At 44.3% G+C, this 56,570-nt stretch carries 66 protein-coding genes, 3 tRNA genes, 1 rRNA gene and 1 riboswitch (1 of these 71 running past the window's edge); of the genes, 5 read left to right on the forward strand and 65 right to left on the reverse strand.

The window, feature by feature from the left end:
• The 19 genes from ERX40_RS10200 to ERX40_RS10290 all read right to left on the reverse strand — a co-directional run.
• Window positions 1-84: ribosomal RNA gene (locus tag ERX40_RS10200) — 16S ribosomal RNA — on the reverse strand; the annotation flags it as partial.
• A 145-nt stretch (window positions 85-229) separates the two neighbouring features.
• Window positions 230-303 (reverse strand) — tRNA-Gly (locus tag ERX40_RS10205).
• A gap of 24 nt (window positions 304-327) precedes the next feature.
• Window positions 328-411: transfer RNA gene (locus tag ERX40_RS10210), tRNA-Leu, on the reverse strand.
• Window positions 412-517: 106 nt separating this feature from the next.
• Window positions 518-589 (reverse strand) — tRNA-Glu (locus ERX40_RS10215).
• 388 nt (window positions 590-977) lie between these two features.
• Window positions 978-3,122, reverse strand: coding sequence for a Tex family protein (locus tag ERX40_RS10220; protein WP_133418401.1), 2,145 nt, complete (start codon window positions 3,120-3,122; stop codon window positions 978-980).
• 61 nt (window positions 3,123-3,183) lie between these two features.
• Window positions 3,184-3,960, reverse strand: a complete 777-nt coding sequence (sigB, locus tag ERX40_RS10225) for an RNA polymerase sigma factor SigB (protein WP_133418402.1) — start codon at window positions 3,958-3,960, stop codon at window positions 3,184-3,186.
• Window positions 3,935-4,408: an anti-sigma B factor RsbW gene (gene rsbW / locus ERX40_RS10230; RefSeq protein WP_133418403.1), complete on the reverse strand. Its 474-nt coding sequence runs from the start codon at window positions 4,406-4,408 to the stop codon at window positions 3,935-3,937. Before rsbW ends, sigB begins: the two co-directional genes overlap by 26 nt.
• Before the next feature lies 1 nt (window position 4,409).
• Window positions 4,410-4,733 carry an anti-sigma factor antagonist gene (locus ERX40_RS10235; protein WP_133418404.1) on the reverse strand — a complete coding sequence of 108 codons (324 nt, stop codon included), beginning with the start codon at window positions 4,731-4,733 and terminating at the stop codon, window positions 4,410-4,412.
• Between the two features lie 90 nt (window positions 4,734-4,823).
• The gene (locus ERX40_RS10240) at window positions 4,824-5,822 is read right to left on the reverse strand and encodes a SpoIIE family protein phosphatase (RefSeq protein ID WP_424960730.1); all 999 of its coding nucleotides are present in this window, start codon (window positions 5,820-5,822) and stop codon (window positions 4,824-4,826) included.
• Window positions 5,823-5,902: 80 nt separating this feature from the next.
• Window positions 5,903-6,244, reverse strand: a complete 342-nt coding sequence (locus tag ERX40_RS10245; RefSeq protein WP_133418406.1) for a type II toxin-antitoxin system PemK/MazF family toxin — start codon at window positions 6,242-6,244, stop codon at window positions 5,903-5,905.
• Window positions 6,245-6,388, reverse strand: coding sequence for an antitoxin MazE (locus ERX40_RS10250; RefSeq protein ID WP_133418407.1), 144 nt, complete (start codon window positions 6,386-6,388; stop codon window positions 6,245-6,247).
• A 59-nt stretch (window positions 6,389-6,447) separates the two neighbouring features.
• Window positions 6,448-7,581 (reverse strand): alanine racemase, encoded by a 1,134-nt coding sequence (alr, locus tag ERX40_RS10255; protein WP_133418408.1) that lies wholly within the window; start codon window positions 7,579-7,581, stop codon window positions 6,448-6,450.
• A complete protein-coding gene (gene acpS, locus ERX40_RS10260) occupies window positions 7,581-7,937 on the reverse strand; it encodes a holo-ACP synthase (RefSeq protein WP_133418409.1) in 357 nt (118 codons plus the stop codon). Before acpS ends, alr begins: the two co-directional genes overlap by 1 nt.
• Window positions 7,934-8,407, reverse strand: a complete 474-nt coding sequence (locus tag ERX40_RS10265) for a PH domain-containing protein (RefSeq protein ID WP_165980750.1) — start codon at window positions 8,405-8,407, stop codon at window positions 7,934-7,936. The genes acpS and ERX40_RS10265 overlap by 4 nt, the downstream gene beginning before the upstream one ends.
• Complete coding sequence (locus tag ERX40_RS10270; RefSeq protein WP_165980751.1) at window positions 8,394-9,875, reverse strand: PH domain-containing protein; 1,482 nt, start codon at window positions 9,873-9,875, stop codon at window positions 8,394-8,396. The genes ERX40_RS10265 and ERX40_RS10270 overlap by 14 nt, the downstream gene beginning before the upstream one ends.
• A complete protein-coding gene (locus tag ERX40_RS10275; RefSeq protein WP_165980752.1) occupies window positions 9,868-10,344 on the reverse strand; it encodes a PH domain-containing protein in 477 nt (158 codons plus the stop codon). Before ERX40_RS10275 ends, ERX40_RS10270 begins: the two co-directional genes overlap by 8 nt.
• A 102-nt stretch (window positions 10,345-10,446) precedes the next feature.
• Entirely contained in the window at window positions 10,447-11,931 is a 1,485-nt protein-coding gene (gene cshA / locus ERX40_RS10280) for a degradosome RNA helicase CshA (RefSeq protein WP_133418413.1), read from the reverse strand.
• 166 nt (window positions 11,932-12,097) lie between these two features.
• On the reverse strand, window positions 12,098-13,435 hold the full coding sequence (locus ERX40_RS10285) for a UDP-N-acetylmuramoyl-tripeptide--D-alanyl-D-alanine ligase (protein ID WP_133418414.1): 1,338 nt from the start codon (window positions 13,433-13,435) through the stop codon (window positions 12,098-12,100).
• Between the two features lie 5 nt (window positions 13,436-13,440).
• Window positions 13,441-14,511 carry a D-alanine--D-alanine ligase gene (locus tag ERX40_RS10290; protein WP_133418415.1) on the reverse strand — a complete coding sequence of 357 codons (1,071 nt, stop codon included), beginning with the start codon at window positions 14,509-14,511 and terminating at the stop codon, window positions 13,441-13,443.
• A 143-nt stretch (window positions 14,512-14,654) separates the two neighbouring features.
• Between ERX40_RS10290 and ERX40_RS10295 the strand changes: the two genes are divergently transcribed.
• Entirely contained in the window at window positions 14,655-15,803 is a 1,149-nt protein-coding gene (locus tag ERX40_RS10295) for an FtsW/RodA/SpoVE family cell cycle protein (RefSeq protein WP_133418416.1), read from the forward strand.
• 20 nt (window positions 15,804-15,823) lie between these two features.
• Here the strand turns inward: ERX40_RS10295 and ERX40_RS11495 are convergent, their stop codons facing one another.
• Window positions 15,824-15,958 carry an Lmo0850 family protein gene (locus ERX40_RS11495; protein ID WP_243713051.1) on the reverse strand — a complete coding sequence of 45 codons (135 nt, stop codon included), beginning with the start codon at window positions 15,956-15,958 and terminating at the stop codon, window positions 15,824-15,826.
• Between the two features lie 176 nt (window positions 15,959-16,134).
• Between ERX40_RS11495 and cls the strand changes: the two genes are divergently transcribed.
• Both cls and ERX40_RS10305 read left to right on the forward strand, forming a co-directional pair.
• Window positions 16,135-17,610, forward strand: coding sequence for a cardiolipin synthase (gene cls / locus ERX40_RS10300; RefSeq protein WP_424960729.1), 1,476 nt, complete (start codon window positions 16,135-16,137; stop codon window positions 17,608-17,610).
• Between the two features lie 157 nt (window positions 17,611-17,767).
• Window positions 17,768-18,388 (forward strand): HD domain-containing protein, encoded by a 621-nt coding sequence (locus ERX40_RS10305; RefSeq protein ID WP_133418417.1) that lies wholly within the window; start codon window positions 17,768-17,770, stop codon window positions 18,386-18,388.
• Between the two features lie 48 nt (window positions 18,389-18,436).
• Here the strand turns inward: ERX40_RS10305 and ERX40_RS10310 are convergent, their stop codons facing one another.
• From ERX40_RS10310 to ERX40_RS10375, 14 genes are all read right to left on the reverse strand, one after another.
• Window positions 18,437-19,660: an NRAMP family divalent metal transporter gene (locus ERX40_RS10310; RefSeq protein WP_133418418.1), complete on the reverse strand. Its 1,224-nt coding sequence runs from the start codon at window positions 19,658-19,660 to the stop codon at window positions 18,437-18,439.
• A 16-nt stretch (window positions 19,661-19,676) separates the two neighbouring features.
• A complete protein-coding gene (locus ERX40_RS10315) occupies window positions 19,677-20,429 on the reverse strand; it encodes a LamB/YcsF family protein (protein ID WP_133418419.1) in 753 nt (250 codons plus the stop codon).
• Between the two features lie 3 nt (window positions 20,430-20,432).
• Window positions 20,433-21,782, reverse strand: a complete 1,350-nt coding sequence (accC, locus tag ERX40_RS10320) for an acetyl-CoA carboxylase biotin carboxylase subunit (protein ID WP_133418420.1) — start codon at window positions 21,780-21,782, stop codon at window positions 20,433-20,435.
• Window positions 21,783-21,792: 10 nt separating this feature from the next.
• On the reverse strand, window positions 21,793-22,212 hold the full coding sequence (locus ERX40_RS10325) for an acetyl-CoA carboxylase biotin carboxyl carrier protein (RefSeq protein WP_133418421.1): 420 nt from the start codon (window positions 22,210-22,212) through the stop codon (window positions 21,793-21,795).
• A gap of 2 nt (window positions 22,213-22,214) precedes the next feature.
• Window positions 22,215-23,168: a 5-oxoprolinase subunit C family protein gene (locus tag ERX40_RS10330; RefSeq protein ID WP_133418422.1), complete on the reverse strand. Its 954-nt coding sequence runs from the start codon at window positions 23,166-23,168 to the stop codon at window positions 22,215-22,217.
• Window positions 23,165-23,860: a 5-oxoprolinase subunit PxpB gene (gene pxpB / locus ERX40_RS10335; RefSeq protein ID WP_165980753.1), complete on the reverse strand. Its 696-nt coding sequence runs from the start codon at window positions 23,858-23,860 to the stop codon at window positions 23,165-23,167. The genes ERX40_RS10330 and pxpB overlap by 4 nt, the downstream gene beginning before the upstream one ends.
• A 133-nt stretch (window positions 23,861-23,993) precedes the next feature.
• On the reverse strand, window positions 23,994-24,836 hold the full coding sequence (yidC, locus tag ERX40_RS10340; protein ID WP_133418424.1) for a membrane protein insertase YidC: 843 nt from the start codon (window positions 24,834-24,836) through the stop codon (window positions 23,994-23,996).
• A gap of 77 nt (window positions 24,837-24,913) precedes the next feature.
• Window positions 24,914-25,552: a thiamine phosphate synthase gene (gene thiE / locus ERX40_RS10345; RefSeq protein WP_133418425.1), complete on the reverse strand. Its 639-nt coding sequence runs from the start codon at window positions 25,550-25,552 to the stop codon at window positions 24,914-24,916.
• Between the two features lies 1 nt (window position 25,553).
• Window positions 25,554-26,339, reverse strand: a complete 786-nt coding sequence (gene thiM, locus ERX40_RS10350) for a hydroxyethylthiazole kinase (protein WP_133418426.1) — start codon at window positions 26,337-26,339, stop codon at window positions 25,554-25,556.
• Entirely contained in the window at window positions 26,311-27,129 is an 819-nt protein-coding gene (thiD, locus tag ERX40_RS10355; RefSeq protein WP_133418427.1) for a bifunctional hydroxymethylpyrimidine kinase/phosphomethylpyrimidine kinase, read from the reverse strand. Before thiD ends, thiM begins: the two co-directional genes overlap by 29 nt.
• Complete coding sequence (gene tenA, locus ERX40_RS10360; protein WP_133418428.1) at window positions 27,122-27,805, reverse strand: thiaminase II; 684 nt, start codon at window positions 27,803-27,805, stop codon at window positions 27,122-27,124. Before tenA ends, thiD begins: the two co-directional genes overlap by 8 nt.
• Before the next feature lie 50 nt (window positions 27,806-27,855).
• A riboswitch (TPP riboswitch) is annotated at window positions 27,856-27,952 on the reverse strand.
• 91 nt (window positions 27,953-28,043) lie between these two features.
• Complete coding sequence (locus ERX40_RS11590) at window positions 28,044-28,871, reverse strand: transglycosylase family protein (RefSeq protein WP_133418429.1); 828 nt, start codon at window positions 28,869-28,871, stop codon at window positions 28,044-28,046.
• Window positions 28,872-29,056: 185 nt separating this feature from the next.
• The gene (locus tag ERX40_RS10370) at window positions 29,057-29,428 is read right to left on the reverse strand and encodes a LysM peptidoglycan-binding domain-containing protein (RefSeq protein WP_133418430.1); all 372 of its coding nucleotides are present in this window, start codon (window positions 29,426-29,428) and stop codon (window positions 29,057-29,059) included.
• 188 nt (window positions 29,429-29,616) lie between these two features.
• Window positions 29,617-30,216: a single-stranded DNA-binding protein gene (locus ERX40_RS10375; RefSeq protein WP_133418431.1), complete on the reverse strand. Its 600-nt coding sequence runs from the start codon at window positions 30,214-30,216 to the stop codon at window positions 29,617-29,619.
• A 212-nt stretch (window positions 30,217-30,428) separates the two neighbouring features.
• Here ERX40_RS10375 and ERX40_RS10380 point away from each other — a divergent pair, with 212 nt between their 5' ends.
• A complete protein-coding gene (locus tag ERX40_RS10380; protein WP_133418432.1) occupies window positions 30,429-30,857 on the forward strand; it encodes a YwpF-like family protein in 429 nt (142 codons plus the stop codon).
• 60 nt (window positions 30,858-30,917) lie between these two features.
• Here ERX40_RS10380 and fabZ read toward each other — a convergent pair whose 3' ends face one another.
• From fabZ to ERX40_RS10530, 30 genes are all read right to left on the reverse strand, one after another.
• Window positions 30,918-31,364, reverse strand: coding sequence for a 3-hydroxyacyl-ACP dehydratase FabZ (gene fabZ, locus ERX40_RS10385; protein ID WP_133418433.1), 447 nt, complete (start codon window positions 31,362-31,364; stop codon window positions 30,918-30,920).
• Window positions 31,365-31,559: a DNA-directed RNA polymerase subunit beta gene (locus ERX40_RS10390; RefSeq protein WP_133418434.1), complete on the reverse strand. Its 195-nt coding sequence runs from the start codon at window positions 31,557-31,559 to the stop codon at window positions 31,365-31,367.
• Between the two features lie 5 nt (window positions 31,560-31,564).
• On the reverse strand, window positions 31,565-32,845 hold the full coding sequence (murA, locus tag ERX40_RS10395) for a UDP-N-acetylglucosamine 1-carboxyvinyltransferase (protein WP_133418435.1): 1,281 nt from the start codon (window positions 32,843-32,845) through the stop codon (window positions 31,565-31,567).
• Between the two features lie 83 nt (window positions 32,846-32,928).
• Complete coding sequence (locus tag ERX40_RS10400; RefSeq protein ID WP_133418436.1) at window positions 32,929-33,153, reverse strand: DUF1146 family protein; 225 nt, start codon at window positions 33,151-33,153, stop codon at window positions 32,929-32,931.
• Window positions 33,154-33,207: 54 nt separating this feature from the next.
• On the reverse strand, window positions 33,208-33,615 hold the full coding sequence (locus ERX40_RS10405) for a F0F1 ATP synthase subunit epsilon (RefSeq protein WP_133418437.1): 408 nt from the start codon (window positions 33,613-33,615) through the stop codon (window positions 33,208-33,210).
• 17 nt (window positions 33,616-33,632) lie between these two features.
• Window positions 33,633-35,045: a F0F1 ATP synthase subunit beta gene (gene atpD, locus ERX40_RS10410; RefSeq protein ID WP_133418438.1), complete on the reverse strand. Its 1,413-nt coding sequence runs from the start codon at window positions 35,043-35,045 to the stop codon at window positions 33,633-33,635.
• 18 nt (window positions 35,046-35,063) lie between these two features.
• Window positions 35,064-35,927 carry an ATP synthase F1 subunit gamma gene (gene atpG, locus ERX40_RS10415; RefSeq protein WP_133418439.1) on the reverse strand — a complete coding sequence of 288 codons (864 nt, stop codon included), beginning with the start codon at window positions 35,925-35,927 and terminating at the stop codon, window positions 35,064-35,066.
• A gap of 36 nt (window positions 35,928-35,963) precedes the next feature.
• Window positions 35,964-37,472: a F0F1 ATP synthase subunit alpha gene (atpA, locus tag ERX40_RS10420; protein ID WP_133418440.1), complete on the reverse strand. Its 1,509-nt coding sequence runs from the start codon at window positions 37,470-37,472 to the stop codon at window positions 35,964-35,966.
• A 19-nt stretch (window positions 37,473-37,491) separates the two neighbouring features.
• Window positions 37,492-38,022: an ATP synthase F1 subunit delta gene (gene atpH, locus ERX40_RS10425; protein ID WP_133418441.1), complete on the reverse strand. Its 531-nt coding sequence runs from the start codon at window positions 38,020-38,022 to the stop codon at window positions 37,492-37,494.
• Window positions 38,022-38,573, reverse strand: coding sequence for a F0F1 ATP synthase subunit B (locus ERX40_RS10430; protein WP_133418442.1), 552 nt, complete (start codon window positions 38,571-38,573; stop codon window positions 38,022-38,024). The genes atpH and ERX40_RS10430 overlap by 1 nt, the downstream gene beginning before the upstream one ends.
• Window positions 38,574-38,625: 52 nt before the next feature.
• Window positions 38,626-38,838 (reverse strand): F0F1 ATP synthase subunit C, encoded by a 213-nt coding sequence (atpE, locus tag ERX40_RS10435; protein WP_041636195.1) that lies wholly within the window; start codon window positions 38,836-38,838, stop codon window positions 38,626-38,628.
• Between the two features lie 47 nt (window positions 38,839-38,885).
• Window positions 38,886-39,608 carry a F0F1 ATP synthase subunit A gene (atpB, locus tag ERX40_RS10440; RefSeq protein ID WP_133418443.1) on the reverse strand — a complete coding sequence of 241 codons (723 nt, stop codon included), beginning with the start codon at window positions 39,606-39,608 and terminating at the stop codon, window positions 38,886-38,888.
• A gap of 24 nt (window positions 39,609-39,632) precedes the next feature.
• Window positions 39,633-39,986 carry an ATP synthase subunit I gene (locus ERX40_RS10445; protein ID WP_133418444.1) on the reverse strand — a complete coding sequence of 118 codons (354 nt, stop codon included), beginning with the start codon at window positions 39,984-39,986 and terminating at the stop codon, window positions 39,633-39,635.
• A 179-nt stretch (window positions 39,987-40,165) separates the two neighbouring features.
• On the reverse strand, window positions 40,166-41,305 hold the full coding sequence (wecB, locus tag ERX40_RS10450; RefSeq protein WP_133418445.1) for a non-hydrolyzing UDP-N-acetylglucosamine 2-epimerase: 1,140 nt from the start codon (window positions 41,303-41,305) through the stop codon (window positions 40,166-40,168).
• Window positions 41,306-41,319: 14 nt separating this feature from the next.
• Complete coding sequence (upp, locus tag ERX40_RS10455; RefSeq protein ID WP_133418446.1) at window positions 41,320-41,949, reverse strand: uracil phosphoribosyltransferase; 630 nt, start codon at window positions 41,947-41,949, stop codon at window positions 41,320-41,322.
• Between the two features lie 16 nt (window positions 41,950-41,965).
• Window positions 41,966-43,201: a serine hydroxymethyltransferase gene (locus ERX40_RS10460; RefSeq protein ID WP_133418447.1), complete on the reverse strand. Its 1,236-nt coding sequence runs from the start codon at window positions 43,199-43,201 to the stop codon at window positions 41,966-41,968.
• 19 nt (window positions 43,202-43,220) lie between these two features.
• Complete coding sequence (locus ERX40_RS10465; protein WP_133418448.1) at window positions 43,221-43,745, reverse strand: TIGR01440 family protein; 525 nt, start codon at window positions 43,743-43,745, stop codon at window positions 43,221-43,223.
• Window positions 43,732-44,184, reverse strand: a complete 453-nt coding sequence (gene rpiB, locus ERX40_RS10470; protein ID WP_133418449.1) for a ribose 5-phosphate isomerase B — start codon at window positions 44,182-44,184, stop codon at window positions 43,732-43,734. The genes ERX40_RS10465 and rpiB overlap by 14 nt, the downstream gene beginning before the upstream one ends.
• A 63-nt stretch (window positions 44,185-44,247) precedes the next feature.
• A complete protein-coding gene (locus ERX40_RS10475) occupies window positions 44,248-44,676 on the reverse strand; it encodes a low molecular weight protein arginine phosphatase (RefSeq protein WP_133418450.1) in 429 nt (142 codons plus the stop codon).
• A 7-nt stretch (window positions 44,677-44,683) separates the two neighbouring features.
• Window positions 44,684-45,694, reverse strand: coding sequence for an L-threonylcarbamoyladenylate synthase (locus tag ERX40_RS10480; protein WP_133418451.1), 1,011 nt, complete (start codon window positions 45,692-45,694; stop codon window positions 44,684-44,686).
• An 87-nt stretch (window positions 45,695-45,781) separates the two neighbouring features.
• On the reverse strand, window positions 45,782-46,615 hold the full coding sequence (gene prmC / locus ERX40_RS10485) for a peptide chain release factor N(5)-glutamine methyltransferase (protein ID WP_133418452.1): 834 nt from the start codon (window positions 46,613-46,615) through the stop codon (window positions 45,782-45,784).
• Window positions 46,605-47,681 (reverse strand): peptide chain release factor 1, encoded by a 1,077-nt coding sequence (gene prfA / locus ERX40_RS10490; RefSeq protein WP_133418453.1) that lies wholly within the window; start codon window positions 47,679-47,681, stop codon window positions 46,605-46,607. Before prfA ends, prmC begins: the two co-directional genes overlap by 11 nt.
• Window position 47,682: 1 nt before the next feature.
• Window positions 47,683-48,270, reverse strand: a complete 588-nt coding sequence (locus ERX40_RS10495) for a thymidine kinase (RefSeq protein ID WP_133418454.1) — start codon at window positions 48,268-48,270, stop codon at window positions 47,683-47,685.
• A gap of 172 nt (window positions 48,271-48,442) precedes the next feature.
• Window positions 48,443-48,700 carry a type B 50S ribosomal protein L31 gene (locus ERX40_RS10500; protein WP_133418455.1) on the reverse strand — a complete coding sequence of 86 codons (258 nt, stop codon included), beginning with the start codon at window positions 48,698-48,700 and terminating at the stop codon, window positions 48,443-48,445.
• A gap of 102 nt (window positions 48,701-48,802) precedes the next feature.
• On the reverse strand, window positions 48,803-50,119 hold the full coding sequence (gene rho / locus ERX40_RS10505) for a transcription termination factor Rho (RefSeq protein ID WP_133418456.1): 1,317 nt from the start codon (window positions 50,117-50,119) through the stop codon (window positions 48,803-48,805).
• Window positions 50,120-50,261: 142 nt separating this feature from the next.
• Entirely contained in the window at window positions 50,262-51,239 is a 978-nt protein-coding gene (gene glpX, locus ERX40_RS10510; RefSeq protein ID WP_133418457.1) for a class II fructose-bisphosphatase, read from the reverse strand.
• Between the two features lie 134 nt (window positions 51,240-51,373).
• Window positions 51,374-51,694, reverse strand: a complete 321-nt coding sequence (locus ERX40_RS10515) for a winged helix-turn-helix transcriptional regulator (protein ID WP_133418458.1) — start codon at window positions 51,692-51,694, stop codon at window positions 51,374-51,376.
• Between the two features lie 95 nt (window positions 51,695-51,789).
• Window positions 51,790-53,046: a UDP-N-acetylglucosamine 1-carboxyvinyltransferase gene (locus ERX40_RS10520; RefSeq protein WP_133418459.1), complete on the reverse strand. Its 1,257-nt coding sequence runs from the start codon at window positions 53,044-53,046 to the stop codon at window positions 51,790-51,792.
• A gap of 178 nt (window positions 53,047-53,224) precedes the next feature.
• Window positions 53,225-54,082, reverse strand: a complete 858-nt coding sequence (fdaB, locus tag ERX40_RS10525; protein ID WP_133418460.1) for a class IIb fructose-bisphosphate aldolase FdaB — start codon at window positions 54,080-54,082, stop codon at window positions 53,225-53,227.
• Between the two features lie 86 nt (window positions 54,083-54,168).
• Window positions 54,169-54,516 (reverse strand): response regulator, encoded by a 348-nt coding sequence (locus ERX40_RS10530; protein WP_133418461.1) that lies wholly within the window; start codon window positions 54,514-54,516, stop codon window positions 54,169-54,171.
• 77 nt (window positions 54,517-54,593) lie between these two features.
• Here ERX40_RS10530 and ERX40_RS10535 point away from each other — a divergent pair, with 77 nt between their 5' ends.
• On the forward strand, window positions 54,594-55,091 hold the full coding sequence (locus ERX40_RS10535) for a DUF2529 family protein (RefSeq protein ID WP_133418462.1): 498 nt from the start codon (window positions 54,594-54,596) through the stop codon (window positions 55,089-55,091).
• A 37-nt stretch (window positions 55,092-55,128) separates the two neighbouring features.
• Here ERX40_RS10535 and ERX40_RS10540 read toward each other — a convergent pair whose 3' ends face one another.
• Window positions 55,129-56,570: the 3' portion of a CTP synthase gene (locus ERX40_RS10540; RefSeq protein ID WP_133418463.1), read on the reverse strand. It continues 154 nt past the right edge of the window; 1,442 of the gene's 1,596 nt are visible here — the last part of the coding sequence; the start codon falls outside the window, past its right edge; the stop codon is at window positions 55,129-55,131.

Genomic DNA, 56,570 nt, shown 5'->3' on the forward strand with positions numbered 1-56,570 from the left:
AGCACTCCTGTCTGTCCGCTCGACTTGCATGTATTAGGCACGCCGCCAGCGTTCATCCTGAGCCAGGATCAAACTCTCCATAAAAGTGTTTGATAAAGCTCTCTGATTGGTTGAGCCAATCACTCTTTCTGAGTAAATCAGATTCACTCAAATTATTGGAATTAACGTTGACATATTGTCATTCAGTTTTCAATGTTCATTGTTCATTGTTCATTTGTTTAATAGTTAATGGAGCGGGTGATCGGAATCGAACCGACAACATCAGCTTGGAAGGCTGAGGTTTTACCACTAAACTACACCCGCATATAAAATTGTTTTAATAAGAAGTGCGGTCGAGAGGAGTCGAACCTCCACGGGTATTACACCCACCAGATCCTTAGTCTGACGCGTCTGCCATTCCGCCACGACCGCTCGTTAGCAGATAACTTATTGTTGCCGTCTGTTTTAGCGACAAGATTTATTATATAACCTTCAGATGATAAAGTCAATACTTTTCATCAACTTTTTTAAAAGGTTATGACCCCTACGGGATTCGAACCCGTGTTACCGCCGTGAAAGGGCGGTGTCTTAACCGCTTGACCAAGGGGCCTGTTGTTTTAGCAACGAATACTATCATAAAACGTTTAAAAGATAATGTCAACACTAAAAAAGAATTAATCAGTAATTTTTTTAACTACTGATTAATTCTAGCTTTTCGCAGTAACATTTGTTTAAATTTACACGTCTTTGTCTTTTGCAATCTGCATCCTGATGTTTGTATCCTGTACCTTCTAAATGAAGATGATAGTGGCCAAGTTCATACTTCACTATAGCAACAACTGCTTCCTAACTCAACACTTCAAATTGCTTTAGATTGATTTCAATGCTATGGCTTTTCAGCATGCACTGTTCACCTGTCGATTTTAACCTATGATTGAACGGTCGATAGAACACATTTTGTGATATTGTTTCTAATAAATCTTGGAGTTGTCTATTATTCATTGAGGTGATTTCATGGTCAATCCGACTTTTCCTTTGTTAAGATCAACTGTTTCAACCCAGACTTCAACTATATCACCGACACTGACGATATCAGTTGGATGCTTGACGAACTTATCTGACAGTTTTGAGATATGAACTAATCCATCCTGCTTGACCCCTATATCAACAAATGCACCGAAATCGACTACATTTCTCACGGTCCCGGATAGCTTCAGTCCTTTCTTCAGATCTTCCAGAGAAAGAACATCTGACTTGAGTAAAGGGACTTCGTAATCATCACGCGGATCGCGCCCTGGTGTGATCAATGCTGCAATGATATCCTGCAGCGTCATTTCACCGATACCGATTGCTTCAGCCATCTCAACTTTATTTATTTTCTGCAGTTTATCTTTTAACTCGTCACTCCCTAAATCTTCAATACGACTGTCCACTTTTTTCAGCAGTGCATATGCAGCTTGATAGCTTTCTGGATGAATAGCAGTCTGATCCAGCGGCTCTTTACCATCCAGAATTCTTAAGAAACCGATACTCTGTTCAAAAGTCTTAGCGCCGAGCCGGGGGATTTCAGCAATCTCTTTATGATGCTGAATGGGTCCGTTAGCTTCACGATACTTGATGATATTACTCGCGACAGTGGCAGAGAGACCTGAGACATGCTGGAGAAGTGGCAGAGAGGCTGTGTTGACATTAACGCCTACCTGATTAACCGCTGTCTCTACAATGAACGATAAAGAGTCAGATAAAGACTTCTGATTGACGTCATGCTGATACTGACCGACCCCGATTGATTTTGGATCAATCTTCACAAGCTCACTGAGCGGATCCTGTACACGACGGCCGATAGAAACCGCACTTCGTTCTTCAACTTTGAAATCCGGAAACTCCTGTCTCGCGAGATCACTTGCTGAATAAACTGAAGCACCCGCTTCGTTCACAATAATAAATGCGACGTTCAGCTCATATTTTTTTATCATTTCAGCGACAAATTTTTCAGTTTCTCTGCTCGCTGTTCCATTGCCTATTGCAATCAGCTCCACTTCATGCTGAGTGACCATCTCCACAAAGATTTTCTCTGCTGCCTCTATCTTATTGACAGGCGGGTGCGGATACATCACAGACTTTGTTACAAATGTTCCGTATTCATTGATCACCGCCAGTTTGCAGCCTGTCCGGTAAGCAGGGTCGATCCCTAAAATCACTTTCCCTTTAAGAGGGGGCTGAAGCAGAAGATTCTTCAAGTTGACCGCAAAAATCTCTATCGCCTGCGCTTCAGCTTTTGTTGTCAATTCATTGCGAATCTCTCTTTCGATTGACGGAAGAATCAGTCTCTTCAGACTATCAGCAATTGCAGTATCGAACAACGAGTCGTTCACTGTCGTTTTTTTGACGAACTGCTTCTTAATATAACGATGCAATCTGTCGATATCGGTGTCAATAGTTATTCTGAGCACGCCCAGGTCCTCACCTCGATTCAGCGCCAATGTACGGTGCGGTACAATTTTGCTGATGCGTTCACTGTAATCGTAATACATCTCAAAGACACCTTTGTCATCTTCTGCATTTTTCTTCATCACCGCAGAAACTATGCCGTATTCCTGCACAGTTTTGAGTATGGCTGTTCTATATTCCGGTTTATCTGCAATCCTCTCTGCAATAATATCACGCGTACCGTTAAGAGCTGCTTCAACAGTTTTGACTTCATCATTCAAAAAGTGTGCTGCCTCTTTCACAGCATCAAAGTCTTCAAAGCGCAGTAATCTCGCTGCAAGAGGTTCCAGCCCTTTACGTTTCGCCTCTGTCGCCCGTGTTTTCTTTTTCTGCTTGAACGGACGATATAAATCTTCTACTCGCTGCAGTTTTGTCTGCTTCTGAATATCATGGCGCAGCGCTTCAGTGAGAAGTCCCTGCCCTTCAATCGCCTTGATGACGTCTTCCTTACGTTTCTGAAGTGATGCCATATAGCTGTATTCAGTTTCAATCGCCTTGATTTCCACTTCATCAAGTCCGCCTGTCACTTCTTTACGGTATCTGGCGATAAAGGGGACAGTGTTTTTTTCTTCCAGCAGATTCAGAACTGCTTTAATCTGTTGTTGCTTATAAGGTAGTTTCTCAATAATTAAATCCATGATTGCTTGTTCCATTACATCGCCTCCAGAGCACTTATTTTAGCATAAAAAAGACATATGCCAGAATGACATATGTCTATTTAACTTCCTGCACTGCATCGCGCAGCTTTTTGATTGCTGTACGCTGCAATCTTGATACATGCATCTGGCTTAAACCCACTTTTTCGCCAGTCTCTTTCTGACTGAGCCCCTCGATAAAGGTGCACTGAATGATTTCACGTTCGCGCTCCGACAGAATCGGGAGTATCTTTGTCAGTATCATCCGTTTTTCAGTCAGGTCATAGCCCTCTTCCTGCTGACCCATCACATCCAGCAGCGTTACTGTAGAACCATCTTTATCCGCTTCGATGGAATGATCGACACTAAGTGCATTATAGCTCTGGCCCATCTCCATCGCTTCCAGGACTTCCTCGTCCGTTACTTCAAGATAATTCGCTATCTCTTTGATCTGAGGAGAACGTCCAAGCTGGTTGGTCAGCTCATCGGTCGCTTTCTTGATCTTAGGACCGATCTCCTTGATACGTCTTGGCACATGAACACTCCAGGTCTTATCTCTCAGATAGCGTTTGATTTCACCAATGACAGTTGGCACAAGGAATGCTTCAAACTTCCGTTCAAAAGAAACGTCAAAACGATTGATAGCACCGAGTAAACCTACCATCCCTACCTGAACCAGGTCCTCGTGATGACTCTGTCCTTTAGAGTATCGGTAAGCTAGAGACTCCACCAGCTTCCTGTAGTGCTCAACGAGTGTGGTCTGTGCCATCTCGTCATTTGTTTCCTGGTAAAGCTTGATCCAGGCATTAATCTGCTCTGGAGAAACGTCATTAAATGATGTTGACTCTCTCGCCATCAGGTTGCACCTGCTCTCCTGCTATATACTTCGTCATGCTGATTGTAACACCCGCATCTTTTTTCACGTTCACTTCATCCATCAGCGATTCAATCAGGAACAGTCCGAGGCCTCCTTCGCGAATAAAGTCAACGTTTTCATCCTCTTTATAAGGGCCAAGCTCAGATTTTGCCTTTTCATAGTCAAAGCTCTGGCCTGAATCAGAAACGATCACTTCTACTTTTTCCTCGAAGATCACGTAGCCCACAAGGACATCGCCCTTCACTTTGTCTTTGTACGCATGCTTGATCGCATTGGTAACCGCTTCAGATACCGCAATCTTTGAATCTTCAATATCATCATAAGAGGCGCCTGCTCTGTTCAGGATACCTGATAACGTCAGACGGACAAGACCTACATATTCTGCTGAAGCCGGAAAGCGCATTTCGACATAATCATAGTTCGTCATATTAGACCTCCGTCTCAGCATTAACGTGCATGAGTTCTTTTAATCCCGTTATCTCAAATAAGCGCTCGATACGGCTGTTTGCGCCTAGCACGTAAAGTTCGTGATTATGCTTGTTCAGCTCTTTCAGTGTGCCGACAAATAAACCCAGACCTGTTGAATCCATATAGCTGACATCCGTGATATTCATATGGATATCATGTGTGCCAAGCTGATGTAAGGGTTGTAAGACTGCCAGCAGTTCAGGTGCTGTATAAACATCCAGTTCACCGGCTACTTTTATTTCGTAATATGATTCATGTTCAATCGTTTCAATACTCAAGTTCATCCGATACACTCCTAATTACCCTGTAGTTTATTCTTAATTTAAATAAGTCTAAATTCAATTGATAATACCCTTTACAAACTCAGTTAAACATCAATTTGTTCTTTTGATCAGTAGAATGGTTAGATCATCCCGTTTTTTAGGATCCTGAATCTTCAGCAGCTCTTCGTAGACTACCTGGACAATATCCTGTGGATGAAGATGCTTGTACGCTCTGATCAGTTCAAGCAGCTCTTCAGTGCGTACAAATTCTCCGGACAGACGTCGAATTTCAGATAGACCGTCCGTGAAGACAAGAATCATGTCGCCGATATTGATATCATGCTCCTCCTGATCGTAACGCGTTGTCGGATTGACTCCAAGCACGATACCCCGTGCGCCCATCTCCTCAAAGCTGTCTGAAACCTCGCGGTATATATAGCCGGGTTCGTGTCCTGCTGAACTGTAATAGAACTTGCTGCTGATTTCTTCGTACAGCCCGTAGAACATCGTTACAAACATGTTCTGGTTGACATTCTTCTCCACTACACGGTTCAGACGTTTCAGACCATCACTGGGGAGCTGAGAGTGGCCGTATGAGTCCATGCCGAACTTGATCATACTCATCGCCAGTGCCGCAGGAATCCCTTTACCGATGACATCCGCCACCGCAAAACTCATCGTACCGTCATGATGGTCGATCAAGTTGAAGTAATCACCATTAACACGTTGAGCCGGTACACTGATCGCCCCGATTTCAATGCTGTTCAGTTTTGGAATCTTTGTTTTCAGCATCATGGACTGCAGACTTGCTGCGATATCCATCTCTTTATCATGTGCCTCCATCTTTCTGACCAGCGACTTGTAATCCCGGTAGGAAAAGCCGAAGCCGATAATCATTTCGAGGAGGACATCCATCGATAGCTTCAGCTCTTCAGCTGTCCACTCTTTTCCGAGCGTCAAATCTTTATGTAAGGAAACAATCTCTTCCGGCGAAATATCATTCTCAATCGCTTCAAAACTTAGATTCTGCAGACCATCCAGATCCTGTTCATCCCTAGAAGCAACATAGCGATCAAGGATCTGTTCATAACTAACCACCAGTTCATCTATATGATTCATTACATGTACCTCCTTTCCCAACTAAAAAGACTTTAGTTATCCTAAAGTCTTAGACATCTGCTGCCTTAAATTTATTGTGTCAACCCAAGACTGATTGCCAGTGCCGCATTCACTTCCGTCATCTTGTCATTCGATAGAACGGTCAGCTTCTCAATCAGCCGGTTTTTATCAATCGTGCGAATCTGTTCCAGTAATATCACTGAATCTTTGTCCAGATGATGGTTGGTCTTACCAATCTCAACATGCGTCGGAATCCGTGCTTTATTGATTTTGGCGGTTATAGCCGCGACAATGACAGTCGGACTGTATTTATTGCCTACATCATTCTGAATAATGACAACAGGACGCTTACCACCTTGCTCAGAACCTTTGACGGGAGATAAATCGGCCAGGAAGACTTCCCCACGTTTCATCTATTCACCATCTTCAGCCAGAAAATACATTTCGCTCTTTTCACACACTTCACTTTCAAGATCAAATTGCTCATAAGAAATAATTAAATTAAGTTCAGCCATAGATTCGTAGCCCTCAGCCAGCACCTGTTCAAATTTCTTCATGACAAACCTCCTAAGTAAATCAACATAATCATATCAAATGCATATTAAAAAAACTACTGTTATTTTAATAACGTGTTCTTTACCATATATTTCTGTTCTGTCCGGTAGACACGAGGGAGACGCATGCCCAGATTACAGAGTACTTCATAACTGATAGTCTGCTGCTGTCTTTCCGCAACTTCCATAGACTGTTGATTACCCGGCTGATTATCGATGATGATGACTTTATCGCCGACGTTTACATCTGCGGGAACGCGTATCATCGTCTGGTCCATACAGACTCGGCCGACAATTTCCGCATCCTTACCGTTAACACGGACATGGTAGCCTGACATTGATCTGAGAAGTCCATCGGCATAGCCGATCGGCAGCGTCGCAATACGTTCATTCTGCACGGCCTCATAGTTCGCTCCGTAACCGATTGTTGTGCCGGCCGTGATGTCTTTGACGAAATTCACTTCACTGACCAGCTGCATAATGGGTTTCAGTGCGACTTCCGTCAGATGACTGATGAACTCGGATGGGTAATAACCGTACAATCCGATTCCAAGTCTGAGCGCCGTGCACGCATTCATCTCATAACGAAGCGCTGCTGCTGTATTCTGGCTATGGATATATTTCGGTTTGTCGTGCGCATTCACGATTGTCATGAATCTCTGATGGGCTGTTTCTGCAGAATCCCCAGGCATATCCGCACAGCTGAAATGCGTATACACTCCTTCAAACAGCAGATTATCATGCTGTGCAAGAGACGCCAGCACATGACTGTATTCGTCATCACTGCGAATCCCGATACGGTTCATGCCCGTATCGATTTTGATATGAACTTTCAGCGGTACATCACCCAGTACGCGCAGTACCTTCTCCAGCCACAGGGCACCAGGTAAAGTGACCGCGATATCTTGCTGTGCCGCTTCTCTGATATCTTCCGGTTCAACGATGCCTAAAATCAGTATGTCCCCCTCAATATCATTGCTACGAAGTTCCAGGGCCTCATCCAGTGTCGCAACTGCAAAGAAGTCCACACCGTTCTCACTCAGATGGCGAGCAACTGTGACGGCACCTGTACCATAAGCATTCGCCTTGATCACTGCAATAGTCTTCTTGGCAGGATGCAAGTCATCTACAGCAAGGTAGTTATGATATAAATCATCTAAATTAATATTAAGTACACTCTGACGATAGTAGTTCATTATTCTTTCTCCTTTGCTTCTAGCACAACAAATGCCGTTGCAACTGTATGTGAATGTGCAATCGAAACATGTACATCATAATTCTTATCTTCAATATAAGGCTTGCCCCGGCTATCATTCAAACAGCATATCTCATTGAAGCGGAACTGTTTGCCGAGACCCGTTCCATATGCTTTTGCATAAGCTTCCTTTACTGCGAAGCGCCCGGCGAGAAACGAGATTTTACGCGCCTCGTGACTGAACGACTGATAGCATTCGATTTCAGCCGGGTGCAGGATACGACGGATGAATTTGTCAGACAGCAGCCTGCTGATACGCTCTATTTCAATGACATCAGTACCGATACCTACTATCATAGGGTCCGCCTCTCCAGCTGTACGACCGCCTCATCAACCAGCTTTTTGATCCTATCTGCTTCTGCTACACTGATCAGTTCAATCTGCACGCCTCCACCTGCTGTCGTTACTTCCACACTTTTAAGGTTAAAACGCTTCATGATAGGTCCCACCTGCGTTTCCACATTCTGAATACGCACAAATGGGATAACCGTCTTCTTCTTGACCAGAATACCGGACTGAATCACCAGTTCAGTCGATTTTATCTCATATTGATGGGTCCTGTAAGCAATAAGCGGCTCAAGCCAGATAAACCAGATGATCTGCAGGACAATCAGAGCTCCGAAACCATAGAGAACACTTACAGGAAGCCAACTGAAAAACAGGCTTCTGACCACGATGACAGCAATTAATAGTACGAGCAGTATCCCAGTCCATATTGCATTGGCTATGCGCCATACTTTAACAGCTGATAAATCAGCTTTCTTCATACTGTCTGACCTCCTTCTGCATAAACCAGTCATATATCGCTTCTGCATCCTGCCGGTCCATCAAGTGCAGGGTCGCTGTCGTGAATATCGAACCGGCAGACACACGCAGCTCCACCGTTGCCAGTTGCGCTTTTTTGAGAAAATAATGGTCTTTGACATGGATGCTGATGAGTTTATCCTCCTGCAGCTGGTAGATAGTGCTCGAGAATAAGCCGGTTTCTCTCACTGTGATCTGATTATTCCTGATGATATAGCCGGAATGCTTATAGCGCATCCAGGCTGATACAAATGTAATGGCGAGGAACACCAGCCCTGCTACCCAGGCCTTATCGAAAAGATAGTACTGAACAAGACCTGTCACGATAATGATAAAAAGCCAGGAGAATTGAAAATAGCGCCTGAATGATCGTAGCGGTATGACACGATTCACCTCATTATAGTAATAATCCGGCACTAGCTGTGTCATGACTTTCTTACCTTCTTTCCTGGTCACGAAAGGCAGGATATCAACCTTACCGAAAATATTCTCCTCTTCTGATTCTATGGCCGAGTCACTGGTGATGATTGCACTGAAACTGGTAAATCCCAGCCACTGCCTTAAGAAAGATTTGTTTTCTTCAACTGCCTGAATCTGCTTCACTACGATGATGCGTTCCTTCACTTCGAATAATCCATGTCTGATCTTCAGACGTTCTCCGTCATAGGTCAGCTCATAATTAAAATATTTCAGTGCTGTCACAAAGATACCGATGACATAACTGATAACGAGAATCGATACCACAGCGACTGCAATCGACAGCCAGCTCCCTGCGACCTGATTCTGCAGCGGCTTAAGTCGCTCACTGATATTCAGAACTTCATCAATCTGTGTATATAACCCGAAGACAACTGCGAGCACCGTTCCCATGGCACCGCTTGTCACACTCATCAGCATGATATCCTTCAGTTTCAGCTGGTAATAGACTTCGAACGATGGCTTAAGCTGATCATGTTCTACAGTCTCCGTCCCTTCAGCCAGATTCTGTTTACGGGTTTCTAGATAGTGAGTCAATGCCTCTGCTGACGTCTGGGAGATGGTATCGAGTTTCACCCCTTCTCCAGGTGTCTTCACTTCCAGGATAACGCCGCCGAATACCTGATTGACGATATTACGTGTGGCTTCAATAGACTGAATCCGCCCTATATAGAGTTCTTTCGTTGTCACTGATAGCCAGCCGCTTTTGACGAAAAGTTTATCATCTTCTATCCAGTAGGTTGTCGTCACCGCCTCAACCACTGCGATGACAATTCCGATAACAGCGGAGAGTAAAAGAATGCCGGGAAAAATAAGGTCACCGATATCTTCAAATTTAAACCCGTTTTTCATGACGAGAAAGAGTGCAAATACAAGGGTCAGTATGTTATCCTTCACAACTTTAAAGATTTTTGACAGATAGGTGATCGGATGCAATTTTCTGTGCTCAGACATAAGCCGCCACCTCCTTGACACGTTCAGTAATGAGTCGGGCGATTTCATCTGCTTCACTGGCTGCTACATAGGGCAGCGCGATGGATTCACCACTTGTGTAGACTTTGACTTTCGCCAGATTCAGATGCTTCGTCAGCGGTCCTGAGCTGACTGCAACATGCTGGACTCTATCCATCGGTATAACAGAACGATGATGCCAGAAGAGTCCATGTGAAGTCTCGATTGACACACTGTTCAGTCGATAGGCCGTATAGTAGTAACTGATTCTCGGTGCAATCAGCGCAAACAGCAGCAGAAGGACCGGCAGGCTGTACGCATAAATCAACCTATCATATAAAGACCAGTGAATGACTGCATAATGGATAATAAGCACAAAGGTCAGGGCAAGTCCTGTCACCATCAGATAATGATACATTTTCAGTGTTTTTACTTGTTCTGGTTGCCTGTTCATTTCATTTGTCGGGCGCATCATAAACCTCCTTATTCTTTTAAATTATACCAAATTGAGGAGATGATAGGGAAAAAGCTAAAAAAGAGTCGCACTTTTAAGTAAGTACGACTCTTATCTCTATTATTTTTTATGATCCGCAAAAGTGCGGCCTTTGAAGGTTTTGGATTTTCCTGCTGATGCCGGTTTACGGCGACGGTTATCTTTGGAATCGCGACTCTTGAAGTTACGGTTCCCTCCGCCGCCATTGCTGCCGCGACGTCCGTAAGATGATTTACCACCTTTACGGCCAAGCGGTTTTTCGAATGTCAGCTGAACATCAACATCATTGTTGGACTGAATCAGTTCCTGAAGTAATGAGGTAACGAGTTTCACGTCACCGTATTCTTCAATAAGTCCTTGTGCAATCGTCTCAATGCGTTCTTCAGAAGGTTTAGCCACCCATGCAGCGACTTTCTTCTTCACTTCGCTCTCACGTGATTTGATCACCTCACCAGGTGTTGGTGGACGAAGAGCTTTCATTGTACGGTTCTTCTCTTTTTCGATCTGACGGATATAATCCATTTCAATCGGATTGACGAATGAAATCGCCATACCATGTTTACCAGCACGACCAGTACGACCGATACGGTGCGTATAACTCTCAACGTCCTGAGGAATATCGAAGTTATAGACATGTGATACGCCTGAGATATCAAGTCCACGTGCCGCAACGTCTGTCGCAACAAGGATGTCGATGGAATCATTTTTGAACTTCTTCAGCACTTCAAGACGTTTCGCCTGTGTGATATCTCCGTGAAGTCCTTCTGCACGGTAACCTTTAGAAATAAGGGCACTTGTCAGTTCATCAACACGGCGTTTTGTACGACCGAAGACAATCGCGAGGTCCGGGCTGTGCACGTCAAGGAAGTTCGTAAATGTATCGAACTTCTCAAGTTCTTTAACGATTGTGTAGTACTCATCGATATCTGGATTTGAATCGACATTCGTCATTGTTTTAACGACGATCGGCTCTTTCATGAACTTCTGAACAAGTTCCTGAATCGCTTTTGGCATAGTCGCCGAGAAAAGCAATGTCTGACGGTTTTCTTTAGGTAGTTTGTCCATGATGAAACGCATATCATCGATAAAGCCCATGTTCATCATTTCATCTGCCTCATCAAGGATGAGTGTTGTCATCTGTTCTGTTTTGAGGGTACGACGGTTTAAATGGTCAATGACACGTCCCGGTGTACCGACAACGATCTGTGGTTTTCTTTTAAGTTCACGGATCTGACGGTCAATCGGCATACCACCGAAAACCGTCACAACCTGAACGCCTTGGCCACGTCCGAAGGCTTTTAACTGGTCCGCTACCTGAACAGCCAGTTCACGAGTTGGTGCAAGGATCAAACTTTGGATGCCTTCGTTATTTTTCACTTTTTCAATAAGTGGGATACCGAACGCGCCTGTTTTACCTGTACCAGTCTGTGCCTGACCTAATACATCTCTGCCAGCCATTGTATATGGAATACTTTCTGTCTGGATCGCTGTAGGCTCTGTAAAACCTAACTTTTCTAGCGATTGTATTGTAGGTTCGCTAATACCTAAGTCTCTAAATTTTTGCAAAATTATTTCTCCTTTTTCTGTTCGCTTGCTCTACGTGTGAATTTTCACTATGCTCTCGCGTTAACTTCTCTATACTACCATCATAATCCCTTAATAGCAAAGCATTTCTCTGATTATGAAAGTAAAAGAAAGGGAATAGCCTCTCTGCCGGCCATTCCCTTTCTTTTTATTCCAACGCTTCTATAATGGTCTCAAGCTTCATCCCCCGACTTGCTTTAAAGAGGATTTTCGTCTCAGATGTCAGTCTGGAGCGCAGATAATCAGTCACTTCTTCCTTGCTGCTGAAATAATGTGCCGGTACGAAATGCCGGGCTTCGTCAAAAATGAACCTTCCTGCTTCGCCTGTTGCGATTAAGGTCATATCCTTACCTTCGAAGTAACGACCGACTTCACGATGATACATCTCTTCGTCAGGCCCAAGTTCCAGCACATCGCTCAGAACGATATATTTATCACCTGTCATAGTGGATAATGTATCTATCGCTGCCTTCATACTGGTCGGACTGGCATTATAGGCATCATTGATCAAAAGACTGCCTGCAGGACCTTCCAGTCTCTCCATACGCATCCCAGTCATCTCGAGCCGGGCCAGATGCTGATTGATTTCACTGTCAGATAGACCCATCTTACGGCCGATTGTGACGGCGATTCCCGCATTGCGTACGTTATGCAGCCCGAGCAGCGGCAGTTCAAACATACTGTTACTCGCACCGACTTTAAAGCGGATGACCGCATCACTCTGCTCAACATCGCGTAACTGCTGGTCATTATCCGCATTGAATCCGAGGGACTGCTTGTCACCGCTATAACCGGCAGCGAGCGGCTTCAGCAGCTCCTCATCACCATCGTAGATGAAGAGACCTTTCAGACCTTCTGTAATTTCAAACTTGGCTTTTGCGATACCTTCACGTGAACCGAGGTCTCGCATATGACTTTCACCGATATTAGTGATGGCTGCGATATCGGGTTCAGCAATCTCAGATAACAGCGCAATCTCTCTGAGTCCCGACATCCCCATCTCCAGGATCGATACCTCTGTATCTTCGTTCAGCTGACAGAGGGTCAGTGGCAGTCCGATTTCATTGTTATAGTTGCCGATCGTCTTTTTCACTTTAAACTTTGGTGACAGTACACTCGCCACCATATCCTTCGTTGTCGTTTTACCGTTTGAACCGGTAATACCGATGACAGTCGGATTCACCTGTTTCAGATAGGCTTTGCTCATCTTCTGCAGCGCAGTCAGACAGTCATCCACTTTGATCAGCGGCAGGTCCGGCGCATCCGGTACGTCTTGCTGCCAGAAGCTGATGGCAGCACCCTGTGCGATAGCCTGCTCAACGTAGCGGTGGCCATCCGTATGTTCGCCTTTGAAAGGCACAAAAAGGACCGGTCCTTCTATATTGCGGGAATCGATGGCAACGCCTTCAACCTTGATATCGGCATAACGCGCATCGATTGTCCCGCCACTCATCTCGGCAAGTTGCTCGGCAGTTCTTATCATCATCGTTATCAGTCCATTTTATATTTGATTTTCTTTTTATCGGCATAACGCTCTTTAGCAAGAGTGATCAGACGCGTGATCAGTTCGCTGTAGGAAACGCCCATGTTCTCCCAGAGAAGCGGATACATACTGAACTTCGTGAACCCAGGCATCGCATTCGTTTCATTGATATAGATTGTTTCGTCTTCTGTGACGAAGAAGTCAGCACGGACAAGTCCTGAACAATCTGTTGCTTTAAATGCCTCCACTGCCATATTGCGGAGTGTTTCAGCGGTTTCCTCAGAAATATCTGCTGGTATCGCGAGCTGCACTTTACCGTCTTTATATTTCGCTTTATAGTCATAGAACGCAACGTCTTTTACGACTTCACCCGGTAAAGTCGTCTCAGGAAGGTCGTTACCAAGAACGGCTACTTCTATTTCACGTGCCACAACGCCTTGTTCCACAACGAGCTTACGGTCAAACTGGAGTGCTTCCTCGATGCCCGCAATCAGTTCTTCGCGGTTACTGCATTTAGAGATACCGACAGACGACCCGAGGTTCGCAGGTTTGACGAAGACCGGATAGTCAAGTTTGTTATCGACCAGTTCCAGAATATTGGCACGGTATTTCTCAAATTCACTTCTTAAGAAGCTGACATAAGGAAGTTGAGGCAATCCTCTGTTCGCGAACAGCTGCTTCATTACAAGCTTATCCATTGAACTTGAAGCGGCGAGGACCCCGTTCCCTACATATGGCAGGTCAAGCACTTCAAACAGACCTTGAATCGTGCCGTCTTCACCATTCGGGCCGTGCAGCAGCGGAAAGAGTGCATCATATGTGCTGCCGCTTGTAGATTTCCCTAACATTTCCGTTAAGGATGCTGACTCATCTGAGGTCAGTCTCAGTGTCTCTGCATCTTCAATTCTGTCAGAGATGGCAGGGCCTTTGATCCATTCACCTTCGTTTGTAATATAAATTGTGTCCACTGCATATTTCTCTTTATCCATCGCATTGATAACCGACTGGGCAGTTAAGATTGAGATGTCATGCTCGGCACTTTTACCACCATATATAATACAGATATTTTCTTTAGCCATAGTATGCCTCCATAGGATTGATAGTGCTATCTTATCACGATTTGAAAGGATAGAACAATTTACTAATGAATATTTCATTCTTTTTCCAACTTAAGTTATAATGGATATTATTAATCCGCAGTAAGGAGAAGTGCTTATTCAATATGAAACAATGGCTTGAAAAAATTGACTGGTGGCTGCTGGTGCTGCTCATCGCTTTTGCTGCTGTCAGTATCACTGTCATCACCTCAGCGATGACCGGTCAGCAGTATGTCACCCATTTCGCTGAACGACAGATTCTATACTATACTCTTGGTTTCATTATCGCACTTTCCCTGATGTTCTTATCACCTAAAAGACTGCGTCAACTTGTCTGGCCTATTTATCTGACCGGTAACCTTGCACTGATCGTTCTCTACGTTCTTCCAGAATCCACCTTTACACCTATCATTAATGGTGCAAAGAGCTGGTATAGAATCGGACCTATCAGTCTTCAGCCTTCAGAGTTTATGAAGATCATACTGATGTTGACACTGGCTAATGTCATTTACCGGCATAACCGCTTCACTTTCAACAAGACCGTGCAGACAGATTTCAAACTGATCCTGAAAATGACAGGTGTTGCGCTCTTACCGATGATTCTGATTTTACTGCAGAACGATCTGGGTACTACCCTTGTGCTGCTAGCTATTATTCTTGGTATGGTCATCGTCTCCGGTATCACCTGGAAGCTCCTCGCGCCCTTTCTGTTCACTATTGCGGCAGTCGGCGGTACGCTCATACTCGCTATTATTTATAAGCCCGCATGGATAGAGAAAATCCTAGGTATTCAGGCCTATCAGCTTGGCCGAATCAACTCCTGGCTGAATCCCGGCGCATATAGCGAAGGAGACGGCTTCCACTTGATTGAATCGTTAAAGGCCATTGGCTCCGGCGGCCTGTTCGGTAAAGGCTTCAAGAATGGAGAAGTCTATATACCGGAAAATCATACGGACTTCATCTATTCCGTAATCGGCGAGGAATTCGGTTTTATCGGATCCGTTCTTGTGCTTATTCTCTTTCTGGCTTTGTTTCTTCACCTTATACGGTTAGCTCAGTATGCAGATCATCCTTTCAGTTCACTTTTCCTGGCCGGACTTATCAGCATGCTGATGTTTCATGTCTTTCAGAATGTAGGCATGACAATTCAACTCGTACCGATCACAGGCATTCCGCTTCCTCTTATCAGTTACGGCGGCAGCTCCCTATGGGCAACCATGAGCGGTATAGGTATCGCACTCAGCATCTTCTATCACAAAGCAAAAATCCTCTGATTCTATGGAATCAGAGGATTTTATTTTAATTTAGCTGACGCAACGTGCGGTAATGTCCGTATAACATCCAGTCTTGATTTAGTCCGTGTAATGTTGACGCCGAGAGTCGATAAAAGCGTTACTACATTTTTTATTTTATCCTGCTTATTCGTCATAAAGTTCTCTCCTGTCAATTGGATATCTTCATTCTAACTGAAAGACAGTCGTTTGACCATAGGACTAAAGCCTTATTTATGTTAATTTTTTGAAAACATTATGACTAAGAAGTAAAGGTCTAATCCTGTATCCTGTAGTATAATGAAATTATTCAAGGTAATAAGGAGGACGCTGCTTGATCAACATACTTTCACACGGATTTTCAGATATATACGGCCTCTTGATTTTTCTGGGTTTTATCGTCAATATTTTCCTGTCCTTTATCATTATCTTTCTCGAGCGGCGGACAGCCAGTTCAACATGGGCCTGGTTATTAGTTCTCTTCTTTCTGCCGCTGATTGGTTTTTTTGTCTACTTACTCTTCGGGAAACAGATCAACCGAGAGAATCTATTCTACCTGAATGAAGATGATAAGCGGGATCTTGAGACGATCATCAATGAACAGATCTATGCACTTGACCACAATCTGCTGATTTCCCCCTCAGAAGAAGTGATGAAGCATAAAGACCTCATTCGTATGCTGCTGATCAATCAACCTGCCTTTCTCACAACGGATAATCATGTCAAAGTGCTGACAGATGGAAATGAGAAGTTTGAAAATCTGATCTCAGACATTCTGGCGGCGAAAGAACATATCCATATCCAGTATTATATCTTCAAGCGTGATGGTATCGGCCAGCGAATTATCGATGCGCTTGAAGTTAAGCTAAGAGAAGGCGTTGAAGTTCGTATGCTCTATGATGATATGGGTTCCAGGACACTGACTCTATCTAAGTTCAAGCAATTCAGATCACTGGGTGGTCAAGTAGAGGCCTTCTTCCCGTCCTTCCTGCCGCTTATCAACTTCAGACTCAACAACCGGAATCATCGTAAGATCGTAGTGATTGACGGCGCTATCGGCTACATCGGCGGATTTAATGTCGGAGATGAATATCTGGGACTTGATGATAAGTTCGGCTACTGGCGTGACACTCATCTCCGCATTGAAGGTGATGCAGTCAATGCCCTGCAGCTCCGCTTCATTCTTGACTGGAATTCTCAGGCGACCCGTAATTATATTCCCTATGAACCGAAATACTTCCCAGATGTCAGGAGCGGTGGTGATATCGGTATACAGATTGCCTCAAGCGGGCCGGATGAAGATCTGCATCAGATTAAATATGGTTATATCAAGCTGATTTCAAGCGCAAAGGACTCCATCTACATCCAGAGCCCTTACTTCATACCAGACGCAGCCTTTCTTGATGCGCTCAAGATAGCAGCACTGTCCGGTGTAAAGGTCTATCTGATGATTCCTAATAAGCCAGACCATCCCTTCGTCTACTGGGGGACAACAACCTTTGCCAGTGAGCTGCTGAAAGTAGGCGCAAAAGTATTTCTGTACGAAGAAGGATTCATTCATACAAAGATGCTTGTAATAGATGACGAGGTAGCAAGTGTCGGCACAGCCAATATGGATGTCCGCAGCTTCGAACTGAATTTTGAAGTCAATGCCTTCATCTATGATTATTCTGTGGCAACTGAGCTCAGACACGCATTTGAAGAAGATGTGAAACTATCAAGCGAAATGACGCTGGAACTTTACGAACAGCGTGCACTGTGGATTAAAGTTAAAGAAGCCTTCGCTCGTCTAATTGCGCCGATTCTTTAACAGTGGCAGCAGAACAATATTCAGCAGCAATAAAGTATGAGCCGCAAGCGTGCCGTAACTCAAGACTTTCTGCTTTCTTGTGAGCTTATACATCATTTTCACCTCTCCATACTTTTTATTATGCTGTACCCAAAAACGGTCGAAAAGGAGCATTAAAATGATAAAAGAGACAGAACAATACGTGAAAACATTCCACCAGGGGGATTCATCCGGCCATGACTATTCTCATATCGAGCGTGTCAGAAGAATGGCACTTAAGATCGGGCGCACAGAAGGGGCAGATCTTCTAGTCGTCGAAATGGCGGCACTCCTGCATGATACAGTCGATGACAAACTGACCGATGAAGTAACGGCCTGGTCCAAGCTTGAAAATTTCTTTGATAAAGTCGGGCTTGAAGAAGATAAGCGGGATGCGATTAAGCATATTTTGAAATATATGAGTTTTAAGGGCGGCGAAAATGCCGGCAAGCTGGAATCACTTGAAGGGAAAGTCGTGCAGGATGCTGACCGCCTGGACGCAATCGGAGCAATCGGTATCGCACGGACATTTATGTATGCAGGTAAATTCGGTGATATCATGTACGATTCGCAGATTCCACCGCGTGACCTTGCCGTCGCTAACTACCGTGAGAAAACACATGCCATCAATCATTTCTATGAAAAACTATTTAAACTTAAAGATCTGATGAACACTGAAACCGGACGGCAGTTCGCTGAGGAACGTCATCAGTTCATGGCTACGTTTATTGAACAGTTTAAGAAAGAATGGTCAGAATAATGAAATGCCCTTCTCCGCTTATCATATGCGGGAAAGGGCATTTTAAAATTATTGACTCCATAATTCAATTAAACTCTGGATGGACAGCATACCTGCACCTAATGTGACAAGAACTGCCAGTATACCGAAAACAAGCATCCAGGTCGGATGTTTATAATCACCTACGATAGCCTTCTTGCGTGATGCAATCAGGATTGCGGACAGTGTAATCGGTAAAATCAGACCGTTGAAGGCACCAGCTAAGATAAGCAGTTTAACCGGCTTACCGATCAATACAAAAACAATGGTCGAAAAAACGATGAAACAGATGATTACAATATTGTTATGTTTAGAAAAGAATGGATGAAATCCTGTCAGGAATGAAGCACTCGTATACGCAGCACCTATAACAGACGTCAGCGCGGCTGCCAGTAAGACAAGGCCAAAAATTTTAGGGCCGATATCACCGAGCGCGAACTGAAATGCTGAAGCTGGCGGATTTGTCGGATCTAATTTCACGCCTGTCGCGACCACTCCGAGTACCGCCAGGAATAAGAAGAGACGCATAAACCCGGTCGTCAGAATACCCAGGTTCGCTGCTCTTGTAACGAACGGCAGATTCTTTATCCCGACCATACCATCATCAATCAGACGGTGTGCACCAGCAAAAGTGATGTAACCACCTACTGTACCACCGACGATTGTAATAATCGGCATAACAAGTGCCGCCGGATTTTCAGGCATCACCATACGTTGGGCTGCTTCTGCATAAGGCGGATTCACTTTGATCATGACAAAGGCAACGACAACGAGCATCAGCGCACCAAGAATCTGCGTGATGATATCCATGATTTTAGCGCCGCTTTTAGAACTGAAGATCAGAATGGCAAGAAGGCCGGTGATGATTGCACCTATTTTAACATCCAGGCCAAGAAGTGCATTAAAACCGAGTCCGGCTCCTGCCACGTTACCGATATTAAAGGCCAGTCCTCCCAAAACGATCAGAACGGAAATAAAAGTTCCGAGTCCTCTAAAGACTTCATTTGCTACATCCTGTCCCCTTTTACCTGTAACAGTAAGAACGCGCCAGATATTCAGCTGAGCACCAATATCGATAATAATGCTCACTAAAATAGCAAATGCAAAGCTCGATAAGAACTTTTCAGTGAAAACTGTTGTCTGTGTCAAGAAAGCAGGTCCGATCGCCGATGTCGCCATCAGGAAGATGGCTCCAAATAATAGACGTCTCTGACCTGCTGTTAATTTTGTTTTTGTCGTATTTTCCATATTCATATCCCCTTTGTTCCGGCTAAATAGCTGCCAGTTCTATGTGCTGCTTCTGTAACGCTTCTCTAATCGACGCCACAAACTTCAGCGCTTCCGCACCATCTCCATGCACACAGATGGAATCGGCCTGAATCGGGATGAATGTCCCGTCTTTCGCTTTAACGACATGGTCATTGATCATGCGTAGAATGTGTGCAGTCGCTTCTTCCGCATGATGAATCATGGCATTTGATTCACTACGACTGACAAGCGTTCCGTCTGGTTCGTAGTTACGGTCTGCGAAGACTTCGTTGATTCCTGTCATCCCTTTATCCTCTGCTGCCTGTACAAGATGCCCTCCAGCGATTCCCATCACTTTAAGTGATGGATCAAGCTTGTATAAGGCCGCTACAATACTATCAGCTAGCTTACGGTCATTAAAAGTCGCATTATAAAGGGCACCGTGTGGTTTCACATGATTCAGCTTCACGCCATGTCGCTGACAGAAGGCCTGCATAGCGCCCACCTGGTAAGTCACCAGCGCTTCCACCTCATCATAAGACATATCAACCTTGCGACGACCGAAACCCATCAGGTCATTGTAGCCGGGGTGAGCACCGATGCCGATGTTCTGCTCCTTACAGAGCTGGATCGTTTTATCCATGACATTGTAATCACCCGCATGCATCCCGCACGCGACATTGGCAGACGTGATCAGTGGAATGATAGCCGCGTCATTGCCGATTGCATAGTGACCGAAGCTTTCACCAAGATCTGCATTCAAATCAATTTTCATTTTCTAGCCCTCCAGGAAATGATTTTTCTCAAGAAATTTGATATCCAGTATATTGGATACATAATTCGGATGCTGTATGATTCTATACTGGAAGTCCAGGTTAGTGGCGAATCCATCAATCACGGTTTCATCCAGAATCGTCTGCATCTTCTGAATAGTACGTTCTCGCGTCAAATCAAAGGTGATGATTTTAGCGATCATAGAATCGTAATAAGGGGATACGGTGCAGTTTTCATACAGAAACGTATCAATCCTGACACCTGGCCCTCCCGGCAGATGGAGTCCCTGTACTTTACCGGGTGAAGGTCTGAAGTTATGTGAAGGATTCTCTGCGTTGATCCGGCATTCCAGCGCAAAACCATGAATCTGGATATCTTCCTGTTTAAATGGGAAGTGATTATCCAGGGCGATATCCAGCTGGGCTTCAATGATATCGACACCTGTCACCTGTTCTGTCACTGTATGTTCCACCTGCACACGCGTATTCATTTCCAGGAAATAATATTCCTTCGTATCTTCGACATATAGAAATTCAAGCGTGCCTGCCCCTCGGTAATTGATATTCTTAGCTGCACTGACAGCATCACTCGTCATTTTCTCTCTGATTTCCGACGGTACGATGACAGCTGGTGCTTCTTCAATCAGTTTCTGGTTGTTACGCTGGATGGAACAATCCCGGTCATACAGATGGATGGCATCCCCTTTTCCGTCACCCAGAATCTGCACTTCGATATGACGTGCTGCCTTGATAAACTTCTCGATATAGACACGGTCATCTCCGAATGCTTTCAGCGCTTCATTCTTTGCTGAATGGTATAGTTTCTCGACATCTGCTATATCATTGACGATTCGCATCCCTTTACCGCCACCACCTGCTACTGCTTTAACAACGAGCGGTACACCGACTGTCTTCGCCATCTCGACCGCTTCTTGACCTGTCGGGATGACATCTTTTGAACCCGGAATAACCGGAACCCCTGCTGCAATCATTGTCTTACGCGCCTCTGCCTTGTCTCCCATCTTATCAATGGTCTCAGGTGTCGGGCCGATGAAGATGATATCGTGTTCAGCACACAACTTTGCGAACTTCGAGTTCTCAGCCAGGAAACCGTAGCCCGGGTGGATTGCATCCGCATTTGAAACGATAGCAGCTGAGATAATCTGATTCATATTGAGATAACTTTTCTGTGCCTGAGCAGGCCCGATACAATAGGATTCATCCGCAAGTGCCACATGCAGGGAATCTTTATCAGATGAGGAGTAAACCGCTACAGTCTGAATACCGAGCTTTTTACATGTTCTGATAATGCGAATTGCAATTTCTCCTCTGTTAGCAATCAATACCTTTTTCATTGTGACACTCCTATGCTTCTTTAATTTTAATCAGCGGCTCATCATAGCTGACCGCTGTACCACTTTCCACAAGAATTTCTTCAACGACGCCTGAAACTTCGGCCTGAATATCATTCATCACTTTCATTGCTTCGATAATACCGATATGGTCTCCTTTTTCAACTTTCTGACCGACTTCAACAAGAGGTGTGTCATCGTCTTCTTTTTCTGTGTTATAGAACGTACCGACCAACTGTGATTTCTGTGTATAGCCGGAAGGTTCCGGACTGTGAGGTTGAGCAGGTATCTGCATGTGCGCAGCAGGTAAGGCCGACATTTCAGGTACTGCTTTTTCGATATGATATTCTGTTTCTTTGTCTTTATAAGAGATGACTTTTAGCTGGTTATCATTCATAAGCTGAATGAGTGTATTTAAATTTTCTGTATTCATTTTTATTTCACCCTTTTAATTAATTGTTGTATTTTTCTGCCTGAAGAACGTCCCTTATAGGCCAGGACATTGATATCCTCGATATATTTCAGCATCTTCTTTTTCTCGGCCACGGCTTCTTCAAGTGTGCCAGGTACAAGATGAATCGTCTCACCCGGTTTCTTCTGAACCAGCTTCACCAGATCATAGAAGTACACGGTACCGATCTTAGCGTAACCGCCTACTGTCTGACGGTCATTCAGCAGCACAATCGGCTGTCCTGTCGCTGATACCTGTATGGAACCGAGCTGTACAGGTTCTGAAATGATATCATAATCGTCCGCTTTGATCACGTCACCTTCCAGACGGACACCCATGCGGTCTGACATATTTGAGATAACGTATGACTTCATTTTAAACTTCTCGAAACGCTCGAACTGCTGTCCAGGGATGAATCTGATCTTATTGTCATCAAATGCCGGTGTGTAGATTGTCTTCTCAGCTACCTTCTCCGGATTACGGAAGACCAGTTCATCGCCTGCTTTAAGAGCACGGCCGTCAATACCACCGAGCCCGATTTTCGTATGTGTCGCATAGCTGTCATAGACCTTCTCGATATCCAAGCCGTTTCTGACAGTCAGGTAAGTACGCATGCCATTCACGGCAGCACCGAACTTAAGCTGATCATTCATCTTCGCATGATAAAGGGTGTTGACCTCTACCGGTCTGTCATTCAATGTCGCCTGCATATCTGCGCCAGTGATAATAAAAGAGTTCCCGCGACCGAATTCAAATATCCCACCCTGCATCGTCATCTCAAGACTGACAAACTCTTCATTTTCAAGCAGTTGATTACCAACCATGAAGTTAAAATAATCCATTGCACCGCTAGGACTGAGTCCTATGTGCTGCACACCATTTCGTCCTGCATCCTGCAGCGTTGTAAAAAGTCCCGGCTGTATTATTTTCAGACTCATGATTCAATCTCCTTCACTTCAATTCGATAATTCTGATTCTGTTCAATTGCCGTATATTCTTCCTTGCTGATTGCTCTGAACTGAATATAATCGCCTGCCTCATAATAAACTGAAGGTGTTCGTTCCGTGTCAAACAGCTTCACAGGTGTTCTACCGATAATATTCCAGCCTCCTGGTGAACTGATCGGGTACATACCGGTCTGTTCATTTGCAATCCCGACAGAGCCTGCCGGTATCTCTTTACGCGGTGTTTCTTTGCGTGGTTTAGCGATTGCCGGATCAAGACCACCGAGGAATGGGAATCCCGGCATAAAGCCAAGCATATAGATCAAGTACTGCCGGGAAGTATGACGCTCAATCACTTCCGCAGGTGAGACCTTACAATAGGCTGCAAGTTCTTCTAAATCAAGACCGTCTTCGTAACAGACGGGAATCGTGAACACTTTTGCCTGCTTCCCCTCAGGCTGCTCAAGCTTAAGCTGTTTAATCTGTGCAGCAAGCGTATCATGTGTGATGTCATCATTAAAATAAATAACCAGCGTACTATATGACGTCACCATTTCTTCTACTCCGTGAATATTCAGTGCTTCTATTTCATGTTTCAACGATAATACGCGTCGATTGATATGACTGTCTATAACTGAATCGAAATTACAGACCAGTGCATTTTCACTGATATATCTAATTTTCATGATTGAAACCCCTTTCACTATACATATGAATTTTAACATATTATTCTGTAAATTCGGTATATTTTTTTATAACGCTCTAAACCGCTAAAGAAAGACAAAAAAAATCGCTGCCACATTGACAGCGATTTTAATCCTATCTCTTTTTCTTTTTAGCTTTTACTTGAGTGTTTCTAACCACTTTCTCCTGCTCTGCTTCTAGAGCAGGCAGCATTTCTTCATGAACTTTCTGTTTGTAGAACTTATTCCCTAACCACGTCTGAAGGACAAGAAAGGCACCTCCGACTGCCCAGTATAAGGCAAGCGCAGCAGGTGAAATATAAGACATCCAGATGATCATAATCGGTGAGATGAACATCATGATACGCATCTGAGCTTTCTGCTCATCCGGGATGTTCTGCATTGAAACGTAAGCCTGAACTGCATAGATAATACCCGCGATAATTGTCATCAGGATATCAGGGCGAGTCAGGTCAAACCACAGAAAGTGAGGATATTGTGTAATACCGCCACCTGTCGGATATTTCAGGACATAGAATAAACCTGTTACAATCGGCAGCTGAATCAACAGCGGCAGACAGCCCATGTTCAGAGGATTGATTTCATTCTCTTTGTAGAGTGCCATCATCTCCTGATTGGCAGCCATACGTTCTTCCTGTGTACGGGCATGTTTCGTTTTCTCCTGAATTGCTTTCAGCTGCGGCTGAATCAGATTCATCTTCTCTTTCATGATGCTTTGATTTTTATATGTCTTCATCATGAATGGGAACAGCGCAAGTCGAACAATCAAAGTGATCGCGATGATTGCAAGACCGTAGTTATGACCCATATTCGCACCAAGCCAGTGAATCAGCAGATCAAGGGGATGGACAAATGTATCATAGAAGAAACCAGTACGATTGGATTCTTTTGAATAATCACAACCTGATAAAAATATAACTATACCGAACAATAATGGCATTAAAGCCTTTTTCTTCATTTCTTCACCTCATAGTATTCTTCACATAGAGGTTATTTTAACACATTTTATGACCTGATTAAACATTTATCCTCTTGTTAATTGTAGTATTCCAGATAATTCTTCACATCTTGTTCAATGTTTCGGCTGGCGGCGATTGAAGAGATTGTCGAGATACCATCAGCGCCTGCTTTAATGATCATCTCACAATTACGGCTGGTGATACCGCCGATCGCGACGATAGGAATCTCTTTATCGTAAAGTCTCATTTTGCGGATAAGCTCTATACCACCCGGCTTCTTTGCATCGCTCTTAGAACTTGTCTCGTAAATAGGGCCCACCCCAATATAATCCACGTATGTCAGGTCAGATTGGTCATATTCCTCGAAGTTACCTACCGATAAACCGATGATTTTCCCTGTCAGCTTCTCAATAATGGTTTCAATCTTCTCGTCATCCTGTCCGAGATGGATACCATCTGCATCCACAGCCAGTGCGAGTTCCCAGTCATCATTAATAATGAACGGAACATGGTACTGACTGCATAATGATTTAAGCTTGAGCGCCAGCTGTTTTTTTTCTCCACCTGTTAATGCGCCCGGCCCTTTCTCTCTGAACTGAAACATAGTGATTCCTGCTTTCAGCGCTGCTTCAAGTACCTCCTCAAGCTTGCCATCCGCAATATTATTTGTGCCGCAGATAAAATAAAGCTGCAGCATGTCACGTCTAAATTTCATATTAATCCACTTCTTCCACTCGCATATTCTCTGCAATATCACTTTCTCCTGTAGAATTCAGCATATCCAGCAGGTTAATCTGAAAATGACCCGGCAAAGTACCTTTGGCCAGCGCCTCAGCCCGTTCAGCTGAAACATTGTAGTATGCTACAGCTTCGACTAGATCTGACAACGTCGGTTTCACCTTATTATATATAAAAGCACTTACAATTGCGCCTAATAAACATCCGCCGCCTGTCACTTTAGTCAGCATTTCAGTCCCATTGAGCAGTCTTCTCGTCTCTCCGTCCACATAGATACCGTCTTCTTTGCCTGTTACAATGACTGCCATGCCGAACTGAGTCCCCGCTTTCTTCGCAATTGTCACCGGATCAAGTGATAAGTCACTGTCGGTTCCTTTCATCGACGCATCTTCAATCAGGCCCTTTACTTCTGATGCGTTACCCCGGATGACACTGATGTCATAATGGTCGATCAGTTTAAGGCAGAATTCTTTTCTGAATGCAGTGGCACTGCATGCGACAGGATCGAGTACGACAGGAACATGATGCTTATTAGCCGCTTCCACCGCTTTCTCCATGGAAGGCATGATTTCTTTCGTCAGGGAACCGATATTGATCAGCACTGCACCTGCATGTTGAATGAAATCTTCAAGCTCCTCCACCTCTGTCGCCATTGCAGGACTTGCCCCTAATGCCAGCAGACCGTTTGCTGTGAAATTTTTGACGACATCATTTGTCAGACAGATGATGAGGGGATTATCCTCTCTTAACTGATTGATTCGCATGCTCTTCCTCCCGATAGCTGAAATGATTGACCGGCCCATTGCCATGGCCGAGAGCCGGATTATTTTTAATGGCGCTTGTAATATAGGCTTTCGCCGTTCTGACACTATCTTCTATCGAACGTCCTTTTGCAAGTTCCGCTGTAATGACTGCACTGAATGTACAGCCCGTGCCGTGCGTGTGATGCGTCGCAATCCTTGTCGCCGGCAGCTCAGTGCAGCCATCTTCCGTGAAGAGATAATCAATCGCATCTCCTTCCATATGGCCGCCTTTGACGATGACGGACTGACTGCCGATTTCATTCAGGAAGATGTGTCCTGCGCGGTCGATAGCACTTCTTGACTGGATCGTCATATTCAGAATACGTTCCAACTCCGGTAAGTTAGGGGTCGCAACTGTCGCTAAATCCAGCAGTTTATAACGAACTGCATTTTTCCCTGCGTCGTCCAGCAGATCATCGCCACTCTTCGCAACCATCACAGGATCGATGACATAAGGAATCCGATGCTTCTCGATAAAAGGTCTGATAACATCCATCACTTCACTGGAAGCGAGCATACCTGTCTTAACAGCATCCGGTACAATATCACCGTATATGCTGTTCAGCTGCGCTTCAATGACATGGACAGGCTGATTGAATACTTCCTGCACGCCGCGCGTGTTCTGTGCGACAATACTCGTTACGGCACTCATACCGTAAACGCCTCTTGACTGAAAAACTTTGACATCAGCAATAGTGCCGGCGCCGCCTGTTGGATCTGTACCTGCAATCGATAGAGCTGTCTTAAGCATGCATTACCTCTATCCCCCACGCCTCCTGGCGGTAGGACATCTCAAAGAATCGTCGTTCATGCACGCAGCTCTCAAGGAAATTGCGACGTAAAATTTCTCTGTTTTCATCAGTCGTCGTTTCCGCAAATCGATTGACCCAGTGATTCAGACGATTCATCAGTTCGTCCATATTGACCGTATAGAAATCGACCCAGTCCTTCAGAGGATTACCCGTTAAATCATGATTATCCTTGATTTTAAGCGCCAGCTGCTGATAGACATAGGGGCACGGAGCCATAGCACAGATTGTAAAGCTTGCATCATCATATTTATAAGCATTGTAATACATGTGCTTGATATAATGATCACTTGCCGGATACCACTCGCCACCTGCAATAATATCCTGATAGTTTTCACCGACGTAATCAGCCATCGTATAATGTGCTGTCACTTCCCCATTGATGACGAAATCAATCTGTTCGAGCAGAAAACGGATATCATCCTTATCGTTAAGTTTGGCGATAAGCAGACTGTATATTTTGGCAAACTCATTTAAATAGAGATGGTCGGCCTTTAAGTAGTGGCGGATTGCCTTCTTATCAATATCACCACGGATGACTCCCTGAATGAAGTCATCCTGGTAAATCGCTTCAATAATAGGTGCTGCCTCACGCTGTAATTCATCTGTAAACATCATATTTCCTCCTTTTTTGTATCAAAAAAAACCTATTTCTGCAGAGAAAAGGTCCTGAAGGATGACCGCTTTCCTACGCTAGCATTATCTAGATCAGGTAAAGGGTTTGACAACGTCATCTCAGCCTAATAGGCACCCCTAGCAGTAATAGATATTCGATTAATTAAAGCATACCGAACTCTATAAGTGAATGCAAAGAAAAAAGACTATCCGCAGATAGTCTTTGATAAAAAAGAGAGTATTAGAGACGAGCGCCACATACTGGCCACGGCTGACTGCCACGCTGGCTGTAAAGAATCTTTGCACGCATTGTCTGTTCTGCTGCTGAAGCTTGAGAGGCCACTCCACTGCCCCCTACTGAGCGCCAAGTCTGTGCATCGAACTGGTATAAACCGTGGTAAGTACCTGATGCATCCACAATGCTTGGATTGCCGCCTGATTCACATGCTGCTAAAGCTGCCCAGTTCGCGCCGCCCGTATGAGTGGCTGCTGTCTGAGTTGTAGCTGCTTTAGGGGCCTGATATGTCTGCTGCTGGACAGGAGCCTGATATGTTTTTACGGGTGCTGCTTTTTGTACGGGCGCCTGCTGGACAGGAGCCTGATATGTTTTTACGGGTGCTGTTTTTTGTACGGGCGCCTGCTGGACAGGTGTATTGTAGTGGACTGCCGGCTGTTGTACAGATGCTGACGGACCAGACACGTATAGTGTCTTCCCTGCGATGATTAAATCTGATGAAAGATTATTCCATGCTTTAAGCTGCGCCACTGTAACATTAAATTTTGCGGCAATCTGCCCTAAAGTGTCACCTGCTACGATATTATAAACTGTTGTCTGAGCAGGGCCTTTAGATGGAGCTGCTTTTTCATTCACTTTTAATACTTGTTTAGGGAAGATAAGATCTGATGACAAGCCGTTCTCTGCTTTGATGCTGGCAACCGACGTACCATATTGCTGAGAGATGTTCCAGAGTGTATCTCCTGAATTTACCGTATATTCTGCTGCGTCCGCTGTTGCTGCGAAAGAACCTGCTGCTGCTACTGCTGTTGTTACCGCGAGTGCCTTTTTCATTAATCCATTTCCTCCTGTGTAGTGAAAAGTCTATAGTGATTAAATCTAATATAACAGAATATAATATTTCAAAGGTTACAGACATATAAAAGATACTTTATAATATTACATTCACATTACATTACACTAATATTTACAATATTCTCTTCTTTGATGTATAAAAAAAGAAATTAACTTCACATGCGTTAATTTCCTGATTGTATCTCATTGATCTGAAGTGTTTGTCCTGCAGTTAACTGCTGTTCGCGCGAGATATTATTTAGATGATGAATCTGTCTAACTGATACGTCACACTTTTTCGCGACTTCAGATACCGTATCTCCTTTAATCACTTTATACTTGCCATTAACGAGTACTTCCAGTTTAGGATCCGGCGTAATGAGGGCAGTATTCTCCGCACTCATTTTTTCTATATTTTCAATTGTTCTATCATATTTATCTGTTATTGACCAAACCGATTCATCCATCTGCAAATTTTGCATTTTTGCTTCAGCATTCGTTGTTGCCACTATGCCAGACAAAATGACACCACTGACGATGATTGCTAATCTATTCATTTCTGTGCTGCCCCCGTCTTAATTTATTCTTGATAATACTTTAGCACGAATCATAATATCTTAGGTTACAGCTACGTGATAAGTAACGTTATTAAATTACGTAATGATTACAACAATATATCAAATTAAAAAACCTCTTCAGACAGCACGTTTGAAGAGGCGAGTGGGGTGTGAGTAAAGAAGGCATTCTAAGAAACAACAGCAGCTTCTTCAGAAACTTCATCTGATGAATCTCTAGTGGAGATTTCATCAAGCGTCTGCAGCAGCTGGTGACTTTCATCATCTGCAATCACTTTTACAGGCTCAGTTACGATAGGCGCCGTATTCTGTTCAGCAATCATCTGCTTGACAAGTGTCTCTTTAGTAAGCATGATAGCGTGTGTCTTTTCGGCATCCGATAACTCATTCCAGATTTCATCCGGCGTCTGAGGCAGAACATCTCCCGTCTTGATTGCACCGAAATTCGGCAGGAACTTGATGCTCTCAATAATGATCTCAGTGAAATACTGCGGCTTATCTTCACCAGGTTTCTGGTAACGGTTGCTATGAATCTGCCCTGTTACACAGACGGTCGAACCTTTACGGCAATACTGCAGGATATTAGCAGCTGTCTTATTGAATGCTTTACAGTGGAGGAAATCAACTGTCTGAGCGTTCTCATCACGAGGTTTATAGCCTCTCTCAATAGCGAGAGGAAATGTAACACATTGAACGCTGTTTTTATTTAAGGAATGGTTGGTTTTGGGCACATTTGCCAGGCGACCCACGAGCACGACTTTATTGATCATATGTCACCTCCTTTCTGTTTTCACTATAACCTGTTGATCAGAAATTGAAAAATGACCGATTTTAATATTCTGCAGTTATTCCATTGCAGTTTCTGATAAACTTCTTCCATTTGGTCAGAAACTGTGGTTATTTTGTAGGTTTTCAGGAAAATCAGCAACTTTTTGAATTCATCACTTTATCCAGATATAATGAAAGAAAGGGGGATGTTTCCATGAAGACATTTAAAGCACTCAGATTTCAGATTGTAGAAAATGAGACAACACATGAATATACTTTACTTGACGGTGTCATTATCAATAAGGAGAATAGCGGGACAGGCTGGTTGCTGGAGATTCTGATAGACAGTATCCATAAAGAAACGATGGAAGCATACATGAAAACAGGCAAAGTGCTTGATACCCGTGTTGTTATTACACGTGCTTCAAATGATCCGGCCCTTTTTGAAGCAACCATCACCAATATCAAAGAATTAAACGATAAAATCTCGGTCATTTTTGAATGTCATATTTATACGCCGAGACAAGCTTATGCAGAACAGCTGCTTGAACAGCTGGTGGATGATAAATTTGAAGGAGAAGAACTGATTGCCGCCTTCAATCGCATGATGGTGTCAAAACCAATTTTAAGAGAGAAGAATTAACTGATTAAATAAGGAGCTGTAATCGATGATCGATTACAGCTCCTCTTTATATATCTCTACCTATTCTTCTTTTGCATCTGTCAGGGCAAAGGTGATTTCACAGCTGCAGGCGATTGCTCCGTCAACTGTTGCTGTAGCTGTTCCTTTTCCAATCGGACCCTTGATTTTAGAAATCTCAACTTCTAGTTTCAATGTATCGCCAGGCGTTACCTGTTTCTTGAAACGGCATTTATCAATACCAGCAAATAATGCAATTTTTCCTTTATTGTCCTCCATATTCAGCATTGCCACTGCACCAACCTGTGCGAGTGCTTCCACTATAAGAACACCGGGCATCACTGCGTAATCAGGAAAGTGACCCTGAAAAAAGGGTTCGTTGCCGCTGACCTGTTTAATACCGACACAGCGCTTACCTTCTTCAAGTTCGACGACACGATCAATCAGCAGAAACGGGTAGCGATGCGGAATGATTTTCTTGACTTCATCAAATGATAATAACGTCTCCATCTATTTCCCTCCAGTCAGCTCAAATACATGTGTCCACGTGCTCGGTTTAAAGACATCGAGCGGTGAATGTAATACACCATATCCCAGCATCATGCCCACAATAAATAACAATCCAGCTAATGCCAGTACAATCAGTATCGTAAAAAGTAATGGGACTTTTCTATGTACGATTTCTGTCCCTAAATAATCGGCCATACCCTCTACCTCGCTTCTACTACTTCTTTTTCCTCAGTGCGCTCAATATCAGCACCAAGATTTTTTAATTTGCCATGGAAATTCACATAACCGCGGTCCAGATGGTTCAGTTCAGTCACACGTGTATAACCTTCAGCCACCAGTCCTGCAAGTATGAGCGCTGCAGCGGCCCGTAAATCCGTAGATTTCACTGCGGCTCCGTGAAGGTCGTCTTTACGGATATAAGCCGTGCGATCGTTCACTCGTACATTACCGTTCATCTTCATAAATTCATCGATATGCATGAAGCGATTTTCAAAGACAGTTTCAGTCATTCTGCTTTCTGAGTCAGCGGTCATCATAAGAGCAGTCATCTGCGCCTGCATATCTGTCGGGAATCCTGGATGTGGCATCGTCTTGACCTCTACACCTCTCAGAGGACCGTCTACTATAACACGAAGACCACTTTTCTCTTCGTTAATAGTCACACCCATTTCTGTCATTTTAGAGATAAGAGATGAGAGATGCTCTTTACGCGCACCTTCAATCAACACATCTCCTCTTGTAATAGCAGCAGCGACCATGAACGTCCCCGCTTCAATGCGGTCTGCTACGATAGTGTGTGCTGCACCTTTTAACGTAGGAACACCTTCAATTGTAATGGTATCTGTACCGGCACCTGTAATCTGTGCACCCATCGCATTTAAATAGTCGACCATATCGACAATTTCAGGTTCTCTTGCCACGTTCTCAATAATAGTAGTGCCGTCAGCAAGTGTCGCTGCCATGACGATGTTCTGAGTTGCACCAACACTAGGGAAATCAAGATGGATATGGGTTCCTTTCAAGCGACCATTCACATTGCCGACTAAGTAACCATTTTCCTGTTCGATGACAGCACCTAGAGCCGTCAGACCTTTTAAGTGCTGCTCAATCGGTCTTGAACCAATAGCACAGCCACCAGGCAGTGCTACACGCGCATGACCTAGTCTCGCAAGTAATGGACCCATCACCAGAACACTGGCACGCATTTTGCTGACGTATTCATAGCTCGCAGTTGATTCCAGATCACCTGTTGCATCTATTTCATATGTATTGTCAGCCAGTGAGTTCACGCTGACGTTCAATCCCGTCAACACATGACTGATTGTATCCACATCGGACAATTGAGGTACATTATGAAATGTACTGACTCCTTCTGATGCTAATATGGACGCTGTTAAAATAGGCAGAACTGCATTTTTTGCGCCTTCTATTCTGACAGTTCCAGTTAAACGGTTGCCACCTTTGACTAATATCATATCCATAATCTTTCCTCCAGCACTCTACTTCATTATATACTATAACAAAATTTGTTGTGAAACAGTAAACTAAATTGATTTCTCTCGACCTATATCCATACCATCTGCTGAGAAAAATAAACTATATCCATGATAAAATCACTCATTAATTTTCCTAATGCGAAGCTCAGCAGTATGAGCAGTACTTGAATCTGTTTTATCTGATTCGCTTTAAACCACTGGTCTGTCCGCAATGATTTAAGTGCCCAGAAACTGATACATGTACAGACAACATGCAGCAGTATATGGATTATTGCATAAATCCCTATGTCCACTTTTGACCTCCTGAATTAAAAAAAGACTTAGTCGAGACTAAGTCTTTTATATTTTTAACGATATTTGGCTACATCCAATCGGTTGATCGCACGATGGAGTGCACGTTCAGCACGATGATGATCAATGTTTTCTTTTTTATCCTGCTCGAGACGTTCCTGTGCACGGCGCAATGATTGCTGCGCGCGCTCTACATTGATTGCATCTGATTCTTCTGCAGCTTGAACGAGAACAGCAACACTTGAGCCGTTAATTTCTGCGAAGCCCTCTGTCACAGCGATATATTCAACCTTTTTATCAATCGTGACACGTACAGCTCCGATTTTCAGAGGCGCAACAGTCGGAATATGGCCTGCCATGATCCCCATCTCTCCGCCTTCAGTCTGTAAGACAACGAGTTCAGCCTGCTCAGTAGAATAAACTGAACCATTAGGAGTAACAATATTTAACGCTAACGTGTTCATATTTCATTCCTCCTAAATTAGACTTGTACACCCATGCCTTTAGCTTGTTCAAGAACTGCTTCGATGCCACCGACTAAACGGAATGCATCTTCCGGGATATGATCATATTTACCTTCAAGAATCGCTTTGAAGTCCTGCACAGTCTGTTGAACAGGAACATATGAACCTTTCTGACCTGTGAACTGTTCTGCTACGTGGAAGTTCTGTGATAAGAAGAACTGAATACGACGTGCACGGTTTACCGTCTTTTTATCGTCATCAGATAATTCATCCATACCGAGGATAGCGATGATATCCTGTAACTCACGATATTTCTGAAGTGTAGCCTGTACCTGACGAGCGACCGCATAGTGTTCTTCACCTACAACAGCAGGTGTTAAAGCACGCGAAGTTGAAGCAAGTGGATCTACGGCTGGGTAGATACCCATCTCTGTTAACTTACGTTCTAAGTTTGTCGTTGCATCTAAGTGAGCGAAAGCTGTCGCTGGCGCCGGGTCAGTATAGTCATCGGCTGGTACGAATACTGCCTGAATGGAAGTAACTGATCCTACGTTAGTTGAAGTGATACGCTCCTGTAACTGACCCATCTCAGTTGCAAGTGTCGGCTGGTAACCAACGGCAGAAGGCATACGACCAAGTAACGCTGATACCTCCGAACCTGCCTGAGTGAAACGGAAGATGTTATCGATGAATAACAGTACGTCCTGACCTTGTTCATCACGGAAGTATTCCGCCATCGTTAAACCGGATAATGCAACACGCATACGCGCACCAGGCGGTTCATTCATCTGACCGAAGACCATCGCTGTTTTCTTAATAACGCCTGAATCACTCATCTCATGATATAAGTCGTTTCCTTCACGAGTGCGCTCACCTACACCGGCGAATACAGAGATACCGCCGTGTTCCTGAGCGATGTTATTGATTAATTCCTGAATTAAGACGGTTTTACCTACACCGGCACCACCAAAGAGACCAATTTTTCCACCTTTGATGTAAGGTGCTAATAAGTCAACTACTTTAATACCTGTTTCAAGAATTTCAACTTTAGTTGATAACTCCTCAAATTTAGGCGCAAGACGGTGAATCGGATCACGACGGATACCTGCTGGTAATTCCTCGTCTAAATCGATTTTTTCACCCAGAACGTTGAATACACGTCCTAGTGTCACATCTCCGACTGGAACTGTGATTGGTGATCCTGTATCTGTAACTTCAGCACCACGCTGAACTCCGTCTGTAGAGCTCATTGCAATGGTACGAACTGCATCATCACCTAAATGAAGGGCAACTTCAAGAGTTAACTTTGAAACGCCAATTTCACGATGAATATCTAAAGTTAAGGCATTGTTAAGTTCTGGTAATTGACCGTGTTCAAACTTAACGTCAATAACCGGACCCATAACCTGAATTACGTGACCTACTGCCATTATTATTCCTCCCTATATTTATTCGAGTGCTGCTGCGCCGCCGACAATCTCAGTGATCTGCTGCGTGATTGCAGCTTGACGCGCACGGTTATATTGTAATGATAAGTCGTCGATTAATTCTTTCGCATTATCCGTCGCATTTTTCATTGCCGTCATACGAGCAGCATGCTCACTTGCTTTTGCATCAAGTAATGCACCGTAAATCAGACTCTCTGCGTATTGAGGAAGAATGACTTCAAGAATCGCATCTTTATCTGGTTCGAACTCATACATTGCTGTAGCACCTGCGCTGTCGCCGATATCAACTTGACTGACAGGTAAAATACGACGTTCCTGTACTTCCTGCTCCAGCACACTGACAAAGTGACTGAAATGAAGATAGAGTTCATCGAATTCACCTTTTTCAAAGCGATCGACTGCACTCTTCGTCAGTGCATTGATTGCTTTGAAAGACGGCTGTTCAGGTAATCCCACCATTTCATCAATAATATTATAGCCACGAGCCTTCAGAAAGTCACGACCCACTCGGCCGATGACCAGAATGCCATATTGGCTCGCATCGTTGTTATGACGGTCTTTAATGATCTGCGTCACACTTTTCAGTACACTTGCATTGTAAGGACCGGCAAGCCCTTTATCACTCGTTACAACCAGATAACCTGTTTTCTGTACCGGTCGTTTGACGAGCATCGGGTGCGAACTGTCATTACCGCCTATTGCTGAGATGGTCTCCTGCATTTTATCCATATATGGATAAAAGCTTTTCGCGTTTTCTTCAGCACGTCGGAGTTTAGAGTTCGATACCATGTGCATGGCCTTCGTGATCTGACTCGTTTTCTGTGTCGAAGTAATCCGTGTCTTTATCTCTCTAAGTGAACCCATTTTGTCACCACCTTATTTACTGAATATCATTCTGCTCTAGACTGAAGGATTGAAGATTTTTTTGAAAGCATTGATCGCTTCGACGAATTTTTCATCTGCAGGTAATGCTTTTGTCTCGCGAATTTCCTGATATAAATGAGGGGCATTGTTACCGACCCAGCCAAGGAATTCATCTTCAAATCGAGTGATATCTTCAACCGGAATATCATCAAGGTGGCCTTTCGTCAGTGCGTAAAGGATAACAACCTGTTTATCAACTGTTAATGGTTTATTCTGATCCTGTTTCAATACTTCAACTGTACGTTTACCACGTTCAAGTTTCGCTTTAGTTGCAGGGTCTAAGTCAGATCCGAACTGCGCGAATGACTCCAACTCACGGTATGATGCTAAGTCAAGACGTAATGTACCTGCTACTTTTTTCATCGCTTTGATCTGTGCTGAACCCCCTACACGTGATACAGAAAGACCAGCGTTGATTGCAGGACGAACACCTGAGAAGAATAAATCTGATTGTAAGAAAATCTGACCATCAGTAATTGAGATAACGTTTGTCGGAACGTAAGCTGAGATATCCCCCGCCTGAGTTTCAACGAATGGAAGAGCTGTGATAGAACCGCCACCTAACTCATCGTTTAATTTAGCTGCGCGCTCAAGTAAACGACTATGTAAGTAGAAGACATCCCCTGGATAAGCTTCACGACCTGGCGGACGACGTAATAATAAGGATAATTCACGGTAAGCAGCTGCCTGCTTTGTTAAATCATCATAGACAATCAGTACGTGCTTGCCGTTGAACATGAATTCTTCTGCCATTGCCACACCTGAGTAAGGCGCAAGATAAAGAAGTGGCGCAGGTTGTGATGCTGACGCAGAAACGACGATTGTATAATCTAAAGCGCCGTGCTGACGCAGTGTTTCAACTGCTGTACGGACAGTAGATTCTTTCTGCCCGATAGCGACGTACACACAGATCATGTCTTCGTTCTTCTGGTTGAGAATTGTATCGATTGCGACGGTTGTCTTACCAGTCTGGCGGTCTCCGATGATTAACTCACGCTGACCACGTCCGATCGGTACAAGGGCATCGATTGCTTTGATACCTGTCTGCAGAGGCTCGTCTACTGATTTACGATCCATAACGCCCGTTGCTGGAGACTCGATAGGTCGCGTTTTAGTTGTATTAAGCGGACCTTTACCATCGATAGGTTGTCCAAGTGGATCAACGACACGTCCGATGAGTTCCTCGCCGACAGGTACTGACATGATGCGTCCCGTGCGTTTGACTTCGTCCCCTTCTTTAATATCTGTATAAGGGCCTAAAATAACGATACCTACGTTGTTTTCCTCTAAGTTCTGTGCAAGACCTAACACGCCGTTATGGAATTCAACAAGTTCCCCTGCCATAACATTGTTAAGGCCGTGAACTAATGCGATACCGTCACCGACCTGAATTACTGTACCGACATCTGTAACTGTCACGCCCGATTCGTAGTTTGCAATCTGAGACTTTAACAGTGCACTGATTTCTTCAGCTTTGATGGCCATCTATGTCACTCCTTAATGATTATTGTTGTTGAACTGCTTTTGCTATTTCTTTAAGATTATTCTGAACTGAACCATCATAAACCGTTGTACCGATTGTCGTTCTGATGCCACCAATCAAGTCCTTGTTAATGATATTCTCAATCAATAATCTCTTGTATCCTGTCCGTTTGATGAAAGCTTTACCGATATCGTTGATCTCTTCTTCAGAGAGCGCGTAGACCGATTCGACTTTCATATACTGCTGCTCGTTTGCTTCGTTGTAAAAAGTCTCATATTCTGCAGCGATTGCTGGGATGAGCTCCAAATGTTTTCGGTCAGCAAGAATTTTAAGTAAGTTCATAAGCGGTTGATCGACACCTTTGAATGTCTTCTCAACGAATTCAATGCGTGACTCTTTGGATACTTGCGGATCCTCAGCGAATAAGTGGAACGACTGATCAGCTGCTACAACTGTTTTCAGTGTAGCAAGATCAGCTTTGACACTCTCTTCAACGCCCTGTTCATGACTTACTTCAAATAAACTTCCAGCATATTTCTTTGCGATAACCATTATTTATCGCCTGCCTCTTGAATATACTGACTCACAAGTTGTTTCTGATCCTGTTCGTTGATTTCTTTGTTGATGACTTTCGATGCGATGAGAACTGAAAGCTCAGCTACGCGGTCATTGATATCAGCAATGGCACGTTTCTTTTCGTTCTCGATTTCAGCTTGTGCATCTTCTACTAATTTGTTAGCTCTTGTGTTCGCTGCATGAAGAATTTCTTCATGTTCACGTTTCGCCTGTACTTTTGCATTTTCAAGGATTGATTGTACTTCTCCCTGGGTACGTGTAAGTAAAGCTCTATTTTCTTCAGCATAACGTCTTGCTTCTTCGTTCTGAGCCGCTGCGTTGTCGATATCAGAATTAATCGCCTGCTGACGCTCATCCATGATATTTTTCAGCGGACCCCATGCGAATTTGCGTAACAGTGCGAGTAAAATGATGAATGTCAGAAGTGTTGCGAAGACAGTTCCCCATTCAACGCCGCCAGCACGTTCAGTTGCTCCTAAAATAAAGAAATTCAATATTAACGCTCCTTTCGCCACAGTTAAAGTCATAAATGAATGGCGAAATCATAAAGACTTCGCCTTAACGAGTTATTAGTTATAATTAACGGTTCATTACCATGAACGCTACTACTACTGCGATGATAGGAAGGGCTTCGACTAAACCTACACCGATGAACATGATAGTCATTAATGGACCACGTGCTTCAGGTTGACGCGCAACCCCTTCAACTGTACGAGAAACAATAAGACCGTTACCGATACCTGCGCCAAGTGCTGCTAAACCGATTGCGATTGCTGCTGCTAATAAATTCATTAATAATTTCCTCCTAAAGAAATATAATTGTTTTTTTATTTTTTATATTAATGGTCTTCAGACACTTTATGTGACATGTAAACCATTGATAACATTACAAAGATGTAAGCCTGGATTGAACCGACGAAAATTGAGAAACCTTGCCAGATGATAAGGGGAATTGCCGCACCGAACCAGCCGAGCATACCGGCGCCACCGATACCTGCGAGTAATCCAAGTAAAACTTCACCAGCAAAGATGTTACCGTAAAGACGCAGACCAAGTGTTAATGTTGAAGAAAATTCTTCAATAATCTTGAATGGGACCATAAACCATACTGGCTGTGCGAAACTCTTGAAGTAATTGCCTGCTCCGCGCATTTTGATTCCGTAGTAATGTGTAAGTAATACCATCAGTGTTGAAAGCGTCAGTGTAACAGTCGCATCAGCTGTCGGTGATTTCCACCATAAAGTATGACCGGACACAATTGAAAACGGAAGACCCAGCATGTTGGCAACAAAAATGAACAGCAGTAAAGTGACAGCTAAAAAGTGAAAGCGAGCCCCTCTGCCCCAGTCCATATTACTGTTGATGATGCCGCGTGTGAAGTCGAAGATCCATTCAATAAAGTTTTGGGCACCTGATGGTCTGTGACTTAAATTGCGTGTACAGAGTATCGCAATAAGGAGCACAATAGCGGCTGTAACCACAAGCATCATAATTGAGCTTAAGTTAAAGATGATATCATGACTCATAAAGTTCCAGACATAGAGTGGTGATCCGTGTTCCATTTCTTCACCTCTTCCTATTATTTATTATTGTTTCAAGCTGTTGAATGTATGTATGACAATCATGACATACGTTAAAGTGAGGCCTAGCGCGATACCATAGATGCTGATTGCTTCAGGAAATCTAACCCAGAAGAGACAGGCCATCGCTGCAATTAAGAAGCGTATTCCCATGCCGCTCGAGATGTATAGCGATTCACTGTTGATCGCGCGGTCCAGGTAGTGATGCCATACAAAAGTACTGATTGCCGAAGCAAGCGTACCGATGATTAACCCTGATGCAAAGCTACTTCTCGTGAATAAGTAGATGACAAGAAGTATGAGGATGAGATAAAGAAAATACTGCAGGTAATACTTAAAAAAGGCTCTGAAACTTGACATTAAAGCATGTCTCCTTCAAGTGCAATGAAAACCGTTTCATTCCAAGGTTTATGATAATATAGCCCTAAATGAGTGTCAATGGCATGTCAGAAAGTCAAAAAATAAACTTTAACAAAATGGACACAATTCAGACACAACTTACTCTATTTCTTCCGCCTTTTTCTTTCTGCTCCTTTTATCTAATGGGTAACCTTAAAAGCCGCCGGTTTTTCCTCTGTCAACCCAAAATAATGTTTTATATGCGCGCATATTCTTTCAGAAGTATGTCCATCACCATAAGGATTGCTTGCCTGAGACATTGCATTATAAATTGATTCATCTGTCAGAAGCTGTTTTGTCAGACGGTAGATGTCTTCCTCTTCAGTTCCTGCGAGCTTCAATGTACCTGCCTTGACCCCTTCAGGACGCTCTGTTGTATCGCGTAATACAATAACAGGTTTGCCGAGCGATGGTGCTTCTTCCTGAACCCCGCCTGAGTCAGTCAGAATAAAATGACTTCTTGCAGCAAAGTTATGGAAATCGATGACATCAAGCGGCTCAATCAGCTTGATACGGTCATGATCAGCCAGGTATAGACCAGCGATTTCGCGGACTTTTGGATTTTTATGCATCGGATAGACCACCGTCACATCTTCATGTTCATCGATGATGCGACGTACTGCTTTAAAGATATTGTGCATCGGTTCACCGATATTTTCACGACGGTGTGCTGTCAGCAGAATGATTTTCTTGTCGGCATATTCATCAATGATTTCACTATGATAATCATCCTGAACAGTTGTCGCGAGTGCATCAATGGCAGTGTTACCTGTCACTACAATCGCATCTTCTGGTTTGTTTTCCCGGCGCAGATTTTCTGCAGCATCATCTGTCGGCGCGAAATGCAGATCAGCAAGAACACCTGTCATCTGTCTGTTCATCTCTTCCGGGAACGGGGAGTATTTATTGAATGTACGGAGACCCGCTTCAACATGCCCGATCGCTACTTCGTTATAGAACGCAGCGAGTCCACCCGCAAATGTCGTGGTCGTATCCCCATGAACAAGAATCATGTCAGGCTGTGCTTCCTTAATGACACCTTCCAGTCCTGCCAGCACGCGTCCCGTCACTTCTGTCAGTGTCTGACCTGCCTTCATGATATTCAGATCATAGTCAGGCGTGATATCAAAAATCTCCAGCACCTGGTCCAGCATTTCTCTATGCTGAGCTGTCACAACGACAATTGGTTCCAGCCCTTCCTCTTTTTTCAGTTGCAGGACAAGCGGCGCCATTTTAATCGCTTCCGGCCTTGTTCCGAATACAGTCATAATCTTCTTCATGTCATTACCTCTTTCTATTTTGTACCGAATAATCGGTCACCAGCATCGCCAAGTCCTGGTACGATATAACCGTGATCATTCAGCTTTTCATCTAATGCAGCAATATAGATATCGACATCAGGATGTGCTTTCTTCAAAAGCTCTACCCCTTCAGGCGCCGCAATCAGGCACATAAAACGAATCTTCGTTGCGCCACGTTTCTTCAGGGAATGAATCGCTTCAATGGCAGATCCACCTGTTGCGAGCATCGGATCCACAACGATAAAATCACGCTCTTCAATATCCTGCGGTAACTTCGCAAAATATTCCACAGGCTGCAATGTTTCGGGATCACGGTACAGACCGATATGACCCACACGTGCCGCCGGAATCATTTTCAGAACTCCGTCCGTCATGCCGAGTCCTGCACGCAGAATAGGTACCACGGCAATCTTCTTACCTGCCAGACGTTTCGCAGTCATCTTCGTGACAGGCGTCTGAATTTCGACATCCTGAAGTTCAAGATCACGTGTGACTTCGTATGCCATCAGCATGCTGACCTCATCTACAAGTTCACGAAACTCCTTTGTGCCTGTCTTTTCTTCGCGGATATAGCTTAATTTATGTTGAATCAATGGGTGGTCAAATACATGTACTTTGCCCATCGGTGCACCTCACTTCTTATTGATATAAGGGAAATTTTGAGACGAGCGTGCTGACACGCTCTTTTGCTTTGCTTAAAGTTTCTTCATCTTCATGGTTATGCAGTACGTCTGCAATGATGGAGGCGATCTCCTTCATCTCTTCTTCCTTGAAACCACGCGTTGTGACTGCCGGGGTGCCGATACGGATACCGCTTGTGACAAATGGACTGTTCTCGTCAAATGGAATCGTATTCTTGTTAGTTGTGATCCCGATTTCGTCCAGTGCTTTTTCAGCAATTTTCCCTGTCAGGCCGAACGTCGTGACGTCCACTGCAAACACATGGTTATCTGTACCGTCAGAGACAATGCGCAGACCTTCTTCTTTCAGCGCTTCACTCAAGACGACTGCGTTCTTCAGCACCTGCACCTGGTATTCCTTGAATTCAGGCTGCAGCGCTTCGCCGAATGCCACTGCTTTAGCGGCGATGACATGCATCAGTGGCCCCCCCTGAATCCCCGGGAAGATAGCTTTATCGATTGCCTTTGCATACTCCTCTTTACAGAGAATCATACCGCCCCGCGGGCCACGTAATGTTTTATGCGTCGTTGTCGTCACGAAATCTGCATGCGGCACCGGGTTCGGGTGGAGACCGACTGCCACAAGTCCAGCGATATGGGCCATATCAACCATCAGTTTAGCACCGATTTCGTCGGCGATTTCCTTGAACTTCGCAAAATCAATCTGACGAGAATACGAAGAAGCACCCGCAACAATCAGTGCAGGCTGATGTTCATGCGCCAGACGTCTGACTTCATCATAATCAATTGTTTCAGTTTCTTTATCCACTTCGTATGCGACGAATTTATAGTCCATACCACTGAAGTTCACTTTGGAGCCATGAGTCAAATGACCGCCATGTGATAAATCCATACCAAGCACTGTATCCCCTGCTTCCAGTGCGACGCGGTAAACTGCCATATTAGCCTGAGAACCGGAGTGCGGCTGTACATTGGCATGTTCAGCACCGAAAAGCTCCTTAGCGCGGTCTCTTGCCAGATCTTCAGCGATATCGACGAATTCACAGCCGCCGTAATAACGTTTCCCTGGATATCCTTCAGCATATTTATTGGTCAGAACTGAACCTTGTGCCTCCATGACCGCTTCAGAGACGAAGTTCTCTGAAGCAATCAGTTCGATGTTGCTGTTCTGCCTTTCTCTTTCCTGTTCCATTGCGCTAAAAAGCTGTTCGTCTTGTTTTTTGATCATTGACATGACCATTCCCCCTTCAACGTTATTCGTACTGTGCGCGTGGCCCGCCAATCAGTTTCGGACGATGTGTGGCAATAGTGACCACTGCCTCTCCCACTTTTTTTGTGCTGACACGCACCGGAATCTGCACGTGCTTGATATGCATGCCGATTAATGTCTGACCAATATCAATGCCGCAGTCAGCATGAATATGCTCCACGACAACAGGTTCAGACAGGTGACGATATGCATAAGCACTCATGCTGCCGCCCGCTTCCTTCACGGGAACGACCGTTACAGTCGGCAGTCCCAGTCTGTCAGCAAGCGCTTTTTCAAGCGTGATTGCGCGGTTGATATGTTCACAGCCTTGAAAGACAAAATTCACGCCGGTCTTTTCAGAAACTTCTGTGAATGCCCGAAAGAACGTCGCTCCGACTTCATCGGAGCTATGCGTGCCGATTCGTTCACCGATGACTTCAGACGTCGAGCAGCCGATCAGACAGATTTCTCCTGATTTAAAGAAGTCAATGGCTGTCAGTTCAGCCAGCAGCTGTCTAATGTCTGTCATAAGCATCTTCCAGTACCGTGATTTTATCGATTCTATTCTGATGACGACCGCCTTCAAACTCACCTTTGAGCCAGGTCTCGACAATGAGTAAGGCAAGTCCCTCTCCAATGACTCTCTGCCCCATCGCCAGAACGTTTGAATCATTATGCTGGCGGGTCACTTGCGCCGTGAATACATCATGTACAAGTGCACAGCGCACGCCTTTTACCTTATTGGCAGCAATTGACATGCCGATACCTGTACCGCAGATTAGAATGCCTCTATCAAATTCACCGGCTGTCACTGCTTCACTGACAGGACGTGCGTAGTCTGGATAGTCAACAGAGTCCAATGAATGTGTACCGAAATCCTTGTATTCGATGCCTAACTCATCAAGACGGTTCTTAACCGCCTCTTTATGCTGGTAGCCACCATGATCACTCGCAATAGCCACTTTCAATTCTCTGACCTCCCTTACCAGAATACGTTCATTATAGCTTATTTAGTTTTTTTCCTCGAGTATTTATTGGAATGGTTTCAGTTTTTCGGCCAAATTATCAATATGTTTTCTTATTTCTGTAAACATCTGTTCATAATCAGCTAAATTCCCACCATAAGGATCAGCGATATCCATTCCGCTGTCTGACGCATATTCAGCCAGCGTATACACATTCGCCTCCGGATATTCCGAAAGTATAAATGCCTTATGGCTGCTGGACATTGTCAGAATCAGATCCGCTGCGATATCTTCGGCAGTGAAAAGTGCTGCGCTTCCCGCGGCAGGAAGGTCATGCTTCTCGATCAGTTCAGCTGAGTAAGCAGAAACTGGCGAACCTGTAAATGCAGAAAGACCTCTTGACTGAAAGTCATGCGCCGCTATCTGACTCTTTGCGATGCTTTCTGCCACAGGGCTGCGGCACGTATTACCTGTACAGACAAAAATAATTTTCATCGTTCTCCTACTTTCCGGCGGATGCCTTATCAATCCGGTTCATCAAAGCATCCGTCTCTTCCTGACGCTTAAAGCCACTGAAAATAATGTGGGTGACCGCTTCGTTATGGTCAATTGCTCTCAGGACATCATACAGATGGACAGCAGCGCCTGCGAAATCCTTTTCATCCTCACACAGTGTATAGAATACCCCACCTGTGATTAAATGACGGATCGTTTCTGGACCTACCACTGCAACATGCGATTCAACTGCGAGCGGCGCAGTGATGCCTCCTTCTACCAGCTGCACAGGACTTTTCGGTGCATAATGACGATATTTCATCCCCGGTGCAATAGGCGCTGCTTCGTCCGAGTAATCAGCTGCAGTGATGCAGCCTGGCACAATCTCAGTCAGCATCGATTCCGTGACAGCACCTGGACGTGCGACTCTGAAAGGGTAGCCTGAGCAATCAAGGACTGTGCTCTCAATACCGATTTCACTGTCGTCGCCGCGGACGATGCCGTAAATACGGTCATGCAGATCTTCGTAGACATGCTCATAACTTGTGGGTGAGGGACGTCCGCTTAAATTAGCGCTCGGGGCAGCTAACGGCAGACCCACAATTTCAAGCAGCTGGCGCGCCACGGGGTCCGATGGCATTCTGACGGCTACAGTATCCTTCCCGGCCGTCACTTTCAGTGCGAGACTCTCTTTTTTAAGCGGCAGAATGAATGAAATCGGACCCGGCCAGAAGTGGTCCATAAGCGCCTGCGCGGCAGGATGAATATCCTCCACAAAGTCCAGCTGCTGCTGATCATAAATGTGGACGATAAGCGGATTATCACTAGGTCTTCCTTTTGCGATATATACTTTTGAGACAGCTTCCTCACTTTTCGCGTTGGCCGCCAGCCCATAGACAGTCTCAGTCGGTATTGCAATCAGCTCACTCTTCTTAAAACCGGTCTTGATTTCCTCCATCTGTGGATATGTGGACAAGTCATGCACATAGTTACGCACATCCCAAACGTATGTTTTCATATCAAAATCCCCTCCATTACCATTAGTTTAGTATAAAATAAAAAGTTATGCACAAATTGTGGATAACTTTTTCATTTTGTGCATAACTTATTGACACCAGTTAAACCACAGAATACGGTCCAGCTGGTTGATATCTTTTTCTATATGAATAGTGAGCGCAGGATACATCGCTGTAATATAATCTCTCAAAGGTTCTGCCTGAGCATGACCGATTTCAAACAGCACGATACCTGTCTTATTCATGACAGCAGGCAGATCCTGCACCATACGCTTATATAGAGCAAGGCCATCATCATCAGCAAAAAGCGCAAGATGTGGATCATAGTCGAGGACGCTCGCTGTCATCAGTTTCTTCTCGTGTTCCGCAATATAAGGGGGATTGGAGATCAGCATGTCCAGCTTCAAGTTCTGACATTTGAGCGGTTCCAGTAAGTCACCTTCTATAAATCTCACATCAGCGTTTAAATTCAGCGCGTTCTGTCTGGCAACAGCGAGCGCCTCAGAGCTGATATCCACTGCAAGGACCTCCATATCAGATTCAAGTGCCAGGGTGATGGCGATACAACCGGATCCTGTCCCAATATCAGCAGCAGTGCCTCCAGCGTGTTCCAGAGCCGCAGCTACTAGTTCCTCCGTCTCAGGACGCGGGACAAGGACGGCAGGTGTCACTATAAACTTGCGGTCATAGAACAGCTGAAACCCTGTGATATGCGCAAGCGGCATCCCTGCTGCCAGCTGAGCGGCTGCTCTCTCATACTGCAGCTTCATCTCTTCAGTGACACATGACTCGTCCAAGATGATGTCCAGCTTCGATAGACCGGCCAGATCCATCAGCAGCCACTCTGCTCCATTTTCAGGCAGCTGAGCGTCACGGAGCTGTCGGCAGGCCGGCCGCAGCAGTTCACTCGGCTTAAAGAACACCTTCGTTCAACTCTTCAAGTTTAGAAGTCTGTTCAGCGACGGTAAGGGCTTCGATGATTTCAAGGACTCTGCCTTCTACAATCTGATCAAGCTTCTGGATCGTCAGACCGATACGATGGTCTGTCACCCGGTTCTGTGGGTAATTATAGGTACGGATACGTTCAGAACGGTCTCCTGAGCCGACAGCTGATTTACGCTGCTCTGCATATTTCGCCTGCTCTTCCTGCAGCATCATATCATAGACACGTGTTTTCAGTAATTTAAGGGCTTTTTCACGGTTCTGGATCTGCGATTTTTCTGAAGAAGTCGCGACAATACCTGTCGGGATATGCGTAATACGTACAGCAGAGTCAGTAGTATTGACGTGCTGTCCACCTGAACCACTTGAACGATAAGTCTCAATTCTTAGATCTTCCTGTTTGATATCGATTTCAACGTCTTCCACTTCAGGCAGCACTGCGACAGTTGCTGTAGATGTATGAATACGGCCGCCGCTTTCTGTTGACGGAATACGTTGTACACGGTGCGCGCCGTTCTCAAACTTCAGTTTGCTGAACGCACCATTCCCGTTGATCATGAAGATGATCTCTTTGTAACCGCCGTGGTCTGCTTCACTTGCTTCCATAATATCAATCTTCCAGCCTTGTTCCTCCGCGAATTTGGAGTACATACGGAACAAGTCACCTGCGAAAATCGCAGCTTCATCACCCCCGGCAGCACCACGGATTTCCATGATAACGTTTTTGTCATCGTTCGGATCCTTAGGTATCAGCAGAAATTTCATCTCTTCTTCAAGAACCGGAATCTGAGGCTTCAGTTCAGCAATCTCTTCTTTGATCATCGCTTCCTCTTCTGCATCCTCAGCCTCATTCATCATTTCAAGCGCTTCTTCCAGCTGCTGTTTCACCGATTTATAATTTCTGAATACTTCCACTGTTTTAGATAGATCTGACTGCTCTTTTGAGTACTGACGTAATTTATCAGGATCTGATACTACGTCCGGATCACTCAGCAGTTCATTCAGTTGTTCGTAACGATCTTCTACAATCTCTAATTGATCAAACATATTATTCCTCCTCGTTTTTAATGACAATATGATGTGCACGACATCTAGGTTCATAACTTTCATTCGCCCCGATCAGAATGAGCGGGTCATCGATGCGGGCAGGTTTACCGTCAATCAGCCTCTGTGTACGAGAAGACGGTGAGCCGCAGACTGCACAGACCGCCTGCAGTTTTGTCACATGCTCACTGATCGCCATGAGTTCAGGAACCGGTTCAAAAGGTACGCCCTTGAAATCCATATCCAGCCCGGCGACAATCACCCGGTGACCACGACCAGCCAGTTCTGTCGCAACTTGAACGACCCCGCTATCAAAAAACTGTACTTCATCAATGGCTACAATATTAACGTCACTGCTGACATGCTCAAGGATTTCCGAGGAATCTGTGACGTTAAACGCTTCTACTTTCGAGCCATTATGTGAGACCACTTCATTATTACTATAACGATTATCAATCTGCGGCTTAAAGACGACCACTTTCTGTTTCGCATACAGGCCTCGTCTGATCCGTCTGATCAATTCTTCGCTCTTGCCGCTGAACATACTGCCTGCAATACATTCAATCCAGCCAGCAGGGTAACTTTCATACATAAATCTTGCCACCTTTTTAATACATAATCGCTTCATTATATCATAAAATGCAGACGGTGAGAGTGGGGTATCAAGAAGGATTGACGGAAACTCTGAATCCTTCATTATTCTCCATCATTCCATAAAAAAAGTTCCATCATTCATCAGATGAATGTGGAACTCTTTGAAGCAATTATTCGTTGCTTGATTTAAAACCAAATTTTTTGTTGAAACGCTCAACACGTCCATCCGCAGATGCGAATTTTTGACGGCCAGTGTAGAATGGGTGTGAATCTGAAGAGATATCTAAACGGATAACTGGATATTCGTTACCGTCTTCCCATGTCATCGTTTCATTTGAAGAACGAGTTGAACCGCTTAAGAATTTAAAGTCAGTCGTTGAATCTAAAAAGATTACTTTGCGGTACTCAGGATGAATGCCTTGTTTCATTATTTTCAGCTCCTTTGCCCTGAACCATCCGGAACAGAGTTATTCGTGTTATACACGTCAATACTTACATATTATATAGGGATTGCTTCCAGAATGCAACCCTTAAATAATCGGTCTGCCGCTCTTCGCGCTATCAGCCATTCGCTGGCTTAACTGGTCAAAGAAATCTGCATTACTGTCACTTTGCTTCAGGCGTCTTAAAAAACGTTCAGTGAAGTCAGGCGCTTCAGTGAACAGATTTCGCAGCTGCCAGACCATATCGAGTTCCGTCTTATCCAGCAGGAGTTCTTCTTTACGCGTTGAGCTCCGACGAATATCAATGGCCGGATAGATACGTTTCTCGGCAAGTCTGCGGTCGAGCGTCAGTTCCATATTACCTGTACCTTTGAATTCCTCGTAGATCATATCATCCATACGTGAACCTGTTTCCACAAGGGCAGTTGCGAGAATCGTGAGACTGCCGCCTGCCTCAATGTTACGGGCTGCACCGAAGAAAGCTTTTGGTTTATGCAGACTGGCTGGATCAAGTCCGCCTGATAACGTACGTCCGCTCGGGGGGATGACCAGGTTATAGGCACGAGCGAGCCGCGTGATGGAATCCATCAATATAATGACATCCTCACCGAGTTCAACAAGACGCTTCGCACGTTCAAGTAGCAGTTCCGCCACTTTGACATGATGTTCAGGTGGCTCATCGAATGTTGAATGTACGACTTCTGCCTGCTCAACTGAACGCTCCAGATCAGTCACCTCTTCCGGTCGCTCACCTACAAGCAGAATAAAGAGTTTCGCTTCAGGATGATTGGTACAGATTGCATTCGCTATCTCCTTTAATAAGGAGGTCTTACCTGCTTTCGGCGGTGCAACAATCATGCCGCGCTGTCCGAAACCGATCGGTGTCACGAGATCCATAATACGCGTCGAGTATGCATTTTTTGTCGTCTCAAGTTTAATCCGGCGGTCCGGATATAACGGTGTCAGCGCCTGGAAGTGAGGGCGCTTCTTCACTTCCTCAGCATTCTGGTCATTAACGAAATCGACCTGCAGCAGACCATAATATTTTTCATTCTCTTTCGGTCTGCGTACTTTACCGGTCACTTTATCCCCGCGTTTAATCTCAAAGCGACGGATCTGACTGGCGGAGATATAGATATCTTTCTCACCTTTAGAATAGTTGACTGTTCTTAAGAAGCCGTAACCGTCTGGCTGTATGTCATCCAGTACGCCTTCCATATAATAATTGCCATCCTGCTCCATCTGTTTTTCCATGATAGCAAGAACAAGCTCTTTTTTATTCAGTTTGCTGTAATTCACAAGCCCTAGTTCTTTAGCGCGCGCTGTCAGATCTTTTGTCGTACTGCTTTTATACAACGCATCAAATGATTCATACTGAGGACTGGTTCGTTGTTTGTCAGTCATATTACACCTTCTATTAAATTATTATTCATTTCAGTGATTGAAACTAAGGAGGAAAAGGGGAAGCCTTGCGATGAACGTACATAGTTTATCATACTACATGGCAAAAAGAAAAATCAGCATGCGTCTGCATGCTGATTAACTATTAAATTTTATCCGAATCCCCGATAGTCAGGCCCGGCTTTTTCTCAAGACTGTGACGACCCTGGACAAAACGAACAGTTCCTGATTTAGCACGCATAACAAGTGAATGCGTCGTTGCAAATCCCCCTTTGAACTGAACACCTTTCATCAGTTCACCGTCAGTAACAGCAGACGCTGCGAAGATGGCATCATCTCCTTTGACCATATCATCCAGCTGAAGTACCGTATTCGGTTCGATACCCATCTTACGACAGCGTTCTTCCTGCTCTTGATCTTCCGGTAACAGAATGCCCTGGAAATCACCGCCGAGTGCCTTAATGCCTACAGCAGCAATAACCCCTTCAGGCGCACCGCCTGAACCGAAGAGAATATCAACGCCTGTGAAATCGAAGGCCGTGTTAATTGCTCCTGCCACGTCACCGTGCTCGATTAACTTGATACGCGCACCTGTTTCCCGAATTTCTTTGATGATATCCTGATGACGCTCACGGTTAAGAAGTGTGGCAGTCACTTCAGTGATGTCTTTGTTCTTCGCTTTTGCGACTGCATGCAGGTTCTCGCTGACGCTCTTCGTAATATCAACCACGCCTTTACATTCAGGTCCGACTGCAATTTTCTCCATATACATGTCAGGCGCATGGAGTAATGTCCCTCGGTCACCGACTGCAAGGACAGTCATCGCATTCCAGCTACCTTCAGCAACAAGAGTCGTTCCTTCCAAGGGATCAACTGCAATATCAATCGAAGGACCTTCTTTAGTCCCGAGTTCCTCACCGATATAAAGCATCGGTGCCTCATCCATCTCACCTTCACCAATGACAACAACGCCGTCCATCGGAATGGTATCAAATACTGTACGCATCGCAGTTGTCGCCGCATCGTCCGCCTCATTTTTCAATCCTTTACCTACCCAGCGAGCACTTTGAAGAGCTGCCGCCTCTGTAACACGAACTAATTCCATCGATAAACTACGTTCCATTTTTCATTCTCCTTTATCCGTCTGCTTAATATTCACAAATAGTATAACACATTTAGCATAACGTTATGCCACGTTATCTTAAAAAATATACATCAGAATAATTCAACATAAAAAAAATCCTGCCAGGCAGGATTTCAGTGATTCAGTTCAAGATTGTTCTGAGCCCATTCTTCAATGGGTATCATTGCCTGACTAAGCGCGTAACCTTTTGGTGTCAGGACATATTCAATAGACAGTGGTGTCGTTGTCACTATTTTTTTCTCGATTAATCCCCAGTCCGCAAGTTCGCCGAGCTTTAGGCTCAAGGCGCGCGGTGTTATAGATTTCAGATCTCTTTTTATATCAGAAAAATGTGCACTGTGATTGTCACATCTAGAAAGATAATTGATCAATAACCCGTTCCAGCTTCTACCGAGGATTTTAAATGTCTCTTCTAAATAAGGACAGATTTCCATATTCCTCACCTCTTACTGCTATTATACATTAGTATAAAAAATATATCAAATATAATAAATATATAAAAGACACCTCAGATTGAGGTGTCTTTCCATTATATCTGTTCGCGCCAGATATCTGCCCCAAGCGCCTTTAACTTCTCAACGATACCGCTATAGCCGCGGTCGATATGTCGTACGTTATAAACAGTCGTCACACCCTCAGCGGCGAGACCTGCTATCACAAGACAGGCACCTGCACGCAAATCGCTCGCTGCAACTTCCGCACCGGTCAACTTCGATGGTTTGATATAAGCAGTGCCTGATTGCTCACTGATATCAGCGGACATGCGCTTCAGTTCATCAACATGCTTGAAACGTGCCGGATAAATGGTGTCAGTGACCGTACTACCCGCATTCGCCATGAAAAGTAACGGAGTAAATGGCTGCTGAAGGTCTGTTGCAAAGCCCGGGTAGACGTTCGTTGTAATATTGAGAGGTTTTAAATCATCTGATTGACGAATCACAGCATTGTCTTCTCCGATTTCAATATCGACACCCATCTCTTTTAATTTAGCAGTCAGTGGCTCCATATGAAGAGGAATAATATTCTCAATCACTACCTCCTCGCCCATAGTTGCTGCCGCACACATATATGTACCCGCTTCAATGCGATCAGGAATAATCGTATGAGTAGTACCATGAAGCTTTTCGACACCTTCGATTTTAAGCGTATCTGTGCCGGCACCTCGGATTTTAGCACCCATATTGTTCAATAGTGTCGCAACATCGACGATTTCCGGCTCTTTTGCCGCGTTTTCGATTACGGTTTTTCCTTCAGCCATAGAGGCTGCAAGCATAATATTGATCGTTGCACCGACAGATACGACGTCCATAAAGATTTTAGCCCCGCGCAAATTCTCTGCGTGCAGATGCATACCGCCTTCATCACTTGTCACAGTTGCACCCAGTGCTTCGAAGCCCTTAATATGCTGATCGATAGGACGAGGGCCGAGTGGACATCCGCCTGGTAAGCCGATTGTACATTTTTTGAATCTTGCCAGCATCGCACCCATCATATAGTAAGAGGCCCGCAGAGACTGCACTTTATGATTCGGTAGTGGCAGATTGACTGCTTCTGATGAATCGACGATCAAAGTATCGCCTTTCAGCTCAGTTTTAATATTCAAGTCACCAAGCAGACTCATCAATGTAACGACATCAGATATATCCGGTAGTCCGTCCAGTTTCACAACATCATCAGCCATTAATGTGGCCGGAATAAGGGCAACTGCACTGTTCTTTGCTCCACTGATCTGGACTCTACCGTTCAGCAGCTTGCCACCTCGTATCTTGATTACCTCTTCTGACATATTCGTACTCCTTTTCACGTTTTCAGCCATTCTATATTTAACAGTACATTTCCCGAGAAATTTCTAGGTTTTTAGTTAAAATTACAAGATTTGCGATTTTAAATATAATCTAAAATACATTACAAAGTCAAGAAAAGCACACTTCATAAATGAAGTGTGCTTTTCGGAAGTAGTATCATTAAGCTTTATTAGAAGTACCGAATTCACGGATTTTACCTTGAACAGTCGCTTTGATGGCTTCACGAGCAGGTCCAAGATATTTACGTGGATCATAAACTTCAGAATCATTGTTTAATGTTTCACGCACTGCTTTAGCAGATGCAATCTGATTTTCAGTGTTGACATTGATTTTTGCAGTACCTAAAGAAATAGAATGCATAATATCTTTAGTCGGAATGCCTGTACCACCATGCAATACTAATGGTAAGCCAGTCGCTTTACCGATCTCTTCCATTTCTTTGAATCCTAAGTTAGGCTCACCTTTGTAAGGACCGTGAACCGAGCCGAGTGCCGGCGCTAAGCAGTCAATACCTGTTTTTTCGACAAGTTCCTGACATTCTTTAGCATCAGCATATACTACGCCATCAGAAACTACATCATCTTCCTGTCCACCGACGCGGCCCAGTTCAGCTTCTACTGATACACCTTTAGAATGTGCATAGTCTACAACTTTTTTAGTGATTTCTACGTTCTCTTCAAATGAATGGTGTGAAGCATCGATCATCACTGAAGTGAAACCAGCATCAATCGCTTCTTTACACTTTTCAAAGCTTGAACCGTGGTCTAAATGAATAGCGACAGGAACAGTGATATTCATGTCTTTCATTAAACCTTCAACCATTTTCACGACTGTATAGAAGCCACCCATATATTTTCCTGCACCTTCAGAAACACCTAAAATAACCGGTGCATTTTCTTCCTGAGTTGCACCTAAAATCGCTTGAGTGAACTCGAGATTGTTGATGTTATACTGACCTACAGCATAACCACCTTCTTTAGCCTGAATTAACATTTCTTTCATAGAAACTAATGGCATGGAAAAATCCTCCTTATGTGCATTGCACAATTATTGTGTCTTCAGTATAACAAAGACGTCTGACGTTTGTATAATAATACGCAGAACTACTGTAATTTTTCAGCAATCTGTAACACCTCTCTCATGCCGAAGGGTTTGGTCAGAACGCCTGACGCACCGAGCTGATATAATCTCTCCACTTCGTCAGCTGATTGAAACGCTGATATTACATAGACGGGCGTATCAGTGCATTTCTTCATTTCCACCAGCGTCTCTTCTCCGTTCATGACAGGCATCCTTTTATCCATCATAATCAGGTCGTAATGAACGCGCTTTACCATCTTCAGAGCAATCAGACCATTTTCAGCCTCTTCAACTGTATGTCCATTCAACGAGAATATTTCAGTTAAAAGCAATCTGATATTGGCTTCATCATCTATAACTAGAATCCGCATGGTTGTATTCGGCCTCCTTTTTATACTAAGATTGTACTATATATGAACGTCAATAAGCATGAAAAGGAAGGATCATAATGATTAAGATTTTAGGCACACAGCTAAATGGTATCTTTCAGAAGATCAATGCACAGGAGACTGAAATTGATATCGCGGCCCGCTTACTGTCGCAAGCGATTATCGGCCAGGGAACGGTCTATGTCAAAGGATTCGGTGATTTAAGATATTTTGAGGAGTTCATTACAGCAGGTGATGAAAAGCTACCGGATTCTGAAAGAATGATTACAGAATCCGTCCTCGACAAAACAGACCGGGTTCTCATCATGGCTGACCATTACGATGAGGCTGTGATTGAATATATCACTGATCTTGCAGAAAATGACATCGATTATGTTCTGGTGTGCAATAAAGACGAACGGATTGACAGCATGAACTTCATTGATCTTTCTACTCCGCGTGCCATTGTACCAACAGAAGACTTCAGTCGCATTATCACGCCTCACGTCATGGCGATGAACTATATTTATTACATCCTTTTTGCGACCATCAAAGAAATGCTGGACGAGGAAGAATAAAAAAGAAACGCCTTGTCAGATGACGAGGCGTTGTCTATTATTTGATCGTCGCTTCAATGAAATCTCTGAATAATGGTTGCGGACGTGTTGGTCGTGACAGGAATTCCGGATGGAACTGACAGGCAACAAACCATTTATGGTCAGGAATCTCGATGATTTCCACCAAGCGGCCATCAGGTGATGTGCCTGAGAAAACCAGTCCTTTTTCTTCCAGATGTCCACGGAATTCATTGTTGAATTCATAACGATGGCGATGGCGTTCTTCAACTAGCGGCGAGCCATAAGCCGCATGGGCCTTCGTACCCTCAGTTAATTGACAAGGATACAGACCAAGACGGAGCGTTCCACCTAAATCTACGACATCTTTCTGGTCCGGTAATAATGAGATAACCGGGTAAGGCGTGTTCGGATCAAGCTCAGATGAATGGGCATCTTTTAAACCGACTACATTACGTGCGAATTCAACCGTTGCAAGCTGCATACCTAAACAGATACCGAAGAATGGAATATTGTTTTCACGTGCATATTGAGTCGCAAGGATCTTACCTTCAATACCACGTTCGCCGAAGCCACCCGGCACCAGGATACCATCCACATCCTTTAATTCCTCTTTAAAGTTAGAGACATTCAGATGCTCTGAATTCAGCCATTTGATTTCAATATCCGTGCCAAACTGATAGCCTGCATGTTTAAGTGCTTCAACAACTGACAGATAAGCATCCGGCAGCGCCACGTATTTACCAACAAGCGCAATTCTGGTTTTGCCATCTAAATTGCGCACAGTGTCAAGAAGCTGCGTCCATTCAGTCAGCTCCGCTTCTTCATCTGCCTGTAAACCTAAACGTTTCACAACGATGTCATCCATCTTCTGCGCTTTCAGTGCGAGTGGAATCTGATAAAGTGTATCTGCATCACGACATTCAATCACTGAGTTTTTATCGATATCGCAGAACAAGGCAATTTTATCACGCAAGTCCTGTGTCATCTCATATTCTGTTCGCACGACAATCATATCAGGCTGAATACCGAGACCACGTAATTCTTTCACACTGTGCTGAGTCGGTTTTGTTTTCATTTCTCCCGCCGCTTTAATATAAGGCAGCAGCGTACAGTGGATATACATCACGTTCTCACGGCCAAGATCGCTTTTGATCTGACGGATTGACTCAAGGAAAGGTAACGATTCGATATCCCCTGTAGTCCCGCCAATTTCAGTGATAACGACATCCGCATGCGTGCTTTCGCCCGCTTTAAGTAAACGTGCTTTGATTTCATTTGTAATATGAGGAATAACTTGTACTGTTCCCCCTAAATAGTCGCCGCGACGTTCTTTTTTAAGCACATGTGAATAGACTTTCCCTGCAGTCACGTTGGAATACTGATTTAAGTTGATATCAATGAACCGCTCATAGTGACCTAAGTCGAGGTCTGTCTCTGCACCATCATCCGTTACGAACACTTCACCGTGCTGATATGGAC

The sequence above is a fragment of the Macrococcus carouselicus genome (genome assembly GCF_004359515.1).
Classification (GTDB): Bacteria; Bacillota; Bacilli; order Staphylococcales; family Staphylococcaceae; genus Macrococcus; species Macrococcus carouselicus.

Bases quoted from the DNA above. Each gene is read 5' to 3' on its own strand.
- atpA (WP_133418440.1), bottom strand. From the start codon at position 37,472: ATGGCCATCAAAGCTGAAGAAATCAGTGCACTGTTAAAGTCTCAGATT.
- ERX40_RS10330 (WP_133418422.1), bottom strand. From the start codon at position 23,168: ATGAGTCTGAAAATAATACAGCCGGGACTTTTTACAACGCTGCAGGAT.
- thiM (WP_133418426.1), bottom strand. From the start codon at position 26,339: ATGCGAATCAATCAGTTAAGAGAGGATAATCCCCTCATCATCTGTCTG.
- ERX40_RS10390 (WP_133418434.1), bottom strand. From the start codon at position 31,559: ATGGCCGATTATTTAGGGACAGAAATCGTACATAGAAAAGTCCCATTA.
- ERX40_RS10275 (WP_165980752.1), bottom strand. From the start codon at position 10,344: ATGCGCCCGACAAATGAAATGAACAGGCAACCAGAACAAGTAAAAACA.
- ERX40_RS10445 (WP_133418444.1), bottom strand. From the start codon at position 39,986: ATGTCAAGTTTCAGAGCCTTTTTTAAGTATTACCTGCAGTATTTTCTT.
- upp (WP_133418446.1), bottom strand. From the start codon at position 41,949: ATGGGCAAAGTACATGTATTTGACCACCCATTGATTCAACATAAATTA.
- ERX40_RS10520 (WP_133418459.1), bottom strand. From the start codon at position 53,046: ATGTCAGAAGAGGTAATCAAGATACGAGGTGGCAAGCTGCTGAACGGT.
- atpG (WP_133418439.1), bottom strand. From the start codon at position 35,927: ATGGGTTCACTTAGAGAGATAAAGACACGGATTACTTCGACACAGAAA.
- ERX40_RS10290 (WP_133418415.1), bottom strand. From the start codon at position 14,511: ATGGCTAAAGAAAATATCTGTATTATATATGGTGGTAAAAGTGCCGAG.
- atpD (WP_133418438.1), bottom strand. From the start codon at position 35,045: ATGGCAGTAGGTCACGTAATTCAGGTTATGGGTCCGGTTATTGACGTT.
- thiD (WP_133418427.1), bottom strand. From the start codon at position 27,129: ATGCTTAAGACAGCTCTATCGATTGCAGGTACAGATCCAACAGGCGGC.
- atpE (WP_041636195.1), bottom strand. From the start codon at position 38,838: ATGAATTTATTAGCAGCAGCAATCGCAATCGGTTTAGCAGCACTTGGC.
- ERX40_RS11590 (WP_133418429.1), bottom strand. From the start codon at position 28,871: ATGAAAAAGGCACTCGCGGTAACAACAGCAGTAGCAGCAGCAGGTTCT.
- ERX40_RS10220 (WP_133418401.1), bottom strand. From the start codon at position 3,122: ATGGAACAAGCAATCATGGATTTAATTATTGAGAAACTACCTTATAAG.
- ERX40_RS10405 (WP_133418437.1), bottom strand. From the start codon at position 33,615: ATGAACACGTTAGCGTTAAATATTGTTACTCCTAATGGTTCAGTTTAT.
- thiE (WP_133418425.1), bottom strand. From the start codon at position 25,552: ATGAAATTTAGACGTGACATGCTGCAGCTTTATTTTATCTGCGGCACA.
- ERX40_RS10515 (WP_133418458.1), bottom strand. From the start codon at position 51,694: ATGGAAATCTGTCCTTATTTAGAAGAGACATTTAAAATCCTCGGTAGA.
- ERX40_RS10370 (WP_133418430.1), bottom strand. From the start codon at position 29,428: ATGAATAGATTAGCAATCATCGTCAGTGGTGTCATTTTGTCTGGCATA.
- acpS (WP_133418409.1), bottom strand. From the start codon at position 7,937: ATGATAGTAGGTATCGGTACTGATGTCATTGAAATAGAGCGTATCAGC.
- ERX40_RS10315 (WP_133418419.1), bottom strand. From the start codon at position 20,429: ATGAAAATTGATTTGAATGCAGATCTTGGTGAAAGCTTCGGTCACTAT.
- yidC (WP_133418424.1), bottom strand. From the start codon at position 24,836: ATGAAGAAAAAGGCTTTAATGCCATTATTGTTCGGTATAGTTATATTT.
- ERX40_RS10325 (WP_133418421.1), bottom strand. From the start codon at position 22,212: ATGAATACAGAAAATTTAAATACACTCATTCAGCTTATGAATGATAAC.
- tenA (WP_133418428.1), bottom strand. From the start codon at position 27,805: ATGATGTTTACAGATGAATTACAGCGTGAGGCAGCACCTATTATTGAA.
- glpX (WP_133418457.1), bottom strand. From the start codon at position 51,239: ATGGAACGTAGTTTATCGATGGAATTAGTTCGTGTTACAGAGGCGGCA.
- ERX40_RS10245 (WP_133418406.1), bottom strand. From the start codon at position 6,244: ATGAAACGTGGGGAAGTCTTCCTGGCCGATTTATCTCCCGTCAAAGGT.
- pxpB (WP_165980753.1), bottom strand. From the start codon at position 23,860: ATGAAAATTAGATATATCAGTGAAAATGCACTGGTCTGTAATTTCGAT.
- ERX40_RS10460 (WP_133418447.1), bottom strand. From the start codon at position 43,201: ATGTCAATGATCAAAAAACAAGACGAACAGCTTTTTAGCGCAATGGAA.
- sigB (WP_133418402.1), bottom strand. From the start codon at position 3,960: ATGGCGAGAGAGTCAACATCATTTAATGACGTTTCTCCAGAGCAGATT.
- ERX40_RS10430 (WP_133418442.1), bottom strand. From the start codon at position 38,573: ATGACTTTAACTGTGGCGAAAGGAGCGTTAATATTGAATTTCTTTATT.
- atpB (WP_133418443.1), bottom strand. From the start codon at position 39,608: ATGGAACACGGATCACCACTCTATGTCTGGAACTTTATGAGTCATGAT.
- ERX40_RS10250 (WP_133418407.1), bottom strand. From the start codon at position 6,388: ATGAAGAAATTTGAACAGGTGCTGGCTGAGGGCTACGAATCTATGGCT.
- ERX40_RS10270 (WP_165980751.1), bottom strand. From the start codon at position 9,875: ATGTCTGAGCACAGAAAATTGCATCCGATCACCTATCTGTCAAAAATC.
- alr (WP_133418408.1), bottom strand. From the start codon at position 7,581: ATGAACTACTATCGTCAGAGTGTACTTAATATTAATTTAGATGATTTA.
- ERX40_RS10475 (WP_133418450.1), bottom strand. From the start codon at position 44,676: ATGAAAATTATTTTTGTCTGTACAGGTAATACGTGCCGCAGCCCTGTG.
- ERX40_RS10380 (WP_133418432.1), top strand. From the start codon at position 30,429: ATGAAGACATTTAAAGCACTCAGATTTCAGATTGTAGAAAATGAGACA.
- ERX40_RS10310 (WP_133418418.1), bottom strand. From the start codon at position 19,660: ATGAATATGGAAAATACGACAAAAACAAAATTAACAGCAGGTCAGAGA.
- ERX40_RS10465 (WP_133418448.1), bottom strand. From the start codon at position 43,745: ATGACAGACATTAGACAGCTGCTGGCTGAACTGACAGCCATTGACTTC.
- ERX40_RS10535 (WP_133418462.1), top strand. From the start codon at position 54,594: ATGATTAAGATTTTAGGCACACAGCTAAATGGTATCTTTCAGAAGATC.
- ERX40_RS10265 (WP_165980750.1), bottom strand. From the start codon at position 8,407: ATGAAGAAAGCTGATTTATCAGCTGTTAAAGTATGGCGCATAGCCAAT.
- ERX40_RS10530 (WP_133418461.1), bottom strand. From the start codon at position 54,516: ATGCGGATTCTAGTTATAGATGATGAAGCCAATATCAGATTGCTTTTA.
- accC (WP_133418420.1), bottom strand. From the start codon at position 21,782: ATGAAAAAGGTATTGATTGCTAACAGAGGAGAAATTGCAATTCGCATT.
- ERX40_RS10375 (WP_133418431.1), bottom strand. From the start codon at position 30,216: ATGATCAATAAAGTCGTGCTCGTGGGTCGCCTGGCAAATGTGCCCAAA.
- ERX40_RS11495 (WP_243713051.1), bottom strand. From the start codon at position 15,958: ATGACGAATAAGCAGGATAAAATAAAAAATGTAGTAACGCTTTTATCG.
- ERX40_RS10235 (WP_133418404.1), bottom strand. From the start codon at position 4,733: ATGAACTTGAGTATTGAAACGATTGAACATGAATCATATTACGAAATA.
- fdaB (WP_133418460.1), bottom strand. From the start codon at position 54,082: ATGCCATTAGTTTCTATGAAAGAAATGTTAATTCAGGCTAAAGAAGGT.
- ERX40_RS10285 (WP_133418414.1), bottom strand. From the start codon at position 13,435: ATGATGATAAGAACTGCCGAGCAACTTGCCGAGATGAGTGGCGGGACA.
- fabZ (WP_133418433.1), bottom strand. From the start codon at position 31,364: ATGGAGACGTTATTATCATTTGATGAAGTCAAGAAAATCATTCCGCAT.
- prfA (WP_133418453.1), bottom strand. From the start codon at position 47,681: ATGTTTGATCAATTAGAGATTGTAGAAGATCGTTACGAACAACTGAAT.
- atpH (WP_133418441.1), bottom strand. From the start codon at position 38,022: ATGGTTATCGCAAAGAAATATGCTGGAAGTTTATTTGAAGTAAGTCAT.
- ERX40_RS10500 (WP_133418455.1), bottom strand. From the start codon at position 48,700: ATGAAACAAGGCATTCATCCTGAGTACCGCAAAGTAATCTTTTTAGAT.
- murA (WP_133418435.1), bottom strand. From the start codon at position 32,845: ATGGATATGATATTAGTCAAAGGTGGCAACCGTTTAACTGGAACTGTC.
- ERX40_RS10480 (WP_133418451.1), bottom strand. From the start codon at position 45,694: ATGAAAACATACGTTTGGGATGTGCGTAACTATGTGCATGACTTGTCC.
- ERX40_RS10495 (WP_133418454.1), bottom strand. From the start codon at position 48,270: ATGTATGAAAGTTACCCTGCTGGCTGGATTGAATGTATTGCAGGCAGT.
- ERX40_RS10295 (WP_133418416.1), top strand. From the start codon at position 14,655: ATGAAACAATGGCTTGAAAAAATTGACTGGTGGCTGCTGGTGCTGCTC.
- wecB (WP_133418445.1), bottom strand. From the start codon at position 41,305: ATGAAGAAGATTATGACTGTATTCGGAACAAGGCCGGAAGCGATTAAA.
- ERX40_RS10305 (WP_133418417.1), top strand. From the start codon at position 17,768: ATGATAAAAGAGACAGAACAATACGTGAAAACATTCCACCAGGGGGAT.
- rsbW (WP_133418403.1), bottom strand. From the start codon at position 4,408: ATGACGAACTATGATTATGTCGAAATGCGCTTTCCGGCTTCAGCAGAA.
- rho (WP_133418456.1), bottom strand. From the start codon at position 50,119: ATGACTGACAAACAACGAACCAGTCCTCAGTATGAATCATTTGATGCG.